Below are 57,140 nucleotides of genomic sequence, written 5' to 3'. Positions count from 1 at the left end.
TTCCAGGGCCAGTAGCCCGTAGTAGGAAGGAGATTGGGAGACGCGCTCGAGCAGGGCAAGGGCTTCTGCAGAACGGTATTCTCCCTCCAGCGCGCGCGCCTTCCAGTATTGCCAGACGGGTTTCTGGGCCAGGGTGACCGGTAGATGGGCCAGGGTGTCCAGTACGGTGGCCCAGTCCTGCTGACGCAAGGCAACCCGGGTTTTCCAGATCAGCCATTCAGCATCGGTGGGTTGGGGAGTCACCTGCTGAAACCACTCCAAAGACTGGGGATTCAGATTCAAGGCACCTTGAAGTGCGATCTGTTGCCAGCCCCAGGCTTGGTCCTCCGGACCAAGATGTGCGGAGGCATCCGTCCACCAGGTGGCTGCGGCCTGTGGGTCATGGGCGGCCAGGCGGAGGGTGGCATATAACATGAGTTCACGTTGCGCACGAGTGGAGTGGGTATCCGTGGGGGAGGCATCATCCAGAAACTGGCGAGGTCGGCCTGTGGCCAGATTCAGGTCATCTTCATTCAAGCCTTGGAAGGGTGGGAAGAAACTATTGATGTAACGCGCTTTCCGCAACTGATTGCGGGATAGGGCATGACGCAGTGCCCGCCAGAGGTCGTCTGCACGAAGGCGGTGGGCTGCGACCAACTGCCGAAATACCGGGTCACAGGAGTCAGGCCAGGAAGCGTCGGAACGCCAATAGGCCACGGCAGCGTCGAAGAAGTCCGTTTGAGCGTCGGCGAAGAGGGCTTGCCAGTGATAGCATTGAAGTGCGGGTTGGTGGGCATCCACTGGATGAAACTGGGCTTCAAAGGTTTTCCAGTTTTGGTTTTGTCCCAGTTGAGACAACCAATGGGCGCGCAATAAGGGCGTGAGCGGGCTGTTGGGATAATCATTGAAAAATGCTTGCATTTCCGGAACCAGATAGGCATTTCCTCGTATCAATCGTTCTTCCAGAGCCCAATATCGAGGATAATCGGAAAGTTGGCCCTGCGCTCGTGCCGCGATGGATTCGAGCGTGGTCTGATCGTGTTGATCAAAAGCGCGCCGGGCGCGCAACAATTCGTCATCGGTCAGAGGCGGCTCGGAAACGGGTTGAACAGTGGCTGGTATGTCGTCGGGCATAGCCAGATCTGCGGCAGGGAGGCTCCAGGGAATAAGCCCAAGAAGCAGGAAGAGAAAGCGAATCAGAAAACCGGACAAGACGGGAACCTCATGGGAAATGCAGAACAGCGCCATCATTATGCGGGAATTTTTTCGGAAAAGGGAGGGGCCATGAAGGATGAACAGGAACAGCGGCAATTGCTGCATCGGCGTGTCATCGAAGTGAATGGTTACGCACGGCCAGACGGCTGGTACGATGTAGAGGGCGTATTGCGGGATGTCAAGGGGCATGATGTGGACATGACAGAAGGATGTCTGCCTGCCGGTACGCCCATTCACGACATGTTTTTGCGCCTGACCGTGGACGACGCTCTGATGATTTGCGAGGCAGAGGCGCGCATGACCAGCCGACCTTATCCGGGCACCTGTGAAAAAATTGTCCCTGAATACTCGTCGTTGAAAGGGGTGACCATTGCGCCAGGGTTTACCCGGATCGTGCGGAATCGGTTGGGCGGTATTCATGGGTGTACGCATTTGACGGAATTGGTGGGCGTCGTGGCGACGGTGGCTTTTCAAACCCGTTATGGCACACTCTCACCGGAGATGAAAGAACGTCCTCCTCATCTGGATGGATGCCATGCCCTGGCCAGCACGGGGGAGGTGGTGGCGCGTTTTTACCCCCATTGGTCGCGGGCAGGCGTCGAATAGATGGGAGGTTTTCAGGTACAATCAGCATTTCACAGGCTCCTTTCATAGAGAAGACGTAGACCATGAAAATCCATGAATATCAGGCCAAAGCGCTCCTCCAGCGCTTTGGGGTGGCGGTTCCGCGCGGGTTTCCGTGCTTCACGGTTGGCGAGGCTGTGGCGGCCGGACAGCAATTGGGCGCAGGGGTGTGCGTGGTCAAGGCGCAGATCCATGCGGGAGGGCGCGGGAAAGGCGGGGGCGTCAAGGTAGTCCGTACGGAGGCCGAACTGGAAGAGGCGGCGCGCCGAATCATGGGGATGCAACTGGTGACTCACCAAACCGGTCCCCAGGGGCAAACCGTTCGCCGGTTGTTGGTGGAAGAAGGGGCGGATATTCGCCAGGAACTCTACATCGGCATGGTAGTGGATCGCACCACCCAGCAGGTTGCCCTGATGGGCAGCGCGGCGGGGGGGATGGATATCGAGGAGGTGGCCGCACAGCATCCGGAAAAGATTCATGCGGTACAAATAGATCCGGGGCAAGGGTTATTGCCAGCCCAGGCTGAAACTCTGGCACGTCAAATCGAAGTGCCGGAACCTCTGGTGGCGCAGGCCCGTGACTTGATGCTGGGTCTGTACCATGCCTTCGTGGAAAGCGATGCCAGTTTGGCGGAAATCAACCCCATGGCCGTGACAGGGGACGGGCGAATTCTGGCGCTGGATGCCAAATTCAACTTCGATGACAATGCGGCGTTTCGCCATGGTGAATGGCAGGATTGGCGGGATTTCGATGAAGAAGATCCCAACGAGATCGCAGCCTCACGCCACGGCTTGTCCTACATTTCACTGGAGGGCAATATTGGATGCCTGGTCAATGGTGCGGGTTTGGCCATGGCCACCATGGATATCGTCAAACTCTACGGTGGAAGCCCGGCCAATTTTCTGGATGTGGGTGGTGGGGCCACCACGGAAAAAGTCACGGAAGCCTTCAAATTGATGCTGGCCAATCCCGAAGTGCAGGCCATTCTGGTCAATATTTTCGGCGGTATCATGAAGTGCGACGTGATTGCCGAGGGCGTGGTGGCTGCTGCACGACAGGTTCATTTAACCGTCCCTCTGGTGGTGCGTCTGGAGGGGACCAATGTGGCGTTGGGAAAACGGATTCTGGCGGAATCGGGACTTCCCATTCTGTCAGCAGCGAACATGGATGACGCAGCGGCCCAGGTGGTCGCCGCAGCGCGGAGATAAGCATGGCCATTTTGATTGACAGGAATACTCGGGTACTGACTCAAGGAATTACCGGCAAGACGGGCATGTTTCACACTCGTCTGTGTCGTGAGTATGCCTTTGGCAACGAATGTTTTGTCGGTGGGGTAACCCCGGGCAAGGGCGGACAGAATTTCGAAGGGGTTCCGATTTTTGATTCGGTAGCCGAAGCGCGTCGGGAAACTGGCGCCAATGCTTCGGTGATCTATGTTCCTCCTCCCTATGCGGCGGCGGCCATTGATGAAGCCGTGGAAGCGGGGATCGAGTTGGTGATCTGTATTACGGAAGGGATTCCGGTGCGGGATATGATCCAGACCCGTTATCGTATGCGTGGTAAATCAACCCTTCTGGTGGGCCCAAACTGTCCGGGTGTGATCACCCCAGGACAACTCAAGATCGGCATCATGCCTGGACACATTCATCAGCCCGGTCCCATTGGGGTGGTCTCTCGTTCTGGAACGCTGACCTATGAAGCCGTGGGGCAACTGCGTGAACTGGGGCTGGGTCAGTCCAGTTGCGTGGGAATTGGCGGCGATCCGGTCAACGGCATGAAACATCTGGAAGTGATGCAGCGGTTCAATGACGATCCTGCCACAGAGGCGGTTATCATGGTGGGAGAAATTGGCGGGTCGGATGAGGAAATCTGTGCACGCTGGATCAAGGAACACATGACCAAACCCGTGGTGGGGTTCATTGCCGGTATGACGGCACCGCCCGGTAAAAGGATGGGGCATGCGGGAGCCATCATTTCAGGGGGGCAGGGAACGGCTCAGGAGAAGTTGGCCACGATGGAAGAATGCGGGATCAAGATTACGCGCAATCCCGCCGAAATGGGGCGGACCTTGCAAGCTCTGCTCAGGGGGTAGTCTTTGGCATTCGGTGGGGGCAGGAGGTGCGCTGACAGTTGGCGTAGATCTGGAGAGAATGGTCCTGAATCGAGAAACCCCGTTGTTGTGCAATCTGGGCTTGGCGATTTTCGATCTCGGCGTCAAAAAACTCCTCCACATGGCCACATTGCAGACAGACCAGATGGTCATGGTGGGTTCCTTGGTTAAGTTCAAATACGGCCTTGCCACTTTCAAAATGATGACGGACCAGCAAGCCGGCTTGTTCAAACTGGGTCAGCACCCGGTAGACGGTGGCCAGACCGATATCCATGCCTTCCTGCTGAAGCCGGCGGTAGACTTCTTCCGCGCCCAGATGACGGGTGGCGCTGGTTTCGAACAGGGCCAATACCCTGAGACGGGGAAGGGTGGCTTTCAGTCCGATGTCCTTGAGATCTTGGGGGGCGCTCATGTTGCCTCGCAGGGGGGTAGAATTGGTTCATTATAAAAGCATTCGGGTGAAAGGGATGATAAAGCGTACGGTAACGATGGGCATGCTGACTTGTGCAGGCCTGTTTCTCACGGGATGTTCCAACTGGTCGTGGTATTCGATTCCTGGTGCCTCTTACCTCAGGCCCTATACGCTGGATATCCAGCAGGGCGTGATCATCGACTCTGACATGGTGGCGCGTCTGAAGGAAGGAATGACCCGTCCACAGGTGGCTTATACTTTGGGGACGCCATTGCTCAAAGATCCTTTTCACAAGGATCGCTGGGATTATGTCTATTTCGTGCGAGAGGATGGGCGATTGAGTCATCCCCATGATTTGACGGTTTATTTCAACGACGACAAAATGGTTCGCTATGTCACGGATTATCCGATCGGTGGGGCGGTGACATCGGGCACTCCCCAGGCGGTTCCTGTGACCGGTGAGGCCCCTGTGGCCCCTGCGGCGACCAGTGAGACACCTGCGGTTCCCCCTGCGGGCTCCGCTCCGGTGACGCAGGAAGTTACCCCGCCGAATCCTGACGGAAGTGCCGGACCGGCCACCGGAGTGACCAAGGGGGGTATGATTGATGCCGGGAAGACCGGAGAATGAGCGCGCTCGTTTTGGGCATCGCGGGCAGTGGTGGGCGTATGGGGCGAGCGTTGGTGGAAGCCATTGCGATGGCTCCGGATTTGCGTCTGGGCTTGGCACTGGAGCAAGCAGACAGTCCCTTCATCGGCCGTGATCCCGGAGATTGGCTGGGCGCCCCCCTGGGCCTCGCGATTACCTCTGATGTTCAGGCGGGGTTGGAACGATGTGCGGTGCTGATCGATTTTACCCGTCCCCAGGCTACCCTTGATCACTTGGCCGCCTGTGTACAGCACAGGCGGGGTATGGTGATTGGGACCACCGGTTTCAGTGCGGCTGAAAAAGCGCAGATTCAGGAGGCCAGTCAGGAGATCCCCATTGTGTGCGCCCCCAACATGAGCGTGGGGGTAACCGTGGCACTGGCGTTGCTGGAGCGAGCCACCCAGTGGTTGCCGGCTGATTATGATCTGGAAATTACGGAAGCCCATCATCGTCATAAAGTGGATGCTCCCTCCGGGACGGCATTGCGCATGGGCGAGGTGGTGGCCAAGGCGCGCGGTTGGAACTTGCCGGAGGTGGCGGTGTATGGGCGCCAGGGGACCACGGGCCCGCGTCCTTCTCGCACCATTGGCTTTGCCACAGTACGGGGCGGGGATGTGGTGGGCGATCATACGGTATCTTTCATGGGCGAAGGCGAGCGCCTGGAAATTACCCATCGTGCCAGCAATCGAGCCACCTTTGCCCAAGGTGCAGTGCGGGCTGCCCGTTTTGTGGTGGATCAGCCTGCGGGATTTTATGATATGCGTTCTGTACTTGGGTTGTAATTAGTTGAAATAACTGGTCTATTTATTTGTTTTTCGGGGTTCTTCCGGGCCCCGGAGTTGCTTTTTGGCGTATTTTGCGCTAGTATTCCAATAATCGGAAACGGGAAAGGTGCGCGTCAATGCGTCTTTCCCGTTTTTTCACATCACCCCCTTCAGGAGTTAGTTATGGCTGTAGAACTGCCCTCGTCCTCTCGGGTGCCTGCCTTTCTTGTGCTGGCCGATGGCAGCATTTTCAAGGGCTATTCCATTGGAGCCGAAGGGTATCGGGGGGGGGAGGTGGTATTCAATACGGCCATGACCGGATACCAGGAAATTCTGACGGATCCTTCCTATTGCCGCCAAATTGTGACCTTGACCTATCCCCACATCGGTAACGTGGGAGTGAATCAGGAAGATGAAGAGTCCGCCGAGTTGTTTGCGGCAGGTCTGATTGTCCGTGAAATCCCCCGTCAGTTATCCAGTTGGCGTGCGCAGGGAGGGTTGCCTGAATACCTCAAGGCGCGGGGTATGATTGCCATGGCAGGGGTGGATACCCGACGTCTGACACGCTTGCTGCGCGAAAAGGGTGCGCAAAACGGCTGTATCTGGGCGGGAGAAGAAAATATTCCCGCTGCTTTGGAAGTGGCCCGTACTTTTCCGGGGCTGAACGGCATGGATCTGGCCAAGGTGGTCAGTTGTACCCGACCGTATCCCTGGACGGAGGGGGTGTGGCACCTGAGTGGGATAACCACTCGGCCTGAGGCGCGCTTCCGGGTCATCGCCTATGATTTTGGAATCAAGCGCAACATTCTGCGCATGTTGGTGGAGCGGGGATGCGCCGTTCAGGTGGTTCCCGCTACGACACCGGCTCAGGACGTGTTGTCCCTGCGCCCGGATGGCGTTTTTCTGTCCAATGGGCCCGGTGATCCCGAAGCGTGCACCTATGCCATTCAGGCCGTTCGCGAACTTCTGGCGGCACGGGTTCCTGTTTTTGGTATTTGTCTTGGCCATCAATTGCTTGCCTTGGCTTCGGGGGGGCGTACCCTGAAGATGAAATTCGGACACCATGGAGCCAATCATCCCGTTCTCGATCAGCAAACCGGACGGGTATTGATCACCAGTCAGAACCATGGATTTGCGGTGGATACTCAAGATTTACCTGCTCATCTTACGGTTACCCATGTTTCCCTGTTTGATGGGAGTGTGCAGGGGCTTGCCCGGACAGATGTTCCGGCCTTCAGTTTTCAAGGTCATCCTGAAGCCTGTCCGGGCCCCCATGATGCGGCCCCTCTCTTCGACCGTTTTATAGCGCTCATGCAAGAATCTGGAATCTGACCCATGCCCAAGAGAACCGATCTCAAGTCCATTCTGATCATTGGGGCAGGCCCCATCGTCATTGGCCAGGCCTGTGAATTCGATTATTCCGGGGCACAAGCGTGCAAGGCGCTGCGCGAAGAGGGGTATCGTGTCATTCTGGTTAATTCCAATCCGGCGACCATCATGACGGATCCGGAGATGGCTGACGCCACCTATATTGAACCCATCAACTGGAAGACTCTGGAGCGCATCATTGAACGGGAGCGTCCAGACGCTCTTCTGCCAACCATGGGAGGCCAGACGGCACTTAATTGCGCGCTTGATCTGGCGCGGGAGGGGGTGCTGGAACGGTATGACGTTGAAATGATCGGGGCGCGCAAGGAAGCCATCGATATGGCCGAGGATCGCGAAAAATTCAAGGCGGCCATGACGCGCATCGGTCTGTCCACCCCCCGTTCTGCGGTGGCCCATAGTCTCGAAGAAGCCCAACAGGTGCAGGCCCAAATCGGCTTTCCGGCCATTATCCGTCCCTCCTTTACCATGGGAGGAAGCGGGGGGGGGATTGCCTATAACCAGGAAGAATTCATGACCATTTGCGAGCGTGGTCTGGAGGCGTCACCGACCCGTGAGTTATTGGTGGAAGAATCGGTGATCGGTTGGAAAGAGTATGAGATGGAAGTGGTGCGGGACCGCAACGACAACTGTATCATCATTTGCTCCATCGAAAATCTCGATGCCATGGGGGTGCATACCGGAGATTCCATTACGGTAGCACCTGCCCAGACCTTGACGGACAAGGAATATCAGGTGATGCGCAATGCTTCCCTGGCAGTATTGCGTGAGATTGGTGTGGAAACCGGGGGCTCTAACGTCCAGTTTGCCATCAACCCCAGGGATGGACGAATGATCGTCATCGAAATGAATCCGCGCGTTTCCCGTTCTTCGGCTCTGGCCTCCAAGGCGACGGGGTTTCCCATCGCCAAGGTGGCGGCCAAACTGGCGGTGGGATTTACCCTCGATGAGTTGAGCAACGAGATCACCGGCGGGATAACGCCCGCTTCTTTCGAGCCCACCATTGACTACGTGGTGACCAAGGTGCCACGCTTTGCTTTTGAAAAATTTCCGCAAGCCAATGATCGCTTGACCACTCAGATGAAATCGGTGGGAGAGGTCATGGCCATCGGGCGCAGTTTCCAGGAGTCCCTGCAGAAGGCCCTGCGTGGATTGGAAACTGGCGCCGATGGGTTGAATGAAATGACCACCGAGCGCACCACCATCGAAGCCGAGTTGGCCAATCCCGGTCCCCATCGCCTGTGGTATCTGGCAGATGCCTTTCGCATCGGGCTGGAGCGGGATGAAATCTACCGTTTATCCCATGTGGACCCCTGGTTTCTGGCGGAAATCGAGGATCTGGTGTTCGAAGAACAGCGGGTACGCGGGTTGGAACTTGCGACGTTGAGCGCAGCGCGTTGGCGCGAACTGAAAGGCAAGGGATTCTCTGACCGGCGCTTGGCTTACCTGATGGGAAGCACGGAACAAGCGGTGCGCGCCATGCGGCATGCCCTGAATGTTCGCCCTGTATTCAAGCGGGTGGATACCTGTGCGGCAGAGTTTTCCACGCAAACCGCTTACCTCTATTCCACTTATGAAGAAGAGTGTGAAGCGCATCCCACGGATCGACGCAAGATCATGGTGCTGGGCGGGGGACCGAACCGCATTGGCCAGGGGATCGAATTTGATTATTGTTGTGTTCATGCGGCCCTGGCTTTGCGTGAGGATGGGTACGAAACACTCATGGTCAATTGCAATCCAGAGACGGTTTCCACAGACTACGACAGTTCGGATCGTCTGTATTTCGAATCACTGACACTGGAAGATGTCCTCGAGATCGTGGCGCTGGAGAAACCCGCGGGTGTCATTGTCCAATTCGGTGGTCAGACTCCCCTCAAATTAGCCCGTGGGCTGGAAGCCGCCGGGGTCCCCATCATCGGGACAACTCCGGACAGCATCGATCGCGCTGAAGACCGCCAACGTTTTCAGCAACTCTTGCATGAGTTGGATTTGCGTCAACCGGATAACCGAACCGCAGGCCATCGGGACGAAGTCTTGAAGGCAGCGCAGACGTTGGGATACCCCTTGGTGGTTCGACCCAGTTACGTGTTGGGGGGGCGTGCCATGCAGATCGTCCATACCCCGGCAGATCTCGAAAAATATCTGCGTGAGGTCATTACGGATGGGGAAGGAATGCATGGTGTGGCGATTTCACCGCATTCCCCCATTTTGCTTGACCGTTTTTTGAACGATGCCATCGAAGTGGATGTGGATGCAGTCTGTGATGGACAGGAGGTGGTGATTGGTGCCATCATGGAGCACATTGAGCAAGCGGGCGTTCATTCGGGAGATTCGGCCTGTTCCATTCCGCCTTATAGTCTGACCCCTGCCATCCAGGATGAACTTCGGCGCCAGACCAAGGCCATGGCCCATGCATTGGGGGTGGTGGGGTTGATGAACGTGCAGTTTGCGCTTCAGGGAGATACCGTTTATGTTCTCGAGGTCAATCCCCGCGCTTCGCGTACTGTTCCTTATGTGGCCAAGGCGACCAGTCGTCCTCTGGCTAAAATTGCGGCGCGCTGCATGGTGGGACAAAGTCTGGCCGAACAGGGAATTACCGGCGAGTTGATTCCAGGCTACTATTCGGTCAAAGAGGCGGTGTTCCCCTTTACCAAATTTCCTGGAGTGGATCCCATACTCGGACCGGAAATGAAATCCACGGGGGAAGTCATGGGGGTTGGGGCGACCTTTGCCGAGGCCTTCGTCAAGTCCCAATGGGCGGCAGGAGTCAAGTTGCCCACAGGAGGCAAGGTTTTTCTGAGTGTCAAAAATGCGGACAAAGCGCCCTTGGTGGAGATTGCACGCCAATTGGTAGAATTGGGTTTTGCGCTGGTGGCCACCCGTGGAACGGCGGCAGCACTCAGTGCTGCCGGTCTCGAGGTGGTACTGGTCAACAAGGTTATGGAAGGGCGTCCGCATATCGTGGATATGATCAAGAATCGAGAAATTTCATTGATCATCAATACGGTAGAAGAACTTTCCAGGGCCGTACAGGATTCCTGGTCGATTCGCAATGCTGCGTTGCAGGGACGTATCACCTATTACACTACGGTTGCCGGGGCACGGGCAGCCTGTATGGGGATGCGTCTTGGACAGTCCAGCGATGTCTATGAATTACAGGCATTGCACCGAGAGTTGAAAATCTGACCCCTCAAGAGGGGCTCAGGCCATATAACACGTAATTGGGTAGCGAGGAAGGAGAAGCATGAACAAGACACCATTGACGGTACGGGGTGCCGAAAAACTCAAGGAAGAATTGCACCAGTTGAAGCATGTGCAACGTCCGGCAGTGATCCAGGCCATCAGTGAGGCGCGCGCTCAGGGAGATCTGTCGGAGAATGCCGAATACGATGCAGCCAAAGAACGTCAATCCTTTATCGAAGGACGGATTGCGGAATTGGAATCCAAATTATCCCATGCCCAAATCATCGATCCGGCTGCGTTGGATGCGGACGGGCGGTGTGTCTTTGCGGCCACGGTGGAAATGGAAGATTTGAACACCGGCGACGTTCACACTTATCAGATCGTGGGGGATGACGAGGCGGACATCAAGGAGGGCAAGATATCCATTGGTTCTCCGCTGGCCCGCGCCCTGATCGGAAAATCAGCGGGAGATGTGGCTGAAGTCCATGCGCCAGGGGGAATGCGTGAATACGAGATCAGGAAAGTACGTTATGGTTGAGCGCCGCAGGTCCTTATCCCCTCCCGGGTCTGCGTGGCGCGCGGAACGGCCTGGAATTTCCAAAGGAAAGAGCGGGGTCAGGAAGGTTTCCGCCAAAAAAGTCGCTGCTAAAAAAGTGGTTCCTGTCGTTGTGCCGCCCTTGAAGTTGCCTGAGATGGGGGCGACATTGGAGTTGACGGTGGCTGAACGGGTGCGCTTGCGTCAGGAAGCTCATCGCCTCAATCCTGTGGTGCTGATGGGGCAATCCGGTATGACAGAGGCGCTTCTCCTGGAAATAGAACGGGCTCTTCGCGCCCATGGTCTGATCAAGGTCAAAGCCAGCGGAGTCGACACAGTAGAGGCGCGCAGCGCTCTGGCAAATATTCTTACCCAGCGTCTTTCAGCCGCATCCGTTCAACAAATCGGCAAGATTCTGGTTCTTTATCGTCCCCGATGAAACCTACCCGGACCAGCAAGGCCTGGATACGGGAACATATCAACGATCCCTTCGTCCAACGAGCAAAACGGGAAGGATATCGGTCACGGGCTTCTTACAAGTTATTGGAAATCGATGACCGGGACCACCTGTTGCGTCCAGGGATATCGGTGGTAGATCTGGGGGCCAGTCCCGGAGGGTGGTCACAGGTGGCCCGTCAGCGCATGGGAGTGCACGGCAAGGTCATCGGGGTCGATGTGCTGCCCATGGAAGCGCTGGAGGGCGTCAATTTTCTGCAGGGGGATTTCTTAGCCCCCGCGGTGCAGGAGCAGGTGAGAGTTCTGTTGGGAAACCGGTCGGTGGACCTTGTATTATCGGATCTTGCCCCCAATATCAGTGGTGTCACCTTGTATGATCAGGCCCGTGCAGCCGAGTTGTGGGAAATGGCTCTGGAGTTTTCGCTTGAAGCGCTGGGGCCTGAGGGTGGGTTTCTGATCAAGGTTTTTCATGGAGCAGATTTTGAATCCTTCGTGCGACGGATGAAACAATGCTTTGTCCGGGTGGTGACGCGAAAACCTGCTGCATCCCGAGACCGAAGTTCGGAAGTGTACTTGTTGGGTCAGGGGTTGAAACCGAAACACAAGGGGTGAGTTGGTGAATTTTGAACAGGTGGACGCGCTTGAGCGTACAATGATCCTTCGGAGTCTGGGGGAGTTGGTCGGATCGACTTGGAGGAAAGAGTCTTGAATAGCATCGTTAAAAATGTCTTGGCATGGCTTTTCGTAGGATTGGTGTTGATGTTGCTGGTCAGTCAATTCCAGAACCATCAACCGTCGGGCGATGTCCTGAGTTATTCCTCTTTTATCGAAGAGATGAAAGCCGGACATGTCACCAAGGTGATCATCGATGGTCGGGCGTTGCGTGGCGAACGCTCCGATGGCAAACCTTTTACCACTTACACGCCCTCGGATCCATGGCTGGTCAGTGATTTGCTCAAGTATGGCGTGAATGTGTCGGCAAAGCCCGAAGAAGAGCCTTCCTTTTTCATGAACATGCTCATGTCCTGGTTTCCCATGTTGTTGTTGGTGGCGGTCTGGATATTTTTCATGCGTCAGATGCAGGGAGGTGGTCGGGGAGGGGCTTTTTCCTTCGGCAAGAGTCGTGCGCGTATGCTGGATGAAAACACCAACCCTGTGACTTTCGCGGATGTGGCTGGGGTGGATGAAGCCAAAGAAGAAGTGAGCGAGTTGGTGGAATTTTTGCGTGACCCCGGAAAATTCCAGAAATTGGGAGGACGGATTCCGCGCGGCGTGCTCATGGTAGGCAATCCCGGAACGGGGAAAACTCTGCTGGCCCGGGCGATTGCAGGGGAGGCCAAGGTTCCTTTCTTCAGCATTTCCGGTTCGGATTTTGTGGAAATGTTTGTCGGGGTGGGGGCAGCCCGTGTGCGCGACATGTTTGAACAAGCCAAGAAAAATGCCCCGTGCATCATCTTCATCGATGAAATCGATGCCGTAGGCCGCCAACGGGGCGCCGGTCTGGGTGGAGGCAATGACGAGCGGGAACAGACCCTCAACCAGATGCTGGTGGAAATGGATGGTTTTGAAGCGACAGTGGGCGTCATCGTCATTGCCGCCACCAACCGGCCTGATGTCCTTGATCCTGCACTGTTGCGGCCAGGACGTTTTGACCGCCAGGTCGTAGTACCCTTGCCAGACATTCGTGGGCGTGAACAGATCTTGCTGGTACACATGCGCAAGGTCCCTATCGCACCCGATGTGCGGGCCGATATCATTGCACGGGGCACGCCCGGATTTTCAGGGGCGGATCTGGCCAACTTGGTGAATGAATCAGCACTCTTTGCCGCACGATCCAATAAGCGCCTGGTGGACATGGATGATTTCGAACGGGCCAAGGACAAGATCATCATGGGCGCGGAACGACGTTCTCTCGTCATGCCTGAGCAGGAACGGCGCAATACGGCTTACCATGAGTCCGGGCATGCCGTAGTGGCCCGCATGCTGAAACTGACCGATCCGGTTCACAAAGTGACCATCATTCCCCGTGGGCGTGCACTGGGGGTAACCATGCAGTTACCCACGGAAGATCGCTATAGCATGAACCGCGACCAGATCCTGCAAAATATTGCCGTATTGTTTGGGGGGCGTATTGCGGAGGAAGTGTTCATGAATCAGATGACCACGGGAGCCAGCAATGACTTCGAACGCGCCACCGATATGGCGCGTCGCATGGTGACCCAATGGGGGATGTCGACTTCCATGGGGCCTATGGTTTATGGAGAAAACGAAGGAGAAGTTTTTCTTGGGCGGACCATTGCCACCCATAAGAATGTGTCGGAAGCCACGATGCAGAAAGTGGATATGGAAATTCGCCGCATCATTGACGAACAGTACGTCTTGGCGCGGGGCATCATCGAAACTCATCGCACTGAAATCGAGGCAATGACCCATGCCTTGCTGGAATGGGAAACCATCGATGCGGAACAAATCGAGGACATCATGTCCGGACGTCCGCCCCGTCCACCCAAACCGCCTGCGCCAGTAACGCCCAAGGCGCCCCCTCCCAGCGCTTCGCCGCCCCCGGCACCCGCCTCCACGGCTCAACCGGCTCAGGGCGTCTGAGTCCAGAGGGGTTTTGTCAGTGTGGATTCCCGGCGCGCCGGGTGGATCACCCAAATCACTCCCCGCAGTACACTGCGGGGAGTTTGTTTTGTCCTTGGCGCAACCTCGTATCATGGGGATTCTCAACGTTACTCCCGACTCATTCTCTGATGGGGGGATGCATCGCGATGCGCTGGCCGCCATAACCTGTGGACAAGCCTTGGTGGCACAAGGGGCTGACCTGATCGATGTAGGGGGGGAATCCACCCGTCCCGGAGCCCCTGAAGTGGAGTTGGCCGAGGAGTTGCGGCGTGTGATTCCGGTCATTGAAGGATTGGTGGATACGTTGAAGGTGCCCGTCTCCATCGATACCCGTCATCCCCAAGTCATGCAGGCAGCCATTCGTGCAGGAGCCACCCTGATCAATGATATCGAAGCTCTGCAGGCCCCCGGAGCCCTTGACTGTGTGCTCGAGCATGAAGTGGGCATTTGTCTGATGCACATGCAAGGACACCCCTTGACCATGCAGCAGTTGCCCCATTATCCTCTGGGGGTGGTAACTGAGGTATGCCATTTTCTTGCGGAGCGGGTTGCTTTATTGGAGCAGTATGGTGTGGAGCGCGCACGCATCCTGATCGATCCGGGGTTTGGTTTTGGCAAGACCCGTGCCCACAACCTGACCTTGCTGCAGCAGTTACCGGTTTTGGTGGATCTGGGGTACCCGGTATTGGTGGGCCTGTCCCGCAAATCCATGCTGGTCGGCCAACCCAGCATTTCCCCGCGCGAACGTCTGGGAGCCAGTCTGGCTGCGGCTTGCTGGGCGATTCAGGCAGGGGCGCATATCCTGCGTGTCCACGATGTGGCTGCGACCCGTCAGGCCGTGGATTTATGGATGAATACCTTGACAGTGGGGAAGTAATTCCCCCATTTCCCCATTTTTTCGATGCTATGGGAGTGTCTTGGCAAGTCGAAAACCAACGTCGTGATCCCCCTCTGCCGGTTTGCCCATGATGCGGTAAGTTGCGAGAGTGCCCTGCGGTTTGCTATTCCAGGAGCCGCCGCGAAGTACGCGCTTCATGCCGTCTCCTTGCCAGACACTGCCATCCGTTGGGGCACCATTATAGTTGTCGTGCCAACTGTCCTCCACCCATTCCCAGACGTTGCCGCTCATGTCGTACAAGCCAAAGGCATTGGCTTGTTTTTGAGCTACAGGATGGGTCATGTCGCCGCTGTTTCTGAAGTCCCAGGCCACGTTGTCGAGAGTACCTTTGCCGCAGTATTTCTGCTGTCCGCCCGCCCGGCAGGCGTATTCCCATTCTGCCTCAGACGGCAAGCGATACTGTTTGCCGGTCTTGGCGTCGAGTTTCTTGATAAATTCCTGAACGTCATCCCAACTGACATTTTCCACCGGACAGTCTTCTCCACAATTTCTGGCAAGCAAGCCGCCGCTGAAATGACTCGGATTATTGCCCATGATTGCTTTCCACTGTCCTTGGGTCACTTCGGTCTTGCCGATGGCAAAAGATTGGGCGATGGTGACGCGGTGCACGGGTTTTTCATTAGCCTCACCGTTGTTAGAACCCATGTCGAAACTGCCCACTGGAAGAGCAATCATTACGGAACATGCTGAGCAGTCCTGAACCTCTTTCAACTTTGACGAATCCGGCCCTCCAGTCATAGTCTCATCAGCGATTGCCAGTGTGTGGATCAGGGAAATACCGGCCGCAAAAACTAACGGGACATATTTCATTTTATTTCTCCTGTTCGGCAAGTTGGTCAATCAAGCGGATTTCGTCGGATTTGTAAGAGTGTGGCATTTTCTCGTAGCGCTCCTGTGTTTTGATTTTACGCGCACCTTTCCGGTTTGGGCAATAAGTTCAGGTAGGCTTGCCCTGGTGTAACGTCTTCCAGACTCGAACGTCTCTGGTCTGTTTTTGTATCAAGACAGATAATCAGAACGACGAGAATCGAAAAGTTCCGTTACGGCGGGGTTCATCAAGCATGGACAAGCGGACATGACGCCTCCGGATACCGTATGATTCCGAATCATCCAAGCCTTTCGTTTATGATGGGTGGCTAATAAATATAATGGCTTTTACGGCCTGTTGTTATTGATGCGTTAGAGGAGAATCAATGAACCGTCGTTATTTTGGAACGGATGGAATTCGTGGGCGGGTGGGCAGTGAGCCCATGACCCCTGTGATGATGCTGAATCTCGGGTATGCCGCAGGCACGGTGCTGGCTCAGGGAGCGGCTGCCAAAGAGGATCGTCCGGTGGTGATTATTGGCAAGGACACCCGCATTTCAGGTTACATGATCGAATCGGCCCTTGAGGCCGGACTTTCTGCAGCAGGGGTGGACGTCATTCTGTTGGGGCCCATGCCAACCCCGGCGGTGGCCTATTTGGTTCGGGCCTTGCGTTTACAGGCGGGGGTGATGATCAGCGCTTCCCATAACCCTTTCGAGGATAACGGGATCAAATTCTTCTCTGCCGATGGGATGAAATTGCCCGACAGCGTGGAACAGGACATTGAAGCCCAACTGAATCAACCCTGGTCTTGCCGTGACTCGGCCCAGTTGGGGCATGTCCGCCGCATGAATGACGCCGCAGGGCGTTATATCGAATTTTGCAAAAGTACGTTCCCCTCCAGTCTCGACCTCAAGGGACTGAAACTGGTGGTGGATTGCGCGCACGGGGCAACCTATCATATCGCTCCTTTGGTATTTCACGAATTGGGCGCCGAAGTCATTGCCATCGGCAATACCCCCAATGGCGTCAATATCAATGATCACTGTGGGGCGACACATGTCGACACATTGCGTGAGGCCGTGCGTACCCACCAGGCCGATATGGGGATCGCTCTGGACGGCGATGGAGATCGTCTCATCATGGTGGACGAGACAGGGAAAAGTTATGACGGGGATCAACTGCTTTATGCTGTGGTCAAACACCGTCAATCTTTGCCGGGATTCGCCGGCGGAGCAGTGGGGACCTTGATGACCAATCTGGCTGTGGAAAAGGCCTTCGAGCGACGACGAATTCCCTTTGTGCGGGCCAGAGTGGGGGATCGCTACGTCCTGGAAACGATGTTGGAACGGGGTTGGCTTTGGGGTGGAGAGAGTTCGGGGCATCTGATCTGTCGGGATAAGCACAGCACGGGAGATGGCATCATTTCGGCGCTTCAAGTACTGGCAGCCTTGACCAGCCAAGGGGTGACCCTGGCCAGTTATACCGCCGAAGTGGAACTCTACCCCCAACGCCTGATCAATGTGCGTACTGTCCAGTCGGTGGATTTTAAAACATCTGCACAGGTTCAGCAGGCAGTGACGGCAGCAGAGGAGGATATGGCCGGACACGGGCGGGTACTCTTGCGTGCCTCAGGGACGGAACCCTTGATTCGTGTCATGGTGGAGGGGGAAGATGCCACCCAAGTGGAGCGTTGGGCAGAAACCATCGCCGCCGCTGTGCGCGAGTTGGCAACCTAAATCAGTTCGGGGTCGATCACTGCATGGAGGATGAGTTGGATTTGTCCGTTCCGTTCGCGCTGTGTGAGCCACCAGAGCGCGCCTTTGCGTACGCTCCAGGGGGCGACTTCGCCCGTGAGTAGCCAGGCTGCGGTTTCTCCCAGGGTGGGTTGGTGGCCCACCAGCAGGGTGTAGGGATCAGCAGGCGCAGGCCAGGCGCAGGCCTGCAACAGGTCGCGCGGACGAGCCTGGGTTCCCAGATGCGTCACCGTTTCAAAGTGTCTGGAAAAGGCGCTGGCGGTTTGCTGGGTGCGCTGTGCCGGGCTGACCATAATGCGGGGTTCATGAGGCAAATGGGTCTTCAACCAGCGGGCCACTCGCCGAGCTTGTTGGTGGCCCCGTTCAGTCAGGGCACGAGCAAGGTCAGGAAAACCTTCTTCGGCTTCGGCGTGACGCCATAGGATCAGGTGGGATTGGCTCATGAGGAGGAAGATTTCTGGCTCAAATGCTGCAAGAGAAAGTCATGCACCCGGAAGCACGAACTGCCGCGCCGTGGATGGGTTCGCGCATATTGCCCCTCGCCGTTCATGATCCAGGCTGCGTGGTTGTCGCGCAGATAGGAACGGAGCCCTTCGCTCAGTATTCGTCGTTTGATGCGTGGATCGAGAATGGGGATACAGACTTCGATGCGGCGAAAAAAATTACGGTCCATCCAGTCTGCACTGGCGATGAATACATTGTGGCTTCCTCCATGACGGAAATACATGACCCGATGATGTTCCAGAAAACGACCGATCAGGGAGCGTACCCGAATATGTTCGGATAAGCCTTTGACCCCGGGACGGAGCAGGCAGACCCCCCGGATGATCAGATCGATATGAACCCCTGCCTGGCTGGCTTCATAGAGCGCTTCGATCAGAAGAGGTTCGGTCAGTGCATTCATTTTTGCGATGATGTGGGCTTTATCACCCTTGCGAGCAAACTGGATTTCACGGGCAATGGCCTGCAGGGTTCCTGAGTGGAGGGTGAAGGGGGCTTGCCAGAGATGGCGTAATCGCTCTTGCTTGCCCAGTCCCGTAATTTGCATGAAGATGGCGCTGACATCGGCGGTGATTTCCGGATGGGCAGTAAACAAACCGAAATCGGTATAGGTGCGCGTGGTTCGGGCATGATAGTTGCCTGTTCCCAGGTGGACATAACGCCGTAGTTCGCCTTGCTCGCGCCGAATGATGAGACACATTTTAGCGTGAGTCTTGTACCCGAAAACGCCATAGACCACATGGGCCCCGGCGGCTTCCAACTTTTCTGCCCAGTTGATGTTGGCTTCTTCGTCGAAGCGGGCCAACAGTTCCACCACCACGGTGACTTCCTTGCCTTGGTGGGCTGCCTCGATCAAGGCTTCGATCAATTCTGAGTCCGTGCCGGTACGGTAGACCGTCTGTTTGATGGCCAGTACCGCAGGGTCACGCGCCGCTTGTTGAACAAACTGAATGACGGGCATGAAGGGCTGAAAGGGATGATGCAGGAGAAGATCGCGTTTTTTCAAGGTTTCAATGAGAGGAACTGTTTGATCCAGTTCGCGGGGCAGTTGGGGCTGAAAGGAGGGAAACTTGAGATCCGGCCGGTCAACCAGGTCGGCGACCCGCATCAGGCGCACGAGATTGACGGGACCGTCCACTCGGTACAGATCTGTTTCTTCCAACTCGAAAGTATCAAGCAGGAATTGAGCCATGGTTTCGGAACAATTTTCCGGGACTTCAAGGCGTACTTCATCGCCATACTGGCGATGACTCAATTCGCCTTGCAAGGCGAGACGCAAATCACTGACTTCTTCATCTTCCAGAAGTAACTCGCTGTTTCGGGTCAAACGAAATTGATAGCATCCTTCGACAGTCAGACCATGAAAAAGATCGCCCACGTTGGCATGCAGGATCGAAGATAAAAAAATGAACCCATAGGGGCAACCACAAATTTCTTCGGGCAGTTGTATGAAGCGAGGAAGGGAACGGGGGGCTTGTACGACGGCATGGGTGCAGGGACGGCCAAAAGCATCGACGCCCGAAAGTTCCACGGCAAAATTGAGACTTTTATTGAGGATCCGAGGAAAAGGATGGGCTGTATCCAATCCAATGGGGGTCAATACCGGTTTAATTTCGCGCAGATAATAGTTGCGTGCCCAAGCGTGCTGGGCCTCGGTCCAATGATTGCGACGGTGAAAGCAGATACCCTCTTCTGCCAAACGTGGCAGGACGCGCTCGTTTAATAGATGATATTGATGGGCGACGAGTTCGTGTGCCACGTTGCAAACCAGACGGTAAACCCGTAAGGGGGGCAGACCATCCGGGCCGGTTTTCGTGATGCCTTCGCGAATTTGCTGTTTCAGGCCGGCAACCCGAATCTCAAAAAATTCATCCAGATTGCTGCTGACGATGCACAGATAGCGCAGTTGCTCAAGGAGAGGGGTCTCGTCATCTTCCACCAGGCTCAGGACGCGTCCATTGAATGCCAACAGGCCTAACTCACGATTGAGAAACCGGGACGCTGGTGTAACGGGATTGCTCATAAAGTCAGTCAAGAATGGGAACCGTGGAACGCCTTCAGTGTACCACCCTACGAGTATCAGGAAAACCAATATGATGCGGGCCTGTATTCATCGTCACGAATAATTCATGGCAGGTTCATGGCGGGGTAACAAGGCCAGGGCAAAGTGGGTAAACCTTCGTTCTGATGGAGAGATCCATGACCCAACTTGATCAAAGTCTGCAGAATATTCGTCAACCACGTCTGATATTTCAATATGCCCGCTCTCCTGCGGATGTGCGGGCGGCTCAGCAATTACGTTGGCAGGTCTTTCATGAAGAGATGGGGGCGCACTTGCATTCCCCCGAGGCAGGACTGGATCAGGATCGATTCGATGAACTCTGCGATCATCTGATTCTGCGCGATACGCGTAGTCATGAAGTGGTGGGCACCTACCGGATACTCAACGCGCAGCAGGCGGTGTGGGCCGGAGGATTTTATGCGGAAGAGGAATTCGATTTGACCCGCCTGTCCCATCTGCTACCTCATGTCATGGAGGTGGGACGGGCCTGCGTTCATCCGGATTATCGAAATGGTCTTTCCATTGCAGTGTTGTGGGCAGGTCTGGCCGAATATATCCAGACACATCGAGTGCAATATCTGATGGGCTGTGCCAGCATGACCATGATCGATGGGGGCCATACGGCGGCCTCGCTCTACCGCCAGTTGGAACTTTTTCATGGGGCTCCTGCAGAATGGCGTGTTTTCCCCCGTTGTGCATTGCCTCTGGCGGCGCTCGACAGCACGCGCGTGGTGGAGATCCCGCCGCTCATCAAGGCTTATCTGCGGGTGGGTGCCTATGTTTGCGGAGCTCCGGCGTGGGATGCGGATTTCAACACGGCGGACTGTCTGCTTTTGTTGCCCACGGCAGCCATGGATCAGCGTTATTCCCGCCGCTTCATGAAGGCCTCGGCTGAGGGAAAAACTTCCTTCTGAGGATTCATTTATCCGTGTAAGCACGTTGCCCGGTATGCGCTCAGGCATTATTACCCCAGGCAAGGATTTCTGGACCCGAGTAGTTCATTCGTGCATGATCTGGTAGAGTGGGGTTTTTTGTGAGGGTTGTAGGATATGCCCCAAGGAATCATCGCGGCAGTAGACTTGGGCTCGAATAGTTTTCGTCTGCAGGTGGCACGCGTGGTGCAGGGGCAACCTTATACGCTGGATGCGCTCAAGGAGTCCGTACGACTGGCGGCGGGATTATTGCCCGACAACACGCTGGATGCGGTGACACAGGAACGGGCCTTGGCCTGTTTGCGGCGTTTTGGCGAGCGGTTGCGTGCAGTTCCCCGGGAAGCCATCCGGGTCGTGGGGACCAATACCCTGCGCGTTGCCCAACACGCGGAAACCTTTCTGGAAGCGGCACAGGAAGCCTTGGGTGTTCCCATTGAGATCATTGCAGGTCAGGAAGAAGCTCGCCTGATTTATGTGGGTGTGGCGCATAGTCTTCCCCGCAGTCGATGCCGTCGGTTGGTGGTGGACATTGGCGGCGGGTCTACAGAAATCATCATTGGACGTGGGGTCAAACCGCAGCGCCTGGAAAGTTTATATATGGGGTGCGTCAGTTATACACAGCAGTTTTTTTCCCAAAACAAGGTGACAGAACGTCACTGGACGGCAGCCACTTTAGCGGCGGCCAATGAATTGCAGGCGCTTTCTGCCACCTTCGGGCGGGAGCAATGGGATGAGGCCGTGGGTTCTTCCGGGACGGCTCGAGCCCTGGCTGAGTTGCTGGAATTGAACGGCTTTGTGGGGCAAGGAATTACCCGGGCCGGACTGGCTTTTCTGCGAGAAAAGTTATTGGAGGCCCGCGATCCGCACCATCTGGTTTCCATAGGATTACGCATGGAGCGGGTGCCGGTGTTGCCGGGGGGGCTGGTCATCATGAGTGCGGTGTTCGATCACTTGGGGATCGAACAGATGCAAACCACGGACTGTGGTTTGCGCGAGGGTGTCTTGTATGAGATGCTGGGTCGCCTGAAACATCGGGATGTCCGGGAAGAGACGGTGCGCCATTTCGTCCAGCGGTACCATGCGGATCCGATGCAGGCGGAGCGGGTAGAAAAGTTGGCGCTTACTCTCTACCGTCAGGTGACCACCCGCCCCCAATATGTGCATTATTCCCCTTATCTGCGTTGGGCTGCCCAGTTGCATGAAATTGGGCTTTCCATCGCCCATGGGGGGTACCATCGTCATTCAACTTATATCGTTGATCATGCGGACATGCCTGGGTTCTCTAAAATGGAGCAGGCTATCGTGGGGGGATTGGTCCAGAATCATCGGGGGCGTCTGGTCAAGGGGGCAGAACGGATCACCAATCGGGAAGGTTGGCGCTTGGTGTTGTGTCTTCGTCTGGCGGTGTTGTTCTGTCGTGGCCGCGCACCTCTGGGGCGAACCCCGCGCTTTCGCCTGGCGGATGAGGGGGAGGAGGGGTTTTGCTTGCAACTCAATCCCGTCTGGTTGGCCAGCCATGCCTTGGCAGCCGCCAATTTGGAGAAAGAATGTCAGCAGTGGCAGGCTCAAGGTATTTCCTTGAGGGTGGTTTGACCCGGAAGATTCACGGGGCTGTAATCAATATGTCATATTTGGTAGTTACCCTGTTCCCGTACCCTTGCAATTTTTTCTACGGAGATTTTCATGACGATTCGATTCCTCTTGCGTTCTTGGGTGGCAGCCAGTGTTTTATGGGTGTCGGCTTGGGAAGCCCAAGCAACAGATATCACCGGAGCGGGATCCACTTTCGTCTATCCAGTTTGCGCCAAGTGGGCTGAAGGATTCAGAGTGGCCACTCAAAATAGTTTGAATTACCAATCTATTGGCTCAGGCGGAGGAATCAAGCAGGTGAAAGCCAAAGTGGTGGATTTTGGGGCAACGGACAAACCTCTGACCCGGGAAGAACTGAACCGGAGTTCACTGGTACAGTGGCCGCTCGTGGTAGGTGGCGTGGTTCCTGTAATCAATGTGGAAGGAATTGCCCCCGGACAAATGAAACTCGACGGACCGGTGTTGGCCGACATCTATCTGGGCAAGATCAAACGTTGGAATGATCCGGCCATTCAGGCGCTCAACAAGGGACTAAATCTGCCCGCACGGGACATCGTCGTGGTTTCCCGGACCGATGGTTCCGGGACCACCTTCATCTTTACGAATTACCTCTCCAAGGTCAGTGCCGAGTGGAAAAATAAGGTCGGGAGTGATACGGCCGTCAGATGGCCCACAGGCATCAATGGCAAGGGAAATGAGGGGGTGGCTTCCTATGTGCGTCAGCAGGCGGGGGGAATTGGTTACGTGGAATACGCCTATGCCCTGCAAAACAAAATGAGTCATGTTCAGATGAAGAACCACGAAGGGCAGTTTGTGGAACCGGATATCAAAACATTCAGCGCTGCGGCCAGCAATGCAAACTGGAAACCGGAAAACGGGTTTTACGAAGTTCTGACCGATGAACCGGGAAAAAACAGTTGGCCCATTACCGGCGCCACCTTTGTTCTGATGCAAAAAGTGCAGGAAAACCCGGAGCATGCCAAAACCGCCTTGCGGTTTTTCGAGTGGGCCTACAAGAACGGTCAAAAAGCCGCATTGTCCCTGGACTATGTTCCATTGCCCGATGATGTGGCCAGGTTGATCGAAGCCCAGTGGAAGATGGAACTGAAGGATAGTGCGGGTAAGGCACTCTACTGAGGAGGCTGCAGGAAATTTCTGTGTGGGGAGGGGTCCTTCTCTCCCCCGATTGCGCGATAATAGGAAAACCTCGGTACTGGGGTATAATCGCTCCGTTCCTGTCTTGACATTGTGTCCATGGCCGCCTTATGAACCCTATACCGACCCAACCTGCTGAGCGCGCGCCTGTGCCCGCAGGGCAGGCCCGTGGTTCCGGATATCTTGCCGACCGCTTGTTCGAGTGGATGACCCGCATCTTTGCATTGTTGGTGCTGTTCACTTTGCTGGCGATTCTGGCTTCGTTGGTGGTAACCAGCGCTCCTTCATTGAAAGCCTTTGGTTTTTCTTTCCTGTGGTCCGAAGACTGGGATCCCGTGCAGGATAAGTATGGTGCCCTGATCCCCGTTTACGGAACTCTGGTCAGTTCCTTTGTGGCTTTGCTGATTGCGGTTCCCATCAGTTTCGGGATTGCCGTCTTTCTTACGGAAATGTCTCCTCCCTGGCTTAAACGCCCGCTCGGGACGGCCATTGAATTGCTGGCTGCCATTCCCAGCATCATCTACGGGATGTGGGGACTGTTTTCCTTTGCCCCGATTTTTTCCCGGACGCTGCAACCCTTCTTGATCCAGACTTTGGGCAAAATACCCTTTGCCGGACAACTTTTTCAAGGCCCACCCTTGGGAATCGGTTTGCTGACGGCCAGCATCATTCTGGCCATCATGGTGATACCCTTCATCTCCTCGGTGATGCGTGATGTCTTTGAACTGGTTCCCGTTGTACTTAAAGAATCGGCCTATGGGCTGGGAGCCACCACCTGGGAAGTGGTCTGGCGGGTGGTATTGCCCTATACTCGTGCCGGGGTGGTGGGGGGAATCATGCTGGGACTGGGGCGTGCTTTGGGAGAAACCATGGCGGTCACCTTCGTGATTGGCAATACCCAGCATTTGAGTCCGTCGCTGCTGGCCCCGGGAAACAGTATTGCCTCGTCCCTGGCCAATGAATTTGCCGAAGCGGTGGGCGACCTTTATACCTCTGCGTTGATTGAATTGGGACTACTGCTTTTCATCATTACGACCATCGTGCTGGCTATGGCCAAATTGATGTTGTTGCGCATGGGGCAGCGTGAAGGAACGAGGAGCTGACCATGCGTTACACCACGCCCGAAATCCGTCGAATCTACCGCCGCCGTCAGATGGCCAATCGTTTTCATCTGTTCATGTCGGTGTTTGGCATGGGTTTTGGTTTGTTCTGGTTGACCTGGATTCTCTGGACCTTGTTGTCCAATGGTTTTGAAGCATTGAGTTGGTCACTGTTGACCCATCCGACGCCTTCTCCTGGAGGGGAAGGGGGGCTGGCCAATGCCATTTTGGGGAGCATCATGATGTCCGGCTTGGCAACTTTGATTGGAACACCGGTAGGGGTACTGGCCGGGACCTATCTGGCCGAATATGGTCGACGGGGCTGGTTGGCTCCCACGACCCGTTTCATCAATGACATTCTGCTCAGCGCCCCCTCCATCGTTCTGGGGTTGTTTGTCTATACCGTGTATGTGGCCCATGCTCACCACTTTTCAGGGATTGCCGGCGCTCTGTCTTTATCTTTGATCGTGGTTCCCGTGGTTGTCCGAACCACCGACGATATGTTGCGCCTGGTGCCGGACAGTCTGCGCGAAGCCGCCATTGCGCTGGGAGCACCCCGTTGGAAAATGGTGGTGATGGTGTCTTATCGGTCTGCCAAAAGCGGCATCGCCACGGGCGTGTTGCTGGCGGTGGCGCGCATCAGCGGTGAAACGGCTCCTCTCTTGTTCACTGCACTCAACAATCAGTTCACCACCTGGAACATCAATGAGCCGATGGCCAATCTGCCGGTGGTGATCTTTCAGTTTGCCATGAGTCCCTACGATGATTGGCACCGTCTGGCCTGGGGCGGGGCCATCCTGGTGACCTTCAGTGTGTTGGCAATCAATGTGCTGGCGCGTTTGCTGTTCCGTCAAAAAAGTTTTTGAGCAGGGGTTTCATGAGACATTCCGAGGTTTTCAATCTTTCTTCCATCGCGCCTGAAGTGCGTATCGCCATTCGTAATCTCAATTTTTACTACGGCCGCTTCCATGCGTTGAAGAATGTCACCATGGATATACAGACCAACAAGGTGACGGCCTTCATTGGTCCTTCGGGATGTGGTAAGTCCACTCTCTTGCGGACCTTCAACCGTCTGCATGAACTTTATCCGGCCAATCGAACTACAGGTCAAATTCTGCTGGATGGCAAGAATGTTTTGGACCATCGGGAAGACCCCACTTTATTGCGGGCGCGTGTGGGGATGGTTTTTCAGAAACCCACGCCGTTTCCCATGTCGATTTATGAAAACATTGCTTTTGGTGTGAGATTGTATGAAAGGTTGACGTCCGTGGAAATGGACGAGCGAGTGGAATGGGCTCTGAGCAAGGCGGCGCTGTGGCCCGAGGTGAAAGATAAGCTGCGCCAGAGTGGTAATGGGCTTTCCGGGGGACAGCAGCAGCGTCTGTGTATTGCCCGTTGTATTGCCATCAAGCCCGAGGTGATCCTGCTGGATGAGCCCTGCTCTGCGCTTGATCCTATTTCTACGGCGCATATCGAGGAACTGGTGCATGACCTGAAGAGCGATTACACTGTGGTCATGGTTACCCACAACATGCAGCAGGCCGCTCGAGTTTCCGACTATACCGCCTATATGTACCTGGGGGAATTGATCGAGTTCGATGAGACGGATCAAATCTTTACCAAACCCAATCAGAAGGCGACGGAAGATTATATTACCGGGAAATTCGGTTGATCTTCGGATTTGCGGTGCCAAGACCATTGCAAGGAACGCCATTTCAAGGCATCATCCTGCCCAGACATTTATTTCATGCAAGGTTTGGAACAGCTCATGCGTAAAAAACTTATTGCAGGCAACTGGAAAATGCACGGTTCTCGTGTAGCAAACGAGATATTGGTAAGGTCACTGCTGGCAGAACCGGCTTTGGAGCCCTCCGTTGAACTGGTGGTTTTGGTCCCTGCTCCCTATCTGGCCCAGATGCAGCAGTTGTTGGGTGATTCAGCCTGTGCCTGGGGAGGGCAGGATGTTAGCGACCAGGAACGCGGTGCTTTTACCGGAGAGGTGGCGGCTTCCATGTTGCGCGAATTCGGATGCCGGTATACGGTGGTAGGACATTCGGAACGGCGTCAACGCCATGGTGAGACCGATGTTCAGGTGGCGGCCAAGGCGCAACAGGCACTGTCTCAGGATCTGATTCCCATCCTCTGCCTGGGAGAATCCCTGGAGCAACGGGAGGCAGGAAAAACGGCGCAAGTGATGCGCCATCAATTGGGCGTGCTTCTGGACGTGTTGGGGGAAGCCGGCATGGTCCGTTCGGTACTGGCCTATGAACCCGTCTGGGCCATTGGTACAGGACGAAGTGCAACCCCGGCGCAAGTTCAGGAAGTCCATGCCTGGTTGCGCCAGCAGTGTGCCGAAGTGTCGCCGGGGTTGGCTGAAAACATCCAAATTCTCTATGGCGGTAGCGTCAAAGGTGCCAACGCGGTAGAATTGATGGCCTTGCCTGATGTGGATGGGGCACTGGTGGGGGGCGCTTCCCTGGTGGCGCAGGAATTTTTGGCGATCGCGCGCGCAGCCGCGAAAGCAAGTCAAAGGACTGAGTAATGGAAACGGTGGTTTGGTTCGTACATGTGGGGGCCGCACTTGGAATTATCGGATTGGTTCTCATGCAGCATGGTAAGGGCGCGGATATGGGCGCAGCCTTCGGGAGTGGTTCTGCGGGGGGATTGTTCGGTGCCTCGGGCGCATCGAATTTTCTGAGCCGCAGCACCGCGGTACTGGCGGCAGTGTTCTTTTGTACCAGCATGCTTCTGACCTGGTATTCAGGGCACGGTAACAAAGGGGCGAGCGTGATGAGTGGAGCCAATGCGCTCAAGGCTCCTGTGGTTTCGACGCCAGCAAATGGGGTTCCCACAAAATCCAACGAAATTCCAAAATAAGGTACACTGGTACCCCCCGGTCAAAGGGGATGAGTTTTAAGCCGATGTGGTGAAATTGGTAGACACGCCGTCTTGAGGGGGCGGTGGCGAAAGCCGTAGCAGTTCGAGTCTGCTCATCGGCACCATGGAATGATCGTGAACGGTTTGGCAGAGGTTTCTGTCAAATGGAAGTAATGGTGTCATAATGACCCACAAAGGAGGTCGAGTTTTCGATTTGGAACTCGACGGGGCTTACCCGGCGGCAGTATGGGGAAGTGCTCAATGATAATAATCGCACCCGCCCTATGAGGGGGTGCAGGAAACATTGCGAGTATGTGATGTCACAACATTATTTACCGGTATTGTTGTTCATTCTGGTGGGCGTGGGCGTGGGCGTGGTCCCTGCGGCTCTGGGTTGGTTCTTGGCGCCCCATCGTCCCGATCCGGAAAAGAATTCCCCCTACGAATGTGGCTTCGAGGCCTTTGAAGATGCACGGATGCGTTTTGATGTGCGCTATTACCTCGTGGCGATTCTCTTCATTTTATTTGATCTGGAAATTGCCTTCCTCTTCCCTTGGGCCGTGGTGCTGAAAGATATTGGTGGGTTTGGTTTTCTGGCCATGCTGGTATTTTTGGGGATATTGGTGGTGGGGTTTGCCTACGAGTGGCTCAAGGGCGCACTCGAATGGGAATGAAACAACGATTGCCGGGTTGATCCATCAGGGAGGGGAACATGGCACTGGAAGGCGTGCTCAAGGAAGGTTTTGTCACCGCAAGTCTGGATACGGTCATCAATTGGACCCGTACGGGTTCCCTTTGGCCCATGACATTCGGGTTGGCCTGTTGTGCGGTAGAGATGATGCACGCTGGCGCGTCCCGTTATGATCTGGATCGCTTTGGGATTGTCTTCCGCCCCAGTCCCCGTCAGTCCGATCTCATGATCGTGGCCGGGACGCTCTGTAATAAAATGGCGCCTGCCCTGCGCAAGGTATATGACCAGATGGCTGAACCCCGCTGGGTTATTTCCATGGGGTCCTGCGCCAATGGCGGGGGGTATTATCACTATTCCTATTCGGTGGTGCGTGGCTGTGACCGTGTGGTGCCGGTGGATGTCTATGTGCCCGGTTGTCCTCCCACGGCAGAAGCCCTGTTGTTTGGTTTGATCCAGTTGCAACAAAAGATTCGTCGTACTCAGACCATTGCGCGGGTGGCCTGATGAGTTTGCTGAATCGTGTTGAAACATTGGCAGGCGTGCTGAGTCATGCTTTTGGCGAAGTTCTGGAAGAATCCTCGATTCAGCGGGATGAACTGACCGTTCGTGTCAGCACTGAGCATTGGCTGGCAACGGCTCTGCGCCTGCGTGATGAGTTCGGTTTCGAGCAACTCATAGACCTGTGCGGAATGGATTATTCCACCTATCCCCACTGGTCACGGCCTCGCTTCGGGATTGTGGTGCATCTGCTCTCGATTCAGCATAACCTGCGCCTGCGCATCAAGATAGCGTCGCCGGAGGGGCCTGTTCCTCTGGTGGAATCGGTGGTCACGGTATGGTCTGTGGCCAACTGGTTCGAGCGGGAAGCCTTTGATCTGTTTGGCATCGTTTTTTCCGGGCATCCCGACCTGCGTCGCTTGCTGACGGATTATGGTTTTGTGGGACATCCCTTCCGCAAGGACTTTCCCGTTTCCGGATTCGTGGAAATGCGTTATGACCCGGAACAAAAGCGGGTCATCTATCAACCGGTCAGCATTCCACCGCGTGAAGTGATTCCACGCAAGACGCGTCCGGAACATTATGGGGATACGGCATAATGGCTGAAATACGTAACTACACCATGAACTTTGGTCCCCAGCACCCTGCGGCACATGGGGTGTTGCGTCTGGTTCTGGAACTGGATGGCGAAGTGATTGAACGGGCCGATCCCCATATCGGTCTTCTGCACCGCGGGACAGAGAAGTTGGCGGAAACCCGTACCTTCCTGCAAAGTGTGCCCTACATGGATCGTCTCGACTACGTATCCATGATGTGCAATGAACATGCCTATGTTCTGGCCATCGAGAAATTGTTGCAGGTGGATGTGCCGATCCGCGCTCAATATATTCGCGTCATGTTCGACGAAATCACCCGCATCCTCAATCACTTGCTATGGATTGGGGCGCATGCATTGGATATCGGAGCCATGACGGTGTTTCTCTATGCTTTCCGTGAACGGGAAGATCTGGTGGATTGCTATGAAGCTGTCTCCGGAGCCCGTCTGCATGCGGCCTACTATCGCCCCGGTGGGGTGTATCGGGATTTGCCTGAACGCATGCCCCAGCATCTGGCCAACAAGGAAGTGCGGGGCGGACGTTCGGATGCCAAAGCACAACGTTTGAACCGTAATCGTCAGGGTTCATTGCTGGATTTCATTGAAGATTTCGTCGATCGTTTTCCGAATTATCTGGATGATTACCATAATCTGTTAACCGACAACCGAATCTGGAAGCAACGGACGGTGGGGATCGGGGTCGTGACGCCAGAACGTGCGCTGTCTCTGGGCTTTACAGGGCCCATGTTGCGTGGATCAGGGGTGGCCTGGGACTTGCGCAAGAAACAACCGTACGAAACCTACGCTGAGATGGATTTTGACATTCCGGTGGGGGTGAATGGCGATTGTTACGATCGTTATCTGGTGCGGATGGAAGAGATGAAACAATCTAACCGTATCGTTCGCCAATGCATCGACTGGTTGCGTCGTAACCCGGGGCCGGTCATCACCGATAACCACAAGGTAGCGCCGCCTTCGCGGGAATCCATGAAAGAAAACATGGAAGAGTTGATTCACCATTTCAAACTCTTCACCGAAGGCATGCATGTGCCACCGGGAGAAACCTTGGCCAGTGTGGAAGCACCCAAGGGTGAATTTGCCATTTATCTGGTTTCCGATGGAGCCAACAAACCTTACCGTCTCAAGATTCGGGCCCCCGGTTTTGCCCATATGGCGGGTCTGGATGAAATGTCACGTGGGCATATGATTGCAGACGTGGTGGCCATCATCGGGACCCAGGATATCGTTTTCGGAGAAGTGGACCGCTGATCATGCTGAGTACGGAATCCAAACAACAGATCGACCGCGAAGTCGCCAAGTACCCCGCGGACCAGAAACAGTCGGCAGTGATGTCGGCCCTGCGTATTGCTCAGGTCCAATATGGCTGGCTGTCGAAGGAAGTCATGAACAGTGTGGCTGAGTATCTGGGCATGCCCGCCATTGCGGTGTATGAGGTGGCCACTTTCTATGAAATGTACAACCTCAAACCCATGGGGCGGCACAAATTAACGGTGTGCACCAATCTGCCCTGTGCGTTATCGGGTTCCACGGAGTTTTGTGACCGGCTCAAGGAAAAACTGGGCATCGGTTTTGGCGAAGTGACGGCGGATGGCGCCATTGGTCTCAAGGAAGGACAGTGTTTCGGGGCCTGTGGTGATGCGCCGGTACTTTTGGTGGACAACCATACCATGCACTCTTTCATGGATGAAGAAAAACTGGATACTTTGCTCAAGGAGTTGAAGTCATGACCGGCGTCATTCTCGAGGGGCTCGATCGGGATCGGACCTGGTCGCTGGAACACTATCTTCAACGGGGGGGTTACGAAGCCCTGCGCAAGATTTTGACGATGCCCATGACTCCCGAGCAGGTTGTGGATGAAGTCAAGAAGTCCGTGTTGCGTGGCCGGGGCGGAGCAGGTTTTCCGACGGGCCTCAAGTGGACCTTCATGCCCAAGAACTATGTGGGGGACAAGTATGTGGTGTGCAATTCGGATGAAGGAGAACCGGGTACCTTCAAGGATCGCGACATCTTGCGCTATAACCCCCATGCCTTGATCGAAGGGATGATCATTGCGGGGTATGCCATGGGTGCGACCCGTGGTTATAACTATATTCACGGTGAAATCTGGGAAGTCTATCAGCGCTGTGAAGAAGCCATTGATCAGGCCCGTGCGGCAGGCTTCCTGGGACAAAATATCCTGGGTTCGAAATTTTCCTTCGACTTGTTCAACCATCATGGTTATGGGGCCTACATATGTGGGGAGGAAACAGCCCTGCTGGAATCCCTGGAAGGCAAGAAGGGCCAACCCCGTTACAAGCCCCCCTTCCCCGCCACCTATGGACTGTACGGCAAACCAACCACCATCAACAACACGGAAACCTTTGCCTGCGTGCCCTGGATCATCCGCAATGGGGGCGAAGCCTTTTTGCAGTTGGGTAAACCAAACAATGGCGGCACCAAGATTTTTTCCGTTTCGGGGCATGTAACCCGACCGGGTAATTACGAAGTTCCTTTGGGGACCCCCTTTTCCACCCTTCTCGAAATGGCTGGCGGAATGCGGGGGGGGCGGAAGATCAAGGCGGTCATTCCAGGGGGATCCTCCATGCCGGTTTTGCCCGGAGACCTGATGATGCAATTGGACATGGACTATGATTCCATTTCCAAGGCGGGTTCCATGCTGGGTTCCGGAGCAGTGATCGTGATGGATGAAACCACCTGCATGGTGCGGGCACTGGAACGTTTATCCTTGTTCTATCATGAAGAATCCTGTGGACAATGCACCCCTTGCCGGGAAGGCACAGGCTGGTTGTACCGGATTATCCATCGCATCGAGCATGGTCAGGGACGCCAGGACGATTTGGACTTGTTGCATTCTCTATCCAATAATATTCAGGGGCGCACCATCTGTGCCCTCGGCGACGCTGCTGCCATGCCGGTGCGTAGTTTCGTGACCCATTTTCGGGATGAATTCGAATACCACGTTACCCATCGGCGTTGCCAGGTGGGGGCGGTGAGCGATTCTCAAGAGAAGGCAGCCTGATATGGCATTATTGAACCTCGAAATCGACGGAAAACCTACCCAGATTGAAGCCGGGCGTACCGTCATGGATGCGGCCAAGCAACTGGGGATCAAGATTCCTCATTTCTGCTATCACCGTAAACTGTCCATTGCCGCCAATTGCCGGATGTGTCTGGTTCAGGTGGAAAAGGCGCCGAAACCTCTGCCTGCCTGCGCCACCCCAGTGACCGAAGGGATGAAGGTACATACCCATTCACCTTTGGCCGTGGAGGCACAGAAGGCAGTGATGGAGTTTTTGCTCATCAATCATCCCCTCGACTGCCCCATCTGCGACCAGGGTGGCGAATGTGAGTTGCAGGATATCAGCGTGGGCTACGGCGGCGGAGCTTCGCGTTATCAGGAAGCCAAACGGGTAGTCTCCAACAAGGATCTGGGTCCGCTTATTTCCACCGACATGACACGTTGCATCCTGTGTACGCGCTGTGTGCGTTATGGCCAGGAGATTGCCGGGATCATGGAACTGGGCGTCGGTGGACGGGGAGAGCACTCGGAAATCCTGGCGTTCATGGATCTGACCGTGGATTCGGAGGTTTCGGGCAACGCCATCGACCTCTGTCCTGTGGGCGCACTGACCAGCAAGCCTTTTCGTTTTGCGGCCCGTTCCTGGGAATTGACGCGTTTCCCGTCGGTGAGCCCGCACGATGGATTGGGGACACAGATCGAGGTACAGGTCAAGATGCCCAACGACGTGGTGCGTGTGCTTCCACGTAAAAACGACGACATCAACGAATGCTGGTTGTCCGACCGCGATCGATTTTCCTATCAGGCGTTGCACAGCGCTGATCGGCTGCTTCATCCCCAGGTCAAGCGGGACGGACAGTGGACTCAGGTCACTTGGGCCGAAGCCTTGCAGTGCGTGGTGGATGGTTTGGAAAAGGTGCGCCATGACAGCGGGGGCGAAGGGATCGGTGCATTGTTGAGTCCTCATCAAACCCTTGAAGAACTTTATTTGGCGCAAAAGTTACTGCGTGAATTGGGTTGCCATAATATCGATCACCGCACCCGTCAGGTGGATTTTTCTCTCGACGCCCTGCAACAAGGGACACCCTGGCTTGGCATGGCGATTGCTCACTGGTCAGATCTGCGGGCAGTTCTGGTGATTGGGTCGGTGTTGCGTCAAGAGCAACCTTTGCTGGCGGTGCGTTTGCGGCGCGCGGCCCGGTCCGGGGCGCAGGTACATCGGGTGGCGGCGCGCAATGAGGATTGGGCCATGCCCGTGGCGGCAACCCTGCTGGGCAAACCCAGCGAATGGCCGGCACTGCTCGGTGAAATACTGAGTGCCGTGGCCCAACAAACAGGCATCCCTCTGCCTGAAGATTTATTGCCTTTGACCACCACGACACCTTCGCCCGAGGCTTTGGCCTGTGCGTCCAATCTGCTGACGGCGCAGGGAAAATCAGCGGTGGTATTGGGGCAACTGGCTCAACAACATCCCGATTATGCGACACTTTATCGTTTGGCCCAGGTGTTGGGCGAAGTGACGGGGGCTTCCTTTGGACAATTGGCGCTGGCTGCCAATACGGTGGGGGCTGCGCTGGCTGGGGCCTTGCCTCAGCGCGGGGCCTTTCATACCCATGCCCAGACGGGGTTGGATGCCCAGGCGCAATGGCGCCAGCCGCGCCAGGCCTATGTGGTGATGGGGTTGGAACCCTCTCTGGATTGCGCGGACCCCACCCTGGCTTTGAAAGCGTTGCGTCAGGCCGAGACGGTGGTGGCCCTGAGTGCCTTCAAGGGGGATGCGGAACAATGGGCAACGATCATGCTACCCATTGCACCTTTTACTGAATCTGCCGGAACCTTTGTCAGCATGGAAGGACGGGTACAATCCTTCAATGGCGTGGTGTCGCCCCAGGGTGAAGCGCGTCCAGCCTGGAAAATCTGGCGCGTGCTGGGTAATCTGCTGGATTGTCCAGGTTTTGCTCAGGAAACCCTTGAGGAAGTGCGTACGGAAATTTCACCGGACCTGCCGCTGGTCTGCCGCGAAGCACTCAGCAATCAACTATCCCAGGCGCCCGTTCTAAAAGTTCGCGCCTCTCTGGGAACCGTGGAACGGGTGGGCGAATTACCCGGTTACCATGCTGACCCACTGGTGCGACGTGCGCCTGCATTACAGGAAACCGCCCTGGCAGGGGACATTCGGGTCATTCTGCATCCTGCCCAGGCAGCCAGTTTGGGTTTGAGGGAGGGACAATCGGTGCGGGTTCGACAGGGTGAAGGCAGTGTAGTTTTGCCCGTGACCCTGGATGAAACGCTGGCGGAGGGATGTGCGGTGGTGCCTATTGCCCATCCGCTCTGCGCGTCATTGGGCGAGGCCATGGGCATGGTCGTACTGGAGGGGGCATGATGGATACGCTTCAAGCATTCTTCGGCCCGCTCTGGCCACTGGTCTGGACGCTGATCAAGATTCTGGCCATCGTGGTACCCATGATGGGGGCAGTAGCCTATCTGACCTTGGCAGAACGCAAGGTCATCGGCTTCATGCAGATCCGTATCGGTCCGAACCGGGTGGGGCCATTCGGATTGCTTCAGCCCATTGCGGACGGGATCAAGTTGTTGATGAAGGAAATCATCATTCCCAGTGGGTCCAACAAGTTTCTCTTCGTACTGGCTCCCGTACTGGCCATTATGCCCGCTCTGGCGGCTTGGGCTGTGGTGCCCTTTACCCCGGATCTGGTATTGGCCAATGTGGATGCCGGACTGTTGTACATCTTGGCCATCACTTCCATGGGAGTTTATGGTGTGGTGCTGGCTGGTTGGGCTTCCAACTCCAAATATGCCTTCCTTGGGGCCCTGCGTTCTGCAGCCCAGATCGTGAGTTACGAAATCGCCATGGGATTTGCCTTGGTGACGGTACTGATGATGTCCCACAGTCTCAATTTGGTGGATATCGTCAAGGCTCAGCAAGGAAGTCTGGGACTCTTGCAATGGAACTGGATTCCGCTTTTCCCCATGTTCGTCATTTACGTCATTGCAGGGACGGCTGAAACCAATCGGGCGCCCTTTGACGTGGCTGAAGGTGAATCGGAAATTGTGGCGGGGTTCCATGTGGAATACTCCGGTATGGCCTTTGCCATCTTTTTCCTGGCCGAATACGCCAACATGATTCTCATTGCCGCACTGGCATCCCTCATGTTCATGGGCGGCTGGTTGTCGCCGGTCTCCTTCCTGCCTGATGGAATTCTGTGGTTGTTTGCCAAGATGAGTTTCATTTTGTTCCTGTTCCTGTGGTTCCGGGCAACCTTTCCGCGCTACCGCTATGATCAGATCATGCGTCTGGGCTGGAAGGTTTTTATTCCTGTGACTCTGATCTGGTTGGTGATCGTGGGCCTGCTCCTGCAGGAACCCCTGCGCGGTCTTCCCGTGCTCAATCTTTGGTTCCATTGAGGAGTACCCTGTGGCTGACCTCAAATCCTTCGTCAAGAACTGGACCCTATCCGAATTGCTCAAGGGCATGAGCATTACGGGACGTCATTTTTTCGCGCCCAAGATTACCGTGCAATATCCCGAAGAGAAGACGCCGATGTCGCCCCGTTTCCGTGGCCTGCATGCCCTGCGTCGCTATCCCAACGGAGAGGAGCGCTGTATCGCCTGCAAATTGTGCGAAGCCGTGTGTCCTGCCATGGCCATCACCATCGAATCGGAACAACGGGAGGATGGAAGCCGGCGGACAACCCGTTACGACATCGACTTGACCAAATGCATTTTCTGCGGTTTCTGTGAAGAATCCTGTCCTGTGGATTCCATTGTGGAAACGCGCATTTTTGAATACCACGGTGAGCAGCGCGGAGATTTGCTCATGACCAAAGAAAAACTTCTGGCCGTGGGAGATCGTTACGAAGCCCAGATTGCGGCTGACCGGGCAGAAGACGCCCCTTACCGATGAGGATGACGCACCGTGCTTGATTCTTCTTTCCTGTTGTTTATGGCCTTTGCGCTGGTTCTGGTGGGGGCCGGTGTGGGGGTGATTACCGCCCGCAGTCCCGTCCATTCCGCCTTGTTCCTGGTGCTGGCTTTTTTTACCGGATCGGCGTTGTGGATGATGCTTGAGGCCGAATTCCTTGCCATCGTTCTGGTACTGGTTTACGTGGGCGCAGTGATGGTCCTTTTCCTGTTTGTGGTCATGATGCTCAATATTGACAACGAACGACTGCGCCAGGGGTTTTGGAAGCATTTGCCGCTCGGTGGAGGGGTTGCACTGTTGATGGTGCTGGAAATGTGGCTGGTGGTGAGCAGTCGTCAGTTTTCCTCCATGGTTCCGGATCCCCGAGGGTCAATCAGCAATACCAAGGAGTTGGGCCGTCTGCTCTATACCGATTACGTTTTTTCTTTTGAACTGGCAGCCGTTATTTTGCTGGTGGCCATTGTGGCCGCCATTGCCCTGACGCTGCGTCGCCGCAAAGATTCCAAGCACATGGACCCGGCTCTGCAGGTGCAAGTCAAAGCAGCCGACCGCATGCGGATCGTGTCCATGCCCGCCGAAAGGGAGTTGTAATGCTCAACCTGACAGACTATCTCATGCTCGGATCACTGCTGTTTGCCATCAGCATCGTGGGGATTTTTCTCAATCGGAAGAATCTCATCATTTTGCTCATGTGCATCGAGTTGATGCTGCTGGCCGTGAACATGAACTTCGTGGCTTTTTCCCATTACTTGCATGATACGGCGGGCCAGATTTTCGTTTTCTTCATTCTCACTGTAGCAGCAGCGGAATCGGCCATTGGTTTGGCCATTCTGGTGGTGCTGTTTCGTAACCTGCGCTCCATTCATGTGGACGACCTCAGCCACCTCAAGGAATGATCGACATGAGTGTGCCAAGTCTTTATCTTCTGGTTCCTCTAGCCCCCCTGTTGGGTGCGGTGCTGGCAGGGTTTTTTGGCAAAACTCTGGGCAAGGCGGGCAGTCACACCGTTACGATCCTCGGCGTGGCGGTATCCCTGATCGCATCTATGGTGATTGCCCAGGATGTTTTTGCAGGGCACTCCTTCAACGGAACCGTTTATCAATGGCTGACCATGGGAGACTCCTCTGTTTTTGAGGTGGGCTTCCTGATCGATCCGCTCACCGTCACCATGATGCTGGTGGTGAATTTCGTTTCCCTCATGGTCCATATCTACACCATTGGGTATATGCACGAGGATGACGGGTATCAACGTTTTTTCAGTTACATCTCGCTCTTTACCTTCTCCATGCTGATGCTGGTAATGGCCAATAATTTCGTCCAGTTGTTTTTTGGCTGGGAGGCGGTGGGTCTGGTGTCTTATCTGCTGATCGGTTTTTGGTATACCCGTCCCACGGCCATTTATGCCAACCTCAAGGCATTCCTGGTGAATCGGGTGGGTGATTTGGGTTTTTTGCTCGGGATCGCTTTGATCCAAGCCCATTTTGGTTCTCTCGATTATGCCACGGTGTTTCAGCAGGCCCCTGATTTTGCGCGGGATACCATCGAATTGTGCGGAGGCATGCCGGTCTCCCTGATTACGGTCATTTGTCTGTTGCTGTTTGTGGGAGCCATGGGCAAGTCGGCACAGATGCCCCTGCATGTCTGGCTACCTGATTCCATGGAAGGTCCCACGCCCATTTCCGCACTGATCCACGCGGCAACCATGGTAACTGCCGGGATTTTCATGGTGTCCCGCATGTCTCCTCTCTTTGAGTTGTCCCCCACAGCACGCTCCACCGTTCTCGTGATCGGTGCATGTACTGCCCTGTTCATGGCTTTCCTGGGGCTCATCCAGAACGACATCAAACGGGTAGTGGCTTACTCCACCCTGTCCCAGTTGGGTTACATGACCGTGGCATTGGGCGCTTCAGCCTATCCTGTAGCGATTTTTCATCTGGGAACCCACGCTTTTTTCAAGGCACTCCTGTTCCTGGGCGCGGGCTCCGTGATCCATGCCATGCATCATGAGCAGGACATGCGCAAGATGGGGGGGCTTCGGCGTTATATGCCCATTACTTATGTGACGGCGTTGATCGGTTCTCTGGCTTTGGCTGGCATTCCGCCCTTTGCCGGATTTTTTTCCAAGGATGCCATCATCGAAGCCGTGCGTGCCAGTCATTTGCCTGGCTCAGGTTTCGCTTCCTTTGCCGTGCTGTCCGGGGTATTTGTGACGGCATTTTATAGTTTCCGCATGCTTTTCATGACCTTTCATGGGAAACCGCGCATGGACCATCATACCCGTGAGCATCTCCATGAATCGCCCCTGGTCATTACCCTGCCGCTCATCATGCTGGCCATTCCTTCGGTCATTGCCGGCTGGATCTTCATTGGGCCCATGGTCATGGGAGATTATTTTGGTTCTTCCATTACCCTGCTGCCCGGAACTGGCGCTCTGCCGGAAATGCGCGAGGCCTGGCATGGGGTAGGCCCATTCGTTGTCGAGGGAGTTCAGTCCCTGCCTTTCTGGCTGGCCGTTTCCGGGATTGCGCTGGCTGCCGCTTTGTACCTCAAGTGGACCCATATTCCCGCGGTGATCGCCCGTGAATCCGGCGCCATTTATACCCTGTTGGACAATAAATACTACTTTGATCGTTTCAATGAAGTTTTTATAGCCGGCGGTGCCCGTTGTTTAGGGCAGGGATTGTGGAAACTGGGGGATGTAAAGTTCATCGATGGCTGGATCGTCAATGGTTCTGCCCAACTGGTGGGGGCCTTGTCCACACGCTTGCGCCGGATTCAGACGGGCTACATCTACCACTACGCCTTTGCTATGATTTTTGGGGTGTTCTTCCTGATGAGCCTGTGGTTCATCAAAGCGTAATTTGAGCGGAATTCCATGACTGCACACCATCTTCTTTCTTTGAGTATCTGGGTCCCCATTCTGGCGGGGATTCTCGTCCTCGCCCTGGGGCGCGATTCCAACCCGGGGCTAACCCGTGGAGTGGCACTGGTGGGGGCTTTGTTGGGCTTCCTGGTCACCCTTCCGCTTTATACCGGATTCATCAACGCCTCGGCGGCCATGCAGTTTGAAGAAGCCTACCGCTGGATTCCTGCTTTCAACATCACTTATCACTTGGGAATCGATGGGATTTCCCTGTGGTTTGTCCTGCTCAACAGTTTCATGACCATTCTGGTAGTGATAGCAGGCTGGATCGTCATCGAAAAACGACAAGCTCAGTACATGGCGGCCTTTCTGATCATGTCCGGGTTGATCAACGGTGTGTTCGTATCCCTGGATGCCATTCTGTTCTATGTTTTCTTTGAAGCCATGCTGATACCCATGTATCTGATCATCGGGGTATGGGGGGGGCCGCGCCGAGTCTATGCTTCCATCAAGTTCTTTCTGTATACCCTATTGGGTTCCCTGCTCATGCTGGCGGCTTTCATTTATCTGTATTTCGAGGCCGGAGAGTCTTTCGAAATCCTCAAATTCCAGGCAGTGGCTCTTCCTCTGGGAGTTCAGATCCTGATTTTTATCGCCTTCTTCATGTCCTTCGCCGTCAAGGTGCCAATGTGGCCGGTTCATACGTGGTTGCCCGATGCCCACGTGGAGGCCCCGACGGGAGGCTCGGTCATTCTGGCCGCCATTACCTTGAAAATTGGCGCTTATGGATTTCTGCGATTCAACTTGCCCATCACACCAGATGCCAGTCATGCCCTCGCCGGGACGATGATCACCCTATCATTGATTGCCGTGGTGTATATCGGTCTGGTGGCTTTGGTCCAGCAGGACATGAAGAAACTGGTGGCCTATTCATCCATTTCACACATGGGGTTTGTGACCCTGGGGATCTTTCTGTTCAACCCCATGGGCATGGAGGGAGGTCTGCTTCAGATGATTTCGCACGGGTTTATCTCGGGTGCCATGTTTCTGTGTATCGGCGTATTGTATGACCGCATGCACACACGACAAATTGCTGATTATGGCGGGGTGGCCAATACCATGCCGAAGTTTGCGACTTTCATGGTGTTGTTTTCCATGGCCAACGCCGGCTTGCCTGGAACCAGTGGTTTCATTGGAGAATTCATCGTTGTCCTGGGAGCGATTCAAGTCAATTTCTGGTATGCCACACTGGCAGCCACCACGCTGGTTCTGGGCGCCGCCTACACGTTATGGATGGTGAAGCGGGTTATCTTTGGAGAAGTGGCCAATGACCATGTGGCAGCGCTCAAGGATATTTCTGGCCGAGAATTCCTGTTTTTGATCATTCTGGCACTGCTGGTATTGGGGATGGGGTTGTACCCCAAGTTGTTCTCCGAACCCATGCACGCTTCGGTCCTGCAGTTGATCGAGCAGGCCTCGACCCCCAAGTTCTGATGGAGCGACGATGACCTTCGCCACACCCAATCTAGTTCCAGCCTACCCGGAAATTTTTCTTCTGGTGGCGCTTTCTGCCCTGCTGATCGCGGATTTGTTCATTTCCGAGTCCAAACGATTCCTGACCTATGCCTATGCTCAACTGGCCTTGGTGGGGACGGCGGGGTTTCTTCTGATCGGTTCCCTGGGGCAGGTGGTGACGACCTTCAATGGGTCCTTCGTGGATGACCCCATGGCCCGTACCCTGAAGATGATCTCCGTGCTGACGGTATCCTTCGTTCTGGCTTATTCCCGTGACTACATTCAAAGCCGTGGTTTGTTCAAGGGTGAGTTTTTTGTCCTGATCCTCTTTGCGCTGCTCGGGATCATGGTCATGATCTCTGCCAACCATTTTCTGGTGCTCTATCTTGGGTTGGAACTGCTCTCCCTCTCTCTGGCCTCCTTGATTGCGTTGCAGCGGGACTCGAGCGTTGCCACCGAAGCCGCCATGAAGTACTTCGTCCTGGCGGCCCTGGCTTCTGGAATGTTGTTGTATGGCCTGTCCATGATCTACGGCGCCACAGGCACTCTGCAAATGGCTGAAGTAGCCAATGTCATTGCTCAAGGTAATGCCGACCCCGGCATTCTGGTTCTGGGGTTGGTGTTCATGGTGGCAGGCTTGTCCTTCAAGTTGGGTGTGGTGCCTTTCCATATGTGGGTACCCGACGTGTACGAAGGGGCGCCCACCGCGGTTACCCTGTTTGTGAGCACGGCACCCAAGATTGCCGGCTTTGCTTTCTTCATGCGTTTGCTGGCGGGAGCCATGGGACCCATGATCGCAGATTGGCAATCCATGCTCATCATTGTTTCGGTACTGTCCATGCTGGTTGGAAACGTGACGGCCATCGCTCAAACCAACCTCAAGCGTATGCTGGCTTATTCCACCATTGCGCACATGGGGTTCCTGTTGTTGGGCATCCTGTCAGGTACCTTGGGAGGATATGCAGCGGCCATGTTCTACGTAGTAACTTATGTTCTTACGAGTTTGGCCGCTTTTGGCCTGATTTTGCTCATGAGTCGCGAGGGTTTTGAGGCAGACCAACTGAATGACCTGAAAGGATTGAACAAACGCAGTCCTTGGTATGCCTTTTTGATGCTGTTGATCATGATCTCCATGGCAGGGATTCCGGTTTCTGCGGGTTTCTTTGCCAAGTTGTCCGTGCTCAGTGCCGCCCTGGATGCCGGATTGACCTGGTTGGTGGTCGTGGCGGTACTCATGTCCCTGATTGGCGCGTTTTATTATCTGCGTGTCGTCAAACTGATGTACATGGATGAGCCGGAGGATGACACGCCGATCGTGGGGGAAAGTGATCATCGCCTGCTTCTCAGCATCAATGCGTTGACATTGCTCGCGCTTGGAATCATCCCCCAGCCACTCATCGATCTGTGTACGGCATCCATCGCTCAGTCGCTGCGCGGGTAAAATAATCGTGCTCCTTGACTGGAACATGCCTGACCATTCATGGCCGGACTTCACCGAACGGACCCTCGATTCTGCTCAGCGCTATCGAGGAGCATTACTGGATGTTCATGAAGATCGGGTTCAACTTCCCAACGGTCAGGAAGCCACCCGGGAATATATTCGGCATCATGGGGCTGCGGCCATTATTCCCTTGCTGGATGAAAAAACAGTACTCCTCGAGTATCAGTTCCGCTATCCCCAACGGCGCCACTACTTTGAAATCCCGGCAGGAAAACTGGATCTGGGTGAGGATCCACTGAAAGCGGCACAACGGGAATTGAAGGAAGAAACCGGGTACCGGGCGGGACGCTGGAAAAAACTTATGTGTTTGGACCTGTGTATTGCTTATTCCACGGAACAGATCACCTATTTTTTGGCTCAGGACCTTATTTTCGAAGAAATTCGGCGTGATGAGGAAGAATTTCTTGAAACCTTGGCCGTACCTCTGGAAGAAGCCTGGCGCTGGGTGGAGACAGGGCGCATCTGTGATGCCAAGACCGTGGCAGGTCTGTTGTGGCTCAAGACTCTTTCACCCACTTGAAATTGAACTGATTGCCCCCAACTCAGGGTCATCGCTGTATTTTTCGTTCAAACCCACGGATGTGATGACACCATGAGCCATAAGGAATCCCTGAATTTTCAGACCGAAGTCAAACAGTTACTGCAGTTGATGATTCATTCACTGTACAGCAACAAGGAAATATTTTTACGTGAATTGATTTCCAATGCCTCCGATGCCTGTGACAAACTGCGTTTCGAGGCCATTCAAAACGCGACACTTCTGGAGGGGGATCCCGACCTGGCGGTCCATCTGGAAATCGATAAGGAAGCTCGTACATTGACCATCCGGGATAATGGGGTGGGGATGTCGCGGGAAGAAGTGATCAGTAACATCGGGACCATTGCGCGTTCCGGAACCAAGGAATTTCTGGGCAAACTGTCGGGCGATCAGGCCAAGGATTCTGCGCTGATCGGGCAGTTCGGGGTTGGTTTCTATTCTTCATTCATCGTTGCGGATAAGGTTACTTTGACCACCCGTCGGGCCGGAGCATCAGAGTCGGAGGGCGTACAGTGGGAATCTTCGGGAGATGGTTCTTTCTCCATTGAAACCTTGGAAGTTCCAACGCGCGGGACTACGGTGACGCTGCACCTCAAGGAAGGAGAAGAAGGGTTTCTCGATGCCTGGAAATTGCGTGGTATCGTGCGTCGCTACTCCGACCATATCCAGTTGCCGATTCGCATGAAAAAAGACCCTGTTCCTCCTCAGGAAGGAGAGGAAAAGGTCATCAACGAACCGGAGGAAGAAACTCTTAATCAGGCCAATGCGCTGTGGGCCCGTCCCAAGAATGAAATCACGGAAGAGCAGTATCAAGAGTTTTACAAGCACGTTTCCCACGACTTCGAGGCTCCTTTGGCCTGGAGTCATGCGCGGGTGGAGGGCAAACAGGAATACACGGAATTACTCTATATTCCGGCCCGTGCCCCCTTCGATCTGTGGGAACGCGAACCTCGTCACGGAATCAAGTTGTATGTGCGACGCGTTTTTATCATGGAGGACGCCAAGAAACTGGTGCCTCAATATCTGCGCTTTGTGCGTGGGGTGATTGATTCGGCAGATCTGCCCCTCAATGTGTCCCGTGAAATCCTGCAGGAATCCAAGGATATCGATACGATCCGTGCCGGTTGTACGCGCAAGGTACTGGGGTTGCTTGAAGATCTGGCAGAAAACCAGAAAGAGAAATATCAAAAGTTCTGGAATGAGTTCGGACGTGCCTTCAAGGAGGGAGCGGGCGAGGAATATGCCAACCGTGAAAAATGGGCGGGATTGCTGCGTTTTTCTACCACCCACACGGACAAATCCGATCAAACCGAGTCGCTCAAGGACTATATTGGGCGCATGAAAGACGGGCAGGATACCATTTACTATGTGACGGCAGAAAGTTTTGCGGCAGCCAAGAATAGCCCGCATCTTGAAATTTTCCGTTCCCGTGGGATTGAAGTACTTCTCCTGTCTGATCGCGTGGATGAGTGGGTCGTTTCCCATCTGGAAAGTTTTGAAGAGAAGCAACTTCATTCCGTGGCCAAGGGAGATCTGGATCTGACCAAATTGGGGGTCGAAAAGCCCAAGCTGGAAACCTCGGATTCTGAAACTCTGAAACCTTTGCTGGAGGCCATGCAGGGGGCGTTGGGTGAACAGGTCAAGAGCGTTCGCGTCAGCCAGCGGTTGACCGAATCTCCCGCCTGTCTGGTGGTGGAAGAGGGCGATCTGTCGGGTAACATGGCCCGTTTTCTGAAATCCGTAGGCCAGTCAGTGCCCACCTCCAAGCCCATCCTTGAGATCAACCCCGATCACCGTTTGATTCTGCGTCTCAAATTGGAAACAGATCAACAGCGTATTGCAGACTGGAGCCAATTGCTTTTTGACCAGTCTTTGCTGGCCGAAGGCGGGCAGTTGGAAGACCCCGCTCAATTCGTCAAACGTCTCAACCAGTTGATTCTCAACTAAGTACTGCTTCCTGGGGAAAGTTCAGGCTTTCCCCAGGGTCAGGGCTGACCAGAGTCGTTGACAGCCCAATCGTTGCTGAGCCCAAAACCCACTGCCATAGTTCCGTCCCTCTTGCTGATCTGCAATGCCTGTGGGCGGCGTCTCCCTTGAAAAATTGGCAGTTCCGAACAGAATGTCCCATATCGGGAAGAGTACGGCAAAATTGCAACTCAATTGACCACTATTACTGCCTGTACCCACCCCGTGGTGATAGCGATGGTAATGGGGACTGACCAAACAACGCTCAAAGGGGCCGAAGCGCCAGGCAATGTTGGCATGAGCCAGACTTTGCAGAACGCGGGGGATCATCATGAGCAGGATGAACTGACCGGGTTCTACGCCGATGACCAAACTGAGCAGGGAGAAAAATGTTGCGGTGAACACATCATCCAGAAGGTGGGTACGGTCGTCGGACCAGTAACTCATGGTTTGTTGACTGTGATGGACGCCATGCAGCGCCCACCACCATTCCAGTCGATGCTGGAAGCGGTGCAACCAGTAGGAAAAAAAGTCAATGATGACGAGGTAGGCAAAAAAGGTGGGGAGTGGGTGGTTTTCCAAGGCAGGGATGAGGTCTTCCAGGGTATAGGGGATAAATCCATGGAATCGTAACCAGGCATCCAGCTTGAAGGTGAGGGGCCACATCAGAACGAACATCACAAGAGGAATGAAACCCAGACGGTGAAGAAGGGTATAGAGGATGTCCACGCGCACCCCACGCCGTCCAGACCAGCGTTCAGCAGGAAAAAGCGCTTCAAGCGGACGAAAAAACAGGATCAGGAGAGCAATTTCTCCCATACCCACCAGAGCAAACTCCGTGGCATCGAAAGCCTCCTCCTGATAGGCCAGCAAGCCTAGAGGGGGGAGCAGAGGATTGACGCAATGTTCAAAGACCCAGGCCTGGGTCAGCGTAAATCCGTTCATGAAAGTTTCAAACCAGGTCATCATGGTACGCGTTTACGCTCATTCCGTAGATTTGGGCAAGGTGGCGAAGCAGAAGCCGCGGGCCTGCAGGCCGGTGATCAGAGGTTCGAAGACCCGTACAAAAGGATCATGGCGCGAGCGAATACCCAGATGCATCATTAAAATGTCGCCATCCTTGAGGTGAGTCAGGGCCTGGTTCAGTAAACGCGGATTGGGATATTTTTCCGAGGGCAATTCATCTCCCAAAAATCCTGCAGCGGACCAACCTACATGCTGAGGAAAACCACAGTCCCCGGCCCAGGTTGCGGCGTTGGGGGTAAGATGTCCGCCGGGAGCGCGCCAAATGGGTTCCAGGGATTGTCCCGTCAATACCTTGAAGCGCTCATTCACGCGCTGCAGGTTTTGACAGAACCCTGCTTTGTCGAATTCGCGGGGTGCATGGTCACCGCCACGGGTCAGAATGTCGCCTGAGGAAAGGTCCTTGACCAGGGTGGCATGAAACCAGGTGTGATTGCCGAAATGGTTCCCTTCTCGTACCCGTGCACGCCAAAAATCGCGCCAACTGTCATCGAGCGCATGATCTCCGCGCCAGGTGGGTTCATTGGCCACGAAAAAGGTAGCCTTGATCTGGTGTCGCTGCAAAATCGTGGCAATGGTTTCTGCGGACTGCATGGACCCGGTGTCTAGAGTTAGGTACAGGGTGCCATGACACGCCGGGGAAGGGGTATTTGGGGACCGCTTCGCGCACCACACTGCGGAGCTCAACAGGATCAAGGCAATACCGCACTGCAGGGCCAAAGGATTCATAAGAGCATCATCCTTACTGGCGTGCAGCGTGATGCTCAAAGAAAATGCCATGGGGCGATTTGCCCACAGGAATGGTGCGTACCACCTTATCCGTGGACAAGTCGACTACGCTGACCTGACGAATCCAGCGATTGGTGATCCATAGTTCCTTGCCATCTGCTGATACTTCCATGTCATCGGGGCCACCGGGTACGGGAAAGGTTTTGGTGATGGTGAGCGTCTGGGTATCGATGATGGAGACGGTGTCTCCGGAACGATTTCCGACAAAGATATGGCGTCCGTCTCCTTCGGGCATGAAGTTATGCGTGCCTTTGCCTGCGGGAATATGTTTGATGATTTGGGCGGTTTTGTAATCCACCACGGCGACTTCGTTCAGTCCCATGATACCCACCAGAAGATGTTTTCCATCGGGGGTCAAAATTACACCGGCAGGAGTTTTTCCAATGGGTATGATCCATTTGACCTTGAGGGCATGGAGGTCGATGGCGGCCAATTGATCACTGCCCTGCAGAGTGACAAAGACCGTGGAACTGTCTGGGCTGAAGGCCATGTGGCTGGGCATGGAGGCCAATTCAAAGCGTTTGACCAGATGGAAATCGTGAGCATCATAGACATCCACTCGATCCAGGCGCAGTGAGTTGGCGACGAACCAATGTTTGTCGGGGCTGAAGCCGATCTGATAAGGATCACTGATGCGGGTCAGACGGCGCAGGATATCGCCCGTTTTGGGGTTCAGGAAAACCAGATCATTACTCACGGCATTGGCGACGATGAGGGCACTGTTGTCCGGCAAGCTCATCAGATGATGAGGCTCACGACCAACGTAGAAGTGATCCATGGGTTGATAGGTCTGACGATCGATGCGGGTGATGGTGCCTTCTCCCGAATTGAGCACGACAACGACTTCTGCTTCTGCGCGGCAAGCCAATACCGCCAGAGAAAAAAGTGTCAACACTGTCATTAATAAGGATCGCATGGGTTAAAATCGGGGGGTGAGCATAGATTTACTCGTGGGTTGGGTGTGCGGTTAGGTAACGGGCCATTGTATGAAAACTTCAGACTTTCGGTTTGATCCAAGTCAGGTCCGCACGGGATATTCCCATTCTACCATTTTCAAAGAGGATGGCTTTGGCATGAATTACTGTTCCAGTTGTGGCGTGCGAGTCTTGACCCAGGTCCCGGAGGGGGATCATTTGCCCCGTCAGGTTTGTCCCAGTTGCCATACCATCCACTACAGCAACCCAAAAATTCTGGTGGGGGCCATTCCGGTCTGGGAAAGAAAAATTCTGCTTTGTCGACGGGCCATTGCACCCCGTGAAGGCTACTGGACCATGCCCTCCGGTTTTATGGAGAATGGGGAGACCTTGCAGATGGGCGCGGCGCGCGAAACCTTTGAGGAATCCCTGGCCCGGGTGACCATCGAGGACCTGATGTCGGTTATCAATATTGCCGCCCATAATCAGGTACATATCCTTTTTCGGGCACGAATGGACAGCCCGGAGCATGGCGTTACGTTGGAAAGTAGCGAGGTGCGCTTTTTTGAAGAAGCAGAGATTCCCTGGGCTGATTTGGCCTTTCGCACGGTGACTCAGGCGCTGACCCATTTTGTGGAGGATCGTCAGCGTGGCCAGCGTACCTTGCATCTGGTAGATCTCGAAACGACACGCCCTTGAGGGGCTTTGGCAATAAAGGGATAAGAAGGGATGGAGGTAGTCTTACAGATCGAGGGCCTGGACCACGAGGCTCAGGGCATCGCCCGTCATGAAGGGAAAGTGGTCTTCGTGGACGGGGCGCTGCCGGGCGAGACCGTACGTGCCGAAATCAAGCGGCGCAGATCCCATTTCGACCAAGCGGAACTGCGTGCAGTTTTGGTGCCAGGACCCAGCCGGACGGAACCCCGTTGTCCCCACTTTGGCCATTGTGGCGGGTGCAACATGCAGCATGCCGATCCCGCGGCGCAAATTGCTTACAAGCAACGTATTCTCGAGGATAATCTGGCACGAATTGGCAAGGTTCGTCCCGATAGCCTGTGGGGTCCCTTGCAGGGTCCGGATTGGGGATATCGTCAGCGGGCGCGTTTAACGGTGCGCTGGGTGGCTAAGAAAGGGCGAGTGCTGGTGGGGTTTCATGAGAAACGTTCCAGTTTCGTGGCGGATATGGACTCCTGCGCCATTCTCACGCCTGCCGTATCCACCCTCTTGGTTCCCTTGCGCAATCTGATCATGGAACTGACCGTGCGGGAATGTCTGCCTCAGATCGAAGTGGCGCACAGCGAAGACCTGTTGGTCTTGGTATTGCGCCTGCTGGAGTTGCCCACGGATGAAGACAAGGTAAAAATGCGCGCTTTTGCAGACCGGCACGGAGTGCAGTTCTGGTGGCAGACCAGAGGGCGGCCCGATACGGCACATCCCTTCTACCCTCTCGAGCAACCTGGTTTGGCTTATCGTCTCGATGAATTTGACTTGGAAATCCCCTTTGGGCCTACCGAATTCACTCAGGTGAACGGCGAGATCAATCGTGTGCTGGTGGGTAAAGCAGTGCGTCTCCTGGATCCCCAGCCTGAGGAACGAGTGATGGATTTGTTCTGTGGCCTTGGAAACTTTTCCTTGGCGTTAGCCCGGCGGGGTGCTCAGGTCCTGGGGATTGAAGGAAACCAGGTCTTGGTGGATCGGGCCTATCAAAATGCTGCGCATAATGGACTTGAGAAGAACACCCGATTTCAGGTTGCTAATTTGTTTGAGGTGGATGAATCTACGGTGGCGGGTTGGGGAGTTCAAGACAAATGGTTGATCGATCCACCCCGGGATGGGGCCATTGATCTGGTCAAGGCCATTGGGACCGAGGGCCCCCGCCGCATTGTTTACGTCTCCTGCAGTCCGGCCACCCTGGCGCGGGATGCTGGCGTTCTGGTGCATCAGAAGGGGTATCGACTGAAGGGGGCAGGGGTATTCAACATGTTTCCTCATACCGCCCACGTGGAATCTCTTGCCTTGTTCGATCGGGAGTGACAAACAAAAAAAGCGTAGACCTGATGGGACAGGTCTACGCTTTATCGGAAGAACTATGGATTAGCGACGATCACCGCCAAATATTCCCAGCAATTGCAAGAGGCTGACAAATATATTGTAGATGTTGACGTACAGGCTCAGAGTTGCAGTGATGTAATTGGTTTCTCCTCCATGAACGATGGCGCTGATATTGAACAGGATCATCAACGAAGAGAAGATCATGAACGCGCCACATAGCACTACCTGGAAGAGAGGCAAGTGCAAAAAGATATTGGCGATCACGGCCACCATCAAGACCACGGCCCCCACGGCCAGAAACTGGGCCATGCCGGTGAAGTTGCGTTTGGTGGTGCTGGCCACGGCCGACAAGGTGAAGAACACGGCAGCAGTGCCTCCGGCGGCCAGGGAGACCAGTTGGGCTCCATTACGGAAAGCCAGGGTGAATTGAAGCAAAGGCCCCAGCATGACGCCCATGACAAAGGTCAGGAGCAAAAGTAAATAGACTCCGACGGAACTGTAACGATTGGCTTCAATGGCGTAAAAGAGACCATAGATGGCCCCCAGAAACAACAAACTGGTGAGCATGGGACTGGCAGCCATGAAGGCGAAACTCAGATTGAGACCCACCAGGGCGCCAACGGCCGTTGGAATGAGGGACAAGCCCAGTAACCAGTAAGTATTTCGCAGCACTCGGTGTTGCAGCGAATCCAGTTGGCCCGCTTGATTGTAAATGTTGTACTCTCGTTGCATGGTATCAGACTCCTTCAGTAATACCCTGTACACAGGGCTCGCCCCACTAAGACAACGCTGGAGAGGAGAAGTTGCAAGATCCATTCCTGCTCCGTTCTTCCTGTCCGTTAGATGGGGACGGGGTAAAGATACCACAAGTGGGGGAGGAGCGTGGTATCCTAACGCACTCTAAAAAGACGAACCCGTTTCCTCACGGGTTCGTCTTCAACCAACGGAAGCGTGGCCGAGCGGTTTAAGGCACTGGTCTTGAAAACCAGCGATGGGAAACCATCCGTGAGTTCGAATCTCACCGCTTCCGCCATAAATCAAAGGGTTGTTTGTGCAGTGCGCTCATGGTTTCAAAGTCAGGTGAATCACCAATTCCGAGTATTGGCTCAATATGCGGGTCGGTGGTGAGCAAATAGGCTTGTCCGACTATTTACTTGCCCTGCTCAAACATGCAGGGCGGCGATGTCGCCAGCATTCAGATTGTCGAAATTTTCCGGGAAAGAAAATTGTTTCTTGCCTAACCCCAACTTGCCATTGAGAGGTGATGTTATGTTGAAGGGTATTTTATTCGGTGTGACGTTAACAATGGGGATTGCATTGATTGGCGGTTGCTTTTTGGTAAATAGTGGTCTAATTCCGGCCAATGCTGATGCAAAACCGGGGCGACTGGAAACCTGGATGGCCAAGACTTCGTTAAAGGAACAGAATCCGGTTGCACTGACAGACCAAAATCTCCTGGGCCAGATGGACCGGAAATAATCACATGTACTCCGGGGAGAAGTTCAACACTTTGACACATCTCGTCGGAGCCATTCTGGCAATCGCCGGTGTTGTCGTGCTGATTGTACTGGCGGCGTTGAATGGTGACCCGTGGAAGGTGGTAAGCGTCTCGATCTACGGCGTGACGTTGGTGTTGCTTTACAGTTTCTCCGTGCTCTATCACAGTATGCACGGACGCGCCAAGATTTTCCTGCGCAAGTTGGATCACCACAGCATCTATTGGCTTATCGCCGGAAGTTACACCCCGTTCTGCCTGGTGACGCTACGCGGTCCTTGGGGCTGGTCGCTGTTCGGTGCGGTGTGGGGGCTCGCAGTCTTCGGCGGCTTGCAAGAACTGAGGCCACAGAGCGAAGCGCGAACACTATCCTTGTGGATCTATGTTTTGATGGGCTGGCTGGTCTTGGTTGCTCTGGTTCCGTTGGAACGGGCACTGGGGCCGGCCGGTTTCGCCTGGCTCGTTGCCGGCGGACTGTTCTATACGATTGGCATCATCTTCTATGTGCTCGATACACGCCTCAGCCATGCGCATGGGATCTGGCACTTGTTTGTGATGGCTGGCAGCGCCGCTCATTACGTTGCTATCCTGCATTATGTTTTGTGAGTGAAGCAAGTATAAAAAATGCAAACCATTTTCTGGCTGTTTGATTATTGATAAAGGGGTTTACATGAGCAAAACTGAAATTAAATGGCTGGATACGCCGGAGAAGCACGACTACCCGGCGGCTGAATCTTACCTGAGCCTGATCTACGATGTACAAACCGTGGTAACATTCATCGAGCGATTGAAGCAAGCCCCCATGACCAAATTCAAGGCAAAGGATATTTTCAGGGCCTCCGGCTTGTCCTTGTTGGGGATCAGCAATTCCCGTGTAGAAAGAGACCGCAAAAAGATTCTGGATGGACAGGCTCTTTCTCCATTGCTGCTTGTACGGGATACCGTCAACAGCAAGGTTGTGATTGCCGATGGTTACCATCGCATGTGTGCGGTATACGGGTTTGAGGAAGATTCCAATATTCCGTGCAAGATTTGCTGATCACTAGGGTCGATGGGAATCGCCAACCAAACATTTCCTTGGTACAATTTCCCCCTGTGTGATGGCAGAGTGGATCTGCGTCGCGCCTCTGGATCTGCTTCCCTACTCTGAGGATATTATGACCAGCAAATCTGTTTTGCCCCATGGTGAGGATCTCGACCAAGCAACTCAAGTCAGGTTATCCCAGTTCATGGACCATCAATATCTTTGCGCCTCCCTGACAGTGAACGAGGTTCGCACCCTGCTGGAGTATCTGACTTATCAGGAAGTTAATAAAGGCGACATCCTGTCCGAGATTGGCTCGGTGGGAGATGCCTTGTATTTTGTGGTTCAGGGGCAGATCGCCTTGGCCTTTGTGGAACAGGACCAGGAAAATGAAATCGCCTCTGCGGGACCGGGGGAAATGTTGGGAGAGATGTCTTTTTTTGACAAAATGCCTCGTTCGGTTCGGTTGGTGGCCAAAGAGCCTGCTACCCAACTGCTTAAATTGTCCAGAACCATGTATAAGCGTTTGAAATCCGAGCATCCCTTTATCGCCATCCAGATTGTAGAGCATGCCATTGTGAGCCTGGATCGGTTGTTTCGGGCGGTCAGTACCAATTATTCTCACTTTTCCCATTATCTTTACCGTACCGGAAAATAATTTCTTTCGGGTTTTTAAACCGGTTGCGGAAGTGCAATTACCGCTTGGTGAGACCGTGGCAAGACTCCGCCCGTTGCCCCGGGAAACCCCAATTACAACGTGCTTACACGCTTAGGGACGGGAGACTTCATTCATTGAAAGAGTCCCAATGGAAAAATTACAAACCACTACACTGAAAATCAAGGGGATGAGTTGCGCTTCCTGCGTAGGCCGCGTGGAAAAGGTTCTGGGCAAACTTGAGGGCGTCGTGGAGGTGGATGTGAATCTGGCCACGGAACGGGCACAGGTTCGTTATGTGCCGAATAGCGTTCAACCGGAAGATTTGACGGCAGCCGTGGCCAGAGCCGGCTACGAGGCGAGCGCGCTGGAAGAACAGGAAGAGTTGGACGACAGCGTTGAACGGGATGCTGCGTTACAGGCTCAGCAGCACGAAGTGACTGTGGCCTCCGTACTGGGTTTGTTCGTCCTGATCCTTTCCATGGGACCGGCCTTCGTTCCGGTGGTGGCTTATTGGCTTGAGGCTGTGAGCCCTTTTCCGGAATTTTGGGCCTGGGTGCAGGCGGTGTTGACGACCCTCGTCCTGTTTGGGCCGGGGAGACGGTTCTTTGGCCCCGGATTGAAGGCCTATCGTCACCTTTCCCCGGACATGAACTCGCTGGTCGCCACGGGTACCGGCGTAGCCTGGTTCTACAGCCTGTGGGTGCTGGGGTTCCCAGCATGGTTTCCCGAGGCTTCCCGCCATCTTTATTTCGACTCGTCTGCCGTGGTGGTGGCTGCCGTGTTGTGGGGGAAATATCTGGAATCCTTGGCCAAGGGACAAACTTCTCTGGCTCTGCGCAAACTCATCGGCCTGCAATCCAAGACCGCTTGTTTGATGGATGATCAGGGTCAGGAACGCGCCGTTCCCACCGCCCTGCTAAAGGTAGGCGATTGTCTCGTGATCCGACCGGGGGAGCGGATCACAGTGGATGGACTGGTAAAGGAAGGCCGTGCCTATGTGGACGAGTCGATGCTGACTGGGGAGCCTTTGCCGAAAATCAAAGGAGCGGGGGATCGGGTGACGGGGGGGACCGTGGATCTGGACGGACGACTACTCATCGAAGCAACTTCCGTGGGAAGAGATACCGTGCTGGCACAGATCGTGAAGTTGGTGGAAAGTGCGCAAACCGGGAAGCTTCCCATTCAGGGCTTGGCGGATCGTGTGGTACGCGTATTTACGCCGCTGGTCCTTTTGACGGCACTGGTTTCCTTTGTGGTCTGGATGGTGGTGCGAGATGATCTCAATCTGGCGCTGGTTTCTGCGGTGGCTGTGTTGGTGGTGGCTTGTCCTTGTGCCATGGGCTTGGCCACCCCGGCGGCCATCATGGTAGGCACCGGGCGTGCTGCCGAACTGGGGGTCTTGTTTCGCAAGGGCGAGGCCCTGGAGGCTCTTTCGCACATTGATATGGTGCTCTTCGACAAGACCGGGACTCTGACGGAAGGTCGACCGGTACTTGTCGGGGTGCATGGCCCGCAGCCCGATGAGGCCTTGCGACTGGCCGCCGCGTTGGAATCTGCCAGTGAACATCCCTTGAGTCGAACCATTGTAGACAGCGCGCGGCAACGAGGCATGAATCCGCCGGTGGTCGAAGGGTTTCGTGCCGTGCCCGGTTTCGGGGTCGAGGGGCAGGTGGGTGGTTCTCGGGTATGTGTGGGTGCTCGACGGTTTCTTGAGCAAGAGGGTATCCCTGTGGACGAAGATGCCATGAACGAGGCTACGGGGTTGGAAAATAACGGCTGTACGGTGGTGTTTGTGGCGGTGGACTTGCAATTGTTGGGCTTTCTTGCCCTTGCGGATCCGATCAAACCGGGTGCCCAGGAGGTTGTCCAGGCCTTGAAAGCGCGCGGCTTGAAGGTCGTCATGGTGACGGGTGATGCCCGTCGAACGGCAGCAGCCCTTGCAGACAAACTTCTCATTGAATTTCATGCGGAAATGTTGCCTCAGGATAAGGCACGTGTCGTTGTCGATTTGCAAAATCAGGGACACCGGGTGGGATTCGTGGGTGATGGCATCAATGATGCGCCCGCACTGGCCCATGCCTCGGTGGGTATTGCACTGGCCTCCGGCACGGATATTGCCATGGAAGCGGCAGATGTGACCCTGACGCGGGGGGATTTGCGTGCGGTGGTGACGGCCTTCGATGCAGCGCGACAGACGCTCGGAAACATACGCGGTAACTTGTTTTGGGCATTTTTCTATAACATTCTGCTCATCCCCATTGCAGCGGGGGTGGCTGTGCCCTTTGGCGTACATCTGAATCCGATGTTGGCCGGGGTGGCCATGGGGTTGTCCTCCGTTTTTGTTCTGGGGAACAGTTTGCGCCTCAAACGGATCTCTGCCTTTGAAGAGGCTTTGTAAATGGTTTTATCCGGAAGGGCCGGGTGTGTTGTAAATACTGGAAAAATTTTACCGTTTAGGAAGATACGTGGAATACACCGAATTGAATGAATGGCAATGTAAACGACGTCAAATGTTGTTGGCTGGTGGGGCGGCTCTGACCGGTTCTCTGTGGCCAAAGGTCAGTTTGGCCGAGTTGGGTGAAGAATTTCCTCACGGGTTTCTATGGGGTGCGGCTACGGCGGGACATCAGGTGGAAGGCGGCAATATCAACAGCGATTCGTGGTTGCTGGAAAATATGCAGCCAACCCTGTTTGATGAGCCCTCGGGCGATGCTTGCGATCATTACAATCGTTTCGATCAGGATATTTCCATGTTGTCTGATCTGGGGCTCAACACCTTTCGGTTTTCCATCGAATGGTCGCGGGTCGAGCCTGAAGCCGGACAATTTTCGCGGGCGCAGATCGATCATTATCGGCGTGTTCTGGAATCCTGTCAGCGTTACGGGGTGCGCTCCATGGTAACGTTCAACCATTTCACGACGCCTCGTTGGTTTGCCGGGCTGGGGGGATGGGAAAACCCGGAATCGAGTTGGCTCTTTGCGCGGTATTGTGATTGGGTGACGCGTCATCTGGGCGAATGGATGAATTATGCCACCACCCTCAATGAACCTAATTTGACCCAGTTGCTGTTTTGCATTCCAGGGTATGAACTGACCAAATTAGGTACGATCAAAGACCAGGAAATTATTTGTAAAGCCGGGACCCGAGTGGGCACGGGACGCTTTTCTTCGTGGATTTTCGGGGACCTGGAGCAGGTTCACCAGGGCTTGCTCCAGGCCCATCAGGCGGGGTACGAAGCCATCAAGGCGGTACGCCCAGAATTGCCGGTTGGTGTCTCCATTGCCATGGAAGATGACCAGCCCGTGGGGCCGGGAGCGATGGCGATGCTGGAACGCAAGCGCCGTCTCTCTTACCTGCCCTGGTTTGAAATGGTGCAAAAGCACGGTGATTTTTTGGGGGTACAGGCCTATTCCCGGGCGCGTATTGGCGCGCGTGGCCGGTTACCGCCCCAGGCAGGGTATCCACTCACCGATATGGGGTATGAGTTCTATCCTGAAGCCGTGGAGGGTGTTATCCGGTATACCCATGGGCATGTAAAGATTCCGCTGTATGTCACTGAAAATGGCGTGGCCACCATGGATGATACGCGGCGGGTTGATTACATCCGCCGGGCAGTTTCAGGCGTGGCCCGTTGTCTGGCTGCGGGGATCGATGTGCGAGGTTATATTCACTGGTCCCTGTTGGATAACTTTGAATGGCTGGATGGTTATCGCCCACATTTTGGATTGGTGGCCGTGGATCATAGAACCTTTCAACGGCACATCAAACCCAGCGCGACCTATTTAGGCGAGATTGCCCGGCAGAACCGGGTTTTGGTGGTACCCCGCTCCGCGTGAAATCCGCTTCGCATCACAAGGGTTGGTCGTATTGGATGAAGGCGGTGGTTGCCGTTTTTTTTTGCTGGGGGATGAGTACCGTACTGATCGATTCCCTGGTACCCAAACTCAAGGTTCTGTTTTCCTTGGGGTACGCGGAAGTATTATTGACTCAGTTCAGTTTCTTCATTGGCTATCTGGTGTTTTCGGTTCCTGCAGGGCAAATTCTGGCGCGGTTGGGCTATGCGCGCAGCATTGCTTTGGGATTGGCGGCTGCGGTCTCGGGATGTCTGCTTTTCATCCCGGCCACCGAGTTTCGTGAATTCCCATGGTTTTTAGGAGCGCTTTTCGTCTTGTCGGCGGGGATCACCCTGCTTCAAGTCAGCGTCAATCCTCTGGTCATGGAACTGGGGGACTCGGGCCTTGCTCACAGTCGTCTGACGTTGGCTCAAGCCTTCAATTCCCTCGGTACGACCTTAGGTCCCTTGATTGGCGCGGCAGTGATTCTTCGGCATGCAACTTTCGAGAACATGGACCCGATGCGCTGGCCTTTCCTGGGGATTGCCGTTATTTTTGGTGCGTTGTCCCTGATGTTCTGGAAGGGGCAGCA

Annotated in this window: 55 protein-coding genes and 2 tRNA genes (2 of these 57 only partly in view); 47 read left to right on the top strand and 10 right to left on the bottom strand. The window is 54.9% G+C overall.

Going from position 1 to position 57,140, the window contains the following annotated elements:
- Positions 1 to 1,191: the 5' portion of a lytic transglycosylase domain-containing protein gene (locus IV91_RS0101790; RefSeq protein WP_160171512.1), read on the bottom strand. The gene continues 780 nt to the left of window position 1, outside the view; the window shows 1,191 of its 1,971 coding nt (coding positions 1-1,191); the start codon lies at positions 1,189 to 1,191; its stop codon lies off the left edge, out of view.
- Positions 1,192 to 1,203: 12 nt separating this feature from the next.
- Between IV91_RS0101790 and IV91_RS0101785 the strand changes: the two genes are divergently transcribed.
- The 3 genes from IV91_RS0101785 to sucD all read left to right on the top strand — a co-directional run bounded on the left by IV91_RS0101785 (position 1,204) and on the right by sucD (position 3,910).
- A complete protein-coding gene (locus IV91_RS0101785; RefSeq protein WP_062187223.1) occupies positions 1,204 to 1,800 on the top strand; it encodes a DUF2889 domain-containing protein in 597 nt (198 codons plus the stop codon).
- Between the two features lie 62 nt (positions 1,801 to 1,862).
- On the top strand, positions 1,863 to 3,026 hold the full coding sequence (sucC, locus tag IV91_RS0101780) for an ADP-forming succinate--CoA ligase subunit beta (protein WP_031595539.1): 1,164 nt from the start codon (positions 1,863 to 1,865) through the stop codon (positions 3,024 to 3,026).
- A gap of 2 nt (positions 3,027 to 3,028) precedes the next feature.
- Complete coding sequence (gene sucD / locus IV91_RS0101775) at positions 3,029 to 3,910, top strand: succinate--CoA ligase subunit alpha (RefSeq protein WP_031595538.1); 882 nt, start codon at positions 3,029 to 3,031, stop codon at positions 3,908 to 3,910.
- On the opposite strand, the gene fur is transcribed toward sucD, so the two are convergent.
- Positions 3,900 to 4,340, bottom strand: coding sequence for a ferric iron uptake transcriptional regulator (gene fur / locus IV91_RS0101770; protein ID WP_031595537.1), 441 nt, complete (start codon positions 4,338 to 4,340; stop codon positions 3,900 to 3,902). The two genes, sucD and fur, sit on opposite strands and share 11 nt — an antisense overlap.
- 55 nt (positions 4,341 to 4,395) lie before the next feature.
- Here fur and IV91_RS16600 point away from each other — a divergent pair, with 55 nt between their 5' ends.
- The 9 genes from IV91_RS16600 to folP all read left to right on the top strand — a co-directional run bounded on the left by IV91_RS16600 (position 4,396) and on the right by folP (position 14,812).
- On the top strand, positions 4,396 to 4,968 hold the full coding sequence (locus tag IV91_RS16600) for an outer membrane protein assembly factor BamE (RefSeq protein ID WP_160171511.1): 573 nt from the start codon (positions 4,396 to 4,398) through the stop codon (positions 4,966 to 4,968).
- Positions 4,965 to 5,768: a 4-hydroxy-tetrahydrodipicolinate reductase gene (gene dapB / locus IV91_RS0101760; protein WP_031595535.1), complete on the top strand. Its 804-nt coding sequence runs from the start codon at positions 4,965 to 4,967 to the stop codon at positions 5,766 to 5,768. Before IV91_RS16600 ends, dapB begins: the two co-directional genes overlap by 4 nt.
- A 165-nt stretch (positions 5,769 to 5,933) precedes the next feature.
- Positions 5,934 to 7,082 (top strand): glutamine-hydrolyzing carbamoyl-phosphate synthase small subunit, encoded by a 1,149-nt coding sequence (gene carA, locus IV91_RS0101755; RefSeq protein ID WP_031595534.1) that lies wholly within the window; start codon positions 5,934 to 5,936, stop codon positions 7,080 to 7,082.
- Between the two features lie 3 nt (positions 7,083 to 7,085).
- Positions 7,086 to 10,322, top strand: a complete 3,237-nt coding sequence (carB, locus tag IV91_RS0101750) for a carbamoyl-phosphate synthase large subunit (RefSeq protein ID WP_031595533.1) — start codon at positions 7,086 to 7,088, stop codon at positions 10,320 to 10,322.
- Positions 10,323 to 10,380: 58 nt separating this feature from the next.
- Positions 10,381 to 10,857, top strand: coding sequence for a transcription elongation factor GreA (gene greA, locus IV91_RS0101745; protein ID WP_031595532.1), 477 nt, complete (start codon positions 10,381 to 10,383; stop codon positions 10,855 to 10,857).
- Positions 10,850 to 11,293 carry a YhbY family RNA-binding protein gene (locus IV91_RS16595; protein WP_051861837.1) on the top strand — a complete coding sequence of 148 codons (444 nt, stop codon included), beginning with the start codon at positions 10,850 to 10,852 and terminating at the stop codon, positions 11,291 to 11,293. Before greA ends, IV91_RS16595 begins: the two co-directional genes overlap by 8 nt.
- Positions 11,290 to 11,922 carry an RlmE family RNA methyltransferase gene (locus IV91_RS0101735; RefSeq protein WP_031595530.1) on the top strand — a complete coding sequence of 211 codons (633 nt, stop codon included), beginning with the start codon at positions 11,290 to 11,292 and terminating at the stop codon, positions 11,920 to 11,922. The genes IV91_RS16595 and IV91_RS0101735 overlap by 4 nt, the downstream gene beginning before the upstream one ends.
- Positions 11,923 to 12,069: 147 nt before the next feature.
- Positions 12,070 to 13,914, top strand: a complete 1,845-nt coding sequence (ftsH, locus tag IV91_RS0101730; protein WP_411463677.1) for an ATP-dependent zinc metalloprotease FtsH — start codon at positions 12,070 to 12,072, stop codon at positions 13,912 to 13,914.
- A 112-nt stretch (positions 13,915 to 14,026) separates the two neighbouring features.
- Positions 14,027 to 14,812, top strand: a complete 786-nt coding sequence (folP, locus tag IV91_RS0101725) for a dihydropteroate synthase (RefSeq protein ID WP_051861862.1) — start codon at positions 14,027 to 14,029, stop codon at positions 14,810 to 14,812.
- Between the two features lie 27 nt (positions 14,813 to 14,839).
- Here the strand turns inward: folP and IV91_RS0101720 are convergent, their stop codons facing one another.
- Positions 14,840 to 15,643 (bottom strand): formylglycine-generating enzyme family protein, encoded by an 804-nt coding sequence (locus tag IV91_RS0101720; protein ID WP_051861835.1) that lies wholly within the window; start codon positions 15,641 to 15,643, stop codon positions 14,840 to 14,842.
- Between the two features lie 383 nt (positions 15,644 to 16,026).
- On the opposite strand from IV91_RS0101720, the gene glmM reads away from it, so the two are divergent.
- A complete protein-coding gene (glmM, locus tag IV91_RS0101715) occupies positions 16,027 to 17,379 on the top strand; it encodes a phosphoglucosamine mutase (RefSeq protein ID WP_031595524.1) in 1,353 nt (450 codons plus the stop codon).
- Here the strand turns inward: glmM and IV91_RS0101710 are convergent.
- A complete protein-coding gene (locus tag IV91_RS0101710) occupies positions 17,376 to 17,840 on the bottom strand; it encodes a SixA phosphatase family protein (protein WP_031595523.1) in 465 nt (154 codons plus the stop codon). The two genes, glmM and IV91_RS0101710, sit on opposite strands and share 4 nt — an antisense overlap.
- The gene (gene ppk1, locus IV91_RS0101705; RefSeq protein WP_031595521.1) at positions 17,837 to 19,921 is read right to left on the bottom strand and encodes a polyphosphate kinase 1; all 2,085 of its coding nucleotides are present in this window, start codon (positions 19,919 to 19,921) and stop codon (positions 17,837 to 17,839) included. Before ppk1 ends, IV91_RS0101710 begins: the two co-directional genes overlap by 4 nt.
- Before the next feature lie 176 nt (positions 19,922 to 20,097).
- Here ppk1 and IV91_RS0101700 point away from each other — a divergent pair, with 176 nt between their 5' ends.
- From IV91_RS0101700 to htpG, 25 genes are all read left to right on the top strand, one after another.
- A complete protein-coding gene (locus IV91_RS0101700; protein WP_031595520.1) occupies positions 20,098 to 20,874 on the top strand; it encodes a GNAT family N-acetyltransferase in 777 nt (258 codons plus the stop codon).
- 135 nt (positions 20,875 to 21,009) lie between these two features.
- Positions 21,010 to 22,485, top strand: coding sequence for an exopolyphosphatase (gene ppx / locus IV91_RS0101695; RefSeq protein WP_031595517.1), 1,476 nt, complete (start codon positions 21,010 to 21,012; stop codon positions 22,483 to 22,485).
- Between the two features lie 90 nt (positions 22,486 to 22,575).
- Entirely contained in the window at positions 22,576 to 23,619 is a 1,044-nt protein-coding gene (pstS, locus tag IV91_RS0101690; protein ID WP_031595516.1) for a phosphate ABC transporter substrate-binding protein PstS, read from the top strand.
- Between the two features lie 128 nt (positions 23,620 to 23,747).
- Positions 23,748 to 24,740, top strand: a complete 993-nt coding sequence (gene pstC / locus IV91_RS0101685; RefSeq protein WP_031595514.1) for a phosphate ABC transporter permease subunit PstC — start codon at positions 23,748 to 23,750, stop codon at positions 24,738 to 24,740.
- Between the two features lie 2 nt (positions 24,741 to 24,742).
- Positions 24,743 to 25,603, top strand: a complete 861-nt coding sequence (gene pstA, locus IV91_RS0101680; RefSeq protein ID WP_031595512.1) for a phosphate ABC transporter permease PstA — start codon at positions 24,743 to 24,745, stop codon at positions 25,601 to 25,603.
- 11 nt (positions 25,604 to 25,614) lie between these two features.
- Positions 25,615 to 26,409 carry a phosphate ABC transporter ATP-binding protein PstB gene (pstB, locus tag IV91_RS0101675; RefSeq protein ID WP_031595511.1) on the top strand — a complete coding sequence of 265 codons (795 nt, stop codon included), beginning with the start codon at positions 25,615 to 25,617 and terminating at the stop codon, positions 26,407 to 26,409.
- Positions 26,410 to 26,505: 96 nt separating this feature from the next.
- The gene (tpiA, locus tag IV91_RS0101670) at positions 26,506 to 27,279 is read left to right on the top strand and encodes a triose-phosphate isomerase (protein WP_031595509.1); all 774 of its coding nucleotides are present in this window, start codon (positions 26,506 to 26,508) and stop codon (positions 27,277 to 27,279) included.
- A complete protein-coding gene (secG, locus tag IV91_RS19500; protein WP_031595508.1) occupies positions 27,279 to 27,614 on the top strand; it encodes a preprotein translocase subunit SecG in 336 nt (111 codons plus the stop codon). Before tpiA ends, secG begins: the two co-directional genes overlap by 1 nt.
- Positions 27,615 to 27,654: 40 nt before the next feature.
- Positions 27,655 to 27,739, top strand: a tRNA-Leu gene (locus tag IV91_RS0101660).
- A gap of 192 nt (positions 27,740 to 27,931) precedes the next feature.
- Positions 27,932 to 28,288, top strand: coding sequence for an NADH-quinone oxidoreductase subunit A (locus IV91_RS0101655; RefSeq protein ID WP_031595506.1), 357 nt, complete (start codon positions 27,932 to 27,934; stop codon positions 28,286 to 28,288).
- 38 nt (positions 28,289 to 28,326) lie between these two features.
- Positions 28,327 to 28,809: a NuoB/complex I 20 kDa subunit family protein gene (locus tag IV91_RS0101650; RefSeq protein WP_031595505.1), complete on the top strand. Its 483-nt coding sequence runs from the start codon at positions 28,327 to 28,329 to the stop codon at positions 28,807 to 28,809.
- A 5-nt stretch (positions 28,810 to 28,814) separates the two neighbouring features.
- Complete coding sequence (locus tag IV91_RS0101645) at positions 28,815 to 29,402, top strand: NADH-quinone oxidoreductase subunit C (protein WP_031595503.1); 588 nt, start codon at positions 28,815 to 28,817, stop codon at positions 29,400 to 29,402.
- Complete coding sequence (locus tag IV91_RS0101640) at positions 29,402 to 30,667, top strand: NADH-quinone oxidoreductase subunit D (RefSeq protein WP_031595501.1); 1,266 nt, start codon at positions 29,402 to 29,404, stop codon at positions 30,665 to 30,667. Before IV91_RS0101645 ends, IV91_RS0101640 begins: the two co-directional genes overlap by 1 nt.
- 2 nt (positions 30,668 to 30,669) lie before the next feature.
- The gene (gene nuoE, locus IV91_RS0101635; protein ID WP_031595500.1) at positions 30,670 to 31,146 is read left to right on the top strand and encodes an NADH-quinone oxidoreductase subunit NuoE; all 477 of its coding nucleotides are present in this window, start codon (positions 30,670 to 30,672) and stop codon (positions 31,144 to 31,146) included.
- Positions 31,143 to 32,438: an NADH-quinone oxidoreductase subunit NuoF gene (gene nuoF / locus IV91_RS0101630; RefSeq protein WP_051861833.1), complete on the top strand. Its 1,296-nt coding sequence runs from the start codon at positions 31,143 to 31,145 to the stop codon at positions 32,436 to 32,438. Before nuoE ends, nuoF begins: the two co-directional genes overlap by 4 nt.
- A gap of 1 nt (position 32,439) precedes the next feature.
- On the top strand, positions 32,440 to 34,821 hold the full coding sequence (gene nuoG / locus IV91_RS0101625) for an NADH-quinone oxidoreductase subunit NuoG (RefSeq protein ID WP_031595497.1): 2,382 nt from the start codon (positions 32,440 to 32,442) through the stop codon (positions 34,819 to 34,821).
- The gene (gene nuoH / locus IV91_RS0101620; RefSeq protein ID WP_200874304.1) at positions 34,821 to 35,861 is read left to right on the top strand and encodes an NADH-quinone oxidoreductase subunit NuoH; all 1,041 of its coding nucleotides are present in this window, start codon (positions 34,821 to 34,823) and stop codon (positions 35,859 to 35,861) included. The genes nuoG and nuoH overlap by 1 nt, the downstream gene beginning before the upstream one ends.
- A 10-nt stretch (positions 35,862 to 35,871) precedes the next feature.
- Positions 35,872 to 36,360 (top strand): NADH-quinone oxidoreductase subunit NuoI, encoded by a 489-nt coding sequence (gene nuoI, locus IV91_RS0101615; protein ID WP_031595494.1) that lies wholly within the window; start codon positions 35,872 to 35,874, stop codon positions 36,358 to 36,360.
- A 39-nt stretch (positions 36,361 to 36,399) separates the two neighbouring features.
- Complete coding sequence (locus IV91_RS0101610) at positions 36,400 to 36,969, top strand: NADH-quinone oxidoreductase subunit J (RefSeq protein WP_031595493.1); 570 nt, start codon at positions 36,400 to 36,402, stop codon at positions 36,967 to 36,969.
- Positions 36,969 to 37,274: an NADH-quinone oxidoreductase subunit NuoK gene (gene nuoK, locus IV91_RS0101605; RefSeq protein WP_031595492.1), complete on the top strand. Its 306-nt coding sequence runs from the start codon at positions 36,969 to 36,971 to the stop codon at positions 37,272 to 37,274. Before IV91_RS0101610 ends, nuoK begins: the two co-directional genes overlap by 1 nt.
- Positions 37,271 to 39,238 (top strand): NADH-quinone oxidoreductase subunit L, encoded by a 1,968-nt coding sequence (gene nuoL, locus IV91_RS0101600; protein ID WP_031595491.1) that lies wholly within the window; start codon positions 37,271 to 37,273, stop codon positions 39,236 to 39,238. The genes nuoK and nuoL overlap by 4 nt, the downstream gene beginning before the upstream one ends.
- A 15-nt stretch (positions 39,239 to 39,253) precedes the next feature.
- Complete coding sequence (locus IV91_RS0101595; protein ID WP_031595490.1) at positions 39,254 to 40,735, top strand: NADH-quinone oxidoreductase subunit M; 1,482 nt, start codon at positions 39,254 to 39,256, stop codon at positions 40,733 to 40,735.
- Positions 40,736 to 40,745: 10 nt separating this feature from the next.
- Positions 40,746 to 42,197, top strand: a complete 1,452-nt coding sequence (gene nuoN, locus IV91_RS0101590; protein WP_031595489.1) for an NADH-quinone oxidoreductase subunit NuoN — start codon at positions 40,746 to 40,748, stop codon at positions 42,195 to 42,197.
- A 25-nt stretch (positions 42,198 to 42,222) separates the two neighbouring features.
- Positions 42,223 to 42,777 (top strand): NUDIX domain-containing protein, encoded by a 555-nt coding sequence (locus IV91_RS0101585; RefSeq protein ID WP_031595488.1) that lies wholly within the window; start codon positions 42,223 to 42,225, stop codon positions 42,775 to 42,777.
- A 72-nt stretch (positions 42,778 to 42,849) separates the two neighbouring features.
- Positions 42,850 to 44,742 (top strand): molecular chaperone HtpG, encoded by a 1,893-nt coding sequence (gene htpG / locus IV91_RS0101580; protein WP_031595487.1) that lies wholly within the window; start codon positions 42,850 to 42,852, stop codon positions 44,740 to 44,742.
- Between the two features lie 21 nt (positions 44,743 to 44,763).
- Here the strand turns inward: htpG and IV91_RS0101575 are convergent, their stop codons facing one another.
- The 3 genes from IV91_RS0101575 to IV91_RS0101565 are packed head-to-tail and all read right to left on the bottom strand — an operon-like array spanning position 44,764 to position 47,488.
- On the bottom strand, positions 44,764 to 45,729 hold the full coding sequence (locus IV91_RS0101575) for a sterol desaturase family protein (protein WP_031595486.1): 966 nt from the start codon (positions 45,727 to 45,729) through the stop codon (positions 44,764 to 44,766).
- Between the two features lie 15 nt (positions 45,730 to 45,744).
- Positions 45,745 to 46,563 (bottom strand): polysaccharide deacetylase family protein, encoded by an 819-nt coding sequence (locus IV91_RS0101570; RefSeq protein WP_233418371.1) that lies wholly within the window; start codon positions 46,561 to 46,563, stop codon positions 45,745 to 45,747.
- Complete coding sequence (locus IV91_RS0101565) at positions 46,526 to 47,488, bottom strand: YncE family protein (protein WP_051861829.1); 963 nt, start codon at positions 47,486 to 47,488, stop codon at positions 46,526 to 46,528. The genes IV91_RS0101570 and IV91_RS0101565 overlap by 38 nt, the downstream gene beginning before the upstream one ends.
- 157 nt (positions 47,489 to 47,645) lie before the next feature.
- On the opposite strand from IV91_RS0101565, the gene IV91_RS0101560 reads away from it, so the two are divergent.
- Both IV91_RS0101560 and rlmD read left to right on the top strand, forming a co-directional pair.
- Positions 47,646 to 48,185: an NUDIX hydrolase gene (locus IV91_RS0101560; protein ID WP_031595483.1), complete on the top strand. Its 540-nt coding sequence runs from the start codon at positions 47,646 to 47,648 to the stop codon at positions 48,183 to 48,185.
- Between the two features lie 30 nt (positions 48,186 to 48,215).
- Positions 48,216 to 49,520, top strand: a complete 1,305-nt coding sequence (rlmD, locus tag IV91_RS0101555) for a 23S rRNA (uracil(1939)-C(5))-methyltransferase RlmD (RefSeq protein ID WP_031595482.1) — start codon at positions 48,216 to 48,218, stop codon at positions 49,518 to 49,520.
- A 60-nt stretch (positions 49,521 to 49,580) separates the two neighbouring features.
- Here rlmD and IV91_RS0101550 read toward each other — a convergent pair whose 3' ends face one another.
- Positions 49,581 to 50,270 (bottom strand): Bax inhibitor-1/YccA family protein, encoded by a 690-nt coding sequence (locus tag IV91_RS0101550; RefSeq protein WP_031595481.1) that lies wholly within the window; start codon positions 50,268 to 50,270, stop codon positions 49,581 to 49,583.
- 213 nt (positions 50,271 to 50,483) lie between these two features.
- Here IV91_RS0101550 and IV91_RS0101545 point away from each other — a divergent pair.
- A tRNA-Ser gene (locus tag IV91_RS0101545) sits at positions 50,484 to 50,571 on the top strand.
- Positions 50,572 to 50,701: 130 nt separating this feature from the next.
- Here IV91_RS0101545 and IV91_RS19000 read toward each other — a convergent pair.
- Positions 50,702 to 50,944, bottom strand: coding sequence for a hypothetical protein (locus IV91_RS19000; RefSeq protein WP_150112344.1), 243 nt, complete (start codon positions 50,942 to 50,944; stop codon positions 50,702 to 50,704).
- Between the two features lie 77 nt (positions 50,945 to 51,021).
- Here IV91_RS19000 and trhA point away from each other — a divergent pair, with 77 nt between their 5' ends.
- From trhA to IV91_RS0101510, 6 genes are all read left to right on the top strand, one after another.
- The gene (gene trhA, locus IV91_RS0101535) at positions 51,022 to 51,639 is read left to right on the top strand and encodes a PAQR family membrane homeostasis protein TrhA (RefSeq protein ID WP_031595480.1); all 618 of its coding nucleotides are present in this window, start codon (positions 51,022 to 51,024) and stop codon (positions 51,637 to 51,639) included.
- Between the two features lie 64 nt (positions 51,640 to 51,703).
- On the top strand, positions 51,704 to 52,072 hold the full coding sequence (locus IV91_RS0101530) for a hypothetical protein (RefSeq protein ID WP_031595479.1): 369 nt from the start codon (positions 51,704 to 51,706) through the stop codon (positions 52,070 to 52,072).
- Between the two features lie 61 nt (positions 52,073 to 52,133).
- The gene (locus IV91_RS0101525) at positions 52,134 to 52,715 is read left to right on the top strand and encodes a Crp/Fnr family transcriptional regulator (RefSeq protein WP_051861827.1); all 582 of its coding nucleotides are present in this window, start codon (positions 52,134 to 52,136) and stop codon (positions 52,713 to 52,715) included.
- Between the two features lie 148 nt (positions 52,716 to 52,863).
- A complete protein-coding gene (locus IV91_RS0101520; RefSeq protein ID WP_035416957.1) occupies positions 52,864 to 55,113 on the top strand; it encodes a heavy metal translocating P-type ATPase in 2,250 nt (749 codons plus the stop codon).
- A 67-nt stretch (positions 55,114 to 55,180) separates the two neighbouring features.
- Entirely contained in the window at positions 55,181 to 56,551 is a 1,371-nt protein-coding gene (locus IV91_RS0101515) for a glycoside hydrolase family 1 protein (RefSeq protein ID WP_200874301.1), read from the top strand.
- On the top strand, positions 56,548 to 57,140 hold the beginning of the coding sequence (locus IV91_RS0101510) for a sugar MFS transporter (RefSeq protein WP_035416956.1). Its footprint extends 622 nt past the window's final position; only the first 593 of its 1,215 coding nucleotides appear in the window; its start codon is at positions 56,548 to 56,550; its stop codon lies beyond the right edge, outside the window. The genes IV91_RS0101515 and IV91_RS0101510 overlap by 4 nt, the downstream gene beginning before the upstream one ends.

Origin of the sequence: Ferrovum myxofaciens, assembly GCF_000735045.1 — a bacterium.
GTDB classification, from domain to species: Bacteria; Pseudomonadota; Gammaproteobacteria; order Burkholderiales; family Ferrovaceae; genus Ferrovum; species Ferrovum myxofaciens.
The sequence above is the reverse complement of the archived record's forward strand: the minus strand, read 5'-3'. Positions and strand labels throughout refer to the sequence as shown.

Coding starts and splice junctions, on each gene's coding strand:
- IV91_RS0101785 (WP_062187223.1), top strand. CDS start 1,204: ATGGGAAATGCAGAACAGCGCCATCATTATGCGGGAATTTTTTCGGAA.
- sucC (WP_031595539.1), top strand. CDS start 1,863: ATGAAAATCCATGAATATCAGGCCAAAGCGCTCCTCCAGCGCTTTGGG.
- sucD (WP_031595538.1), top strand. CDS start 3,029: ATGGCCATTTTGATTGACAGGAATACTCGGGTACTGACTCAAGGAATT.
- fur (WP_031595537.1), bottom strand. CDS start 4,340: ATGAGCGCCCCCCAAGATCTCAAGGACATCGGACTGAAAGCCACCCTT.
- IV91_RS16600 (WP_160171511.1), top strand. CDS start 4,396: ATGATAAAGCGTACGGTAACGATGGGCATGCTGACTTGTGCAGGCCTG.
- dapB (WP_031595535.1), top strand. CDS start 4,965: ATGAGCGCGCTCGTTTTGGGCATCGCGGGCAGTGGTGGGCGTATGGGG.
- carA (WP_031595534.1), top strand. CDS start 5,934: ATGGCTGTAGAACTGCCCTCGTCCTCTCGGGTGCCTGCCTTTCTTGTG.
- carB (WP_031595533.1), top strand. CDS start 7,086: ATGCCCAAGAGAACCGATCTCAAGTCCATTCTGATCATTGGGGCAGGC.
- greA (WP_031595532.1), top strand. CDS start 10,381: ATGAACAAGACACCATTGACGGTACGGGGTGCCGAAAAACTCAAGGAA.
- IV91_RS16595 (WP_051861837.1), top strand. CDS start 10,850: ATGGTTGAGCGCCGCAGGTCCTTATCCCCTCCCGGGTCTGCGTGGCGC.
- IV91_RS0101735 (WP_031595530.1), top strand. CDS start 11,290: ATGAAACCTACCCGGACCAGCAAGGCCTGGATACGGGAACATATCAAC.
- ftsH (WP_411463677.1), top strand. CDS start 12,070: ATGTTGCTGGTCAGTCAATTCCAGAACCATCAACCGTCGGGCGATGTC.
- folP (WP_051861862.1), top strand. CDS start 14,027: ATGGGGATTCTCAACGTTACTCCCGACTCATTCTCTGATGGGGGGATG.
- IV91_RS0101720 (WP_051861835.1), bottom strand. CDS start 15,643: ATGAAATATGTCCCGTTAGTTTTTGCGGCCGGTATTTCCCTGATCCAC.
- glmM (WP_031595524.1), top strand. CDS start 16,027: ATGAACCGTCGTTATTTTGGAACGGATGGAATTCGTGGGCGGGTGGGC.
- IV91_RS0101710 (WP_031595523.1), bottom strand. CDS start 17,840: ATGAGCCAATCCCACCTGATCCTATGGCGTCACGCCGAAGCCGAAGAA.
- ppk1 (WP_031595521.1), bottom strand. CDS start 19,921: ATGAGCAATCCCGTTACACCAGCGTCCCGGTTTCTCAATCGTGAGTTA.
- IV91_RS0101700 (WP_031595520.1), top strand. CDS start 20,098: ATGACCCAACTTGATCAAAGTCTGCAGAATATTCGTCAACCACGTCTG.
- ppx (WP_031595517.1), top strand. CDS start 21,010: ATGCCCCAAGGAATCATCGCGGCAGTAGACTTGGGCTCGAATAGTTTT.
- pstS (WP_031595516.1), top strand. CDS start 22,576: ATGACGATTCGATTCCTCTTGCGTTCTTGGGTGGCAGCCAGTGTTTTA.
- pstC (WP_031595514.1), top strand. CDS start 23,748: ATGAACCCTATACCGACCCAACCTGCTGAGCGCGCGCCTGTGCCCGCA.
- pstA (WP_031595512.1), top strand. CDS start 24,743: ATGCGTTACACCACGCCCGAAATCCGTCGAATCTACCGCCGCCGTCAG.
- pstB (WP_031595511.1), top strand. CDS start 25,615: ATGAGACATTCCGAGGTTTTCAATCTTTCTTCCATCGCGCCTGAAGTG.
- tpiA (WP_031595509.1), top strand. CDS start 26,506: ATGCGTAAAAAACTTATTGCAGGCAACTGGAAAATGCACGGTTCTCGT.
- secG (WP_031595508.1), top strand. CDS start 27,279: ATGGAAACGGTGGTTTGGTTCGTACATGTGGGGGCCGCACTTGGAATT.
- IV91_RS0101655 (WP_031595506.1), top strand. CDS start 27,932: ATGTCACAACATTATTTACCGGTATTGTTGTTCATTCTGGTGGGCGTG.
- IV91_RS0101650 (WP_031595505.1), top strand. CDS start 28,327: ATGGCACTGGAAGGCGTGCTCAAGGAAGGTTTTGTCACCGCAAGTCTG.
- IV91_RS0101640 (WP_031595501.1), top strand. CDS start 29,402: ATGGCTGAAATACGTAACTACACCATGAACTTTGGTCCCCAGCACCCT.
- nuoE (WP_031595500.1), top strand. CDS start 30,670: ATGCTGAGTACGGAATCCAAACAACAGATCGACCGCGAAGTCGCCAAG.
- nuoF (WP_051861833.1), top strand. CDS start 31,143: ATGACCGGCGTCATTCTCGAGGGGCTCGATCGGGATCGGACCTGGTCG.
- nuoG (WP_031595497.1), top strand. CDS start 32,440: ATGGCATTATTGAACCTCGAAATCGACGGAAAACCTACCCAGATTGAA.
- nuoH (WP_200874304.1), top strand. CDS start 34,821: ATGGATACGCTTCAAGCATTCTTCGGCCCGCTCTGGCCACTGGTCTGG.
- IV91_RS0101610 (WP_031595493.1), top strand. CDS start 36,400: ATGGCCTTTGCGCTGGTTCTGGTGGGGGCCGGTGTGGGGGTGATTACC.
- nuoK (WP_031595492.1), top strand. CDS start 36,969: ATGCTCAACCTGACAGACTATCTCATGCTCGGATCACTGCTGTTTGCC.
- nuoL (WP_031595491.1), top strand. CDS start 37,271: ATGATCGACATGAGTGTGCCAAGTCTTTATCTTCTGGTTCCTCTAGCC.
- IV91_RS0101595 (WP_031595490.1), top strand. CDS start 39,254: ATGACTGCACACCATCTTCTTTCTTTGAGTATCTGGGTCCCCATTCTG.
- nuoN (WP_031595489.1), top strand. CDS start 40,746: ATGACCTTCGCCACACCCAATCTAGTTCCAGCCTACCCGGAAATTTTT.
- IV91_RS0101585 (WP_031595488.1), top strand. CDS start 42,223: ATGCCTGACCATTCATGGCCGGACTTCACCGAACGGACCCTCGATTCT.
- htpG (WP_031595487.1), top strand. CDS start 42,850: ATGAGCCATAAGGAATCCCTGAATTTTCAGACCGAAGTCAAACAGTTA.
- IV91_RS0101575 (WP_031595486.1), bottom strand. CDS start 45,729: ATGATGACCTGGTTTGAAACTTTCATGAACGGATTTACGCTGACCCAG.
- IV91_RS0101570 (WP_233418371.1), bottom strand. CDS start 46,563: ATGGCATTTTCTTTGAGCATCACGCTGCACGCCAGTAAGGATGATGCT.
- IV91_RS0101565 (WP_051861829.1), bottom strand. CDS start 47,488: ATGCGATCCTTATTAATGACAGTGTTGACACTTTTTTCTCTGGCGGTA.
- IV91_RS0101560 (WP_031595483.1), top strand. CDS start 47,646: ATGAATTACTGTTCCAGTTGTGGCGTGCGAGTCTTGACCCAGGTCCCG.
- rlmD (WP_031595482.1), top strand. CDS start 48,216: ATGGAGGTAGTCTTACAGATCGAGGGCCTGGACCACGAGGCTCAGGGC.
- IV91_RS0101550 (WP_031595481.1), bottom strand. CDS start 50,270: ATGCAACGAGAGTACAACATTTACAATCAAGCGGGCCAACTGGATTCG.
- trhA (WP_031595480.1), top strand. CDS start 51,022: ATGTACTCCGGGGAGAAGTTCAACACTTTGACACATCTCGTCGGAGCC.
- IV91_RS0101530 (WP_031595479.1), top strand. CDS start 51,704: ATGAGCAAAACTGAAATTAAATGGCTGGATACGCCGGAGAAGCACGAC.
- IV91_RS0101525 (WP_051861827.1), top strand. CDS start 52,134: ATGGCAGAGTGGATCTGCGTCGCGCCTCTGGATCTGCTTCCCTACTCT.
- IV91_RS0101520 (WP_035416957.1), top strand. CDS start 52,864: ATGGAAAAATTACAAACCACTACACTGAAAATCAAGGGGATGAGTTGC.